This is a genomic window from Amycolatopsis sp. GM8 (assembly GCF_021653975.1).
Taxonomy (GTDB): Bacteria; Actinomycetota; Actinomycetes; order Mycobacteriales; family Pseudonocardiaceae; genus Amycolatopsis_E.
Genome location: NZ_JAJKFK010000001.1, coordinates 114,264 through 169,742 on the forward strand (window position 1 = coordinate 114,264; position 55,479 = coordinate 169,742).

Annotated in this window: 56 protein-coding genes and 4 pseudogenes (2 of these 60 running past the window's edge); 27 read left to right on the top strand and 33 right to left on the bottom strand. The window is 69.0% G+C overall.

Annotated features, from left to right (window positions below):
• A protein-coding gene (locus LOZ83_RS00510) for a thiolase family protein (protein WP_236787761.1) crosses the window boundary here: on the bottom strand, window positions 1-570 show its start. Its footprint begins 582 nt before the window's first position; the window shows 570 of its 1,152 coding nt (coding positions 1-570); its start codon is at window positions 568-570; its stop codon lies beyond the left edge, outside the window.
• Window positions 571-588: 18 nt separating this feature from the next.
• A complete protein-coding gene (locus LOZ83_RS00515; protein WP_236787762.1) occupies window positions 589-1,824 on the bottom strand; it encodes an acetyl-CoA hydrolase/transferase family protein in 1,236 nt (411 codons plus the stop codon).
• Between the two features lie 38 nt (window positions 1,825-1,862).
• Here LOZ83_RS00515 and LOZ83_RS00520 point away from each other — a divergent pair, with 38 nt between their 5' ends.
• A complete protein-coding gene (locus tag LOZ83_RS00520; RefSeq protein ID WP_236787763.1) occupies window positions 1,863-3,314 on the top strand; it encodes a class I adenylate-forming enzyme family protein in 1,452 nt (483 codons plus the stop codon).
• An 11-nt stretch (window positions 3,315-3,325) separates the two neighbouring features.
• Here the strand turns inward: LOZ83_RS00520 and LOZ83_RS00525 are convergent, their stop codons facing one another.
• Both LOZ83_RS00525 and LOZ83_RS00530 read right to left on the bottom strand, forming a co-directional pair.
• Window positions 3,326-3,745, bottom strand: coding sequence for a hypothetical protein (locus LOZ83_RS00525; RefSeq protein ID WP_236787764.1), 420 nt, complete (start codon window positions 3,743-3,745; stop codon window positions 3,326-3,328).
• 25 nt (window positions 3,746-3,770) lie between these two features.
• A complete protein-coding gene (locus LOZ83_RS00530; protein ID WP_236787765.1) occupies window positions 3,771-5,066 on the bottom strand; it encodes a cytochrome P450 in 1,296 nt (431 codons plus the stop codon).
• A gap of 80 nt (window positions 5,067-5,146) precedes the next feature.
• On the opposite strand from LOZ83_RS00530, the gene LOZ83_RS00535 reads away from it, so the two are divergent.
• Window positions 5,147-6,274 (top strand): FAD-dependent oxidoreductase, encoded by a 1,128-nt coding sequence (locus tag LOZ83_RS00535; RefSeq protein WP_236787766.1) that lies wholly within the window; start codon window positions 5,147-5,149, stop codon window positions 6,272-6,274.
• A 239-nt stretch (window positions 6,275-6,513) separates the two neighbouring features.
• Here LOZ83_RS00535 and LOZ83_RS00540 read toward each other — a convergent pair whose 3' ends face one another.
• From LOZ83_RS00540 to LOZ83_RS00560, 5 genes are read right to left on the bottom strand one after another with little or no spacing between them, the layout of a single operon-like run.
• Window positions 6,514-6,840 (bottom strand): non-heme iron oxygenase ferredoxin subunit, encoded by a 327-nt coding sequence (locus LOZ83_RS00540; RefSeq protein ID WP_236787767.1) that lies wholly within the window; start codon window positions 6,838-6,840, stop codon window positions 6,514-6,516.
• Window positions 6,841-6,885: 45 nt separating this feature from the next.
• Entirely contained in the window at window positions 6,886-8,343 is a 1,458-nt protein-coding gene (locus LOZ83_RS00545; protein WP_236787768.1) for an aldehyde dehydrogenase family protein, read from the bottom strand.
• Window positions 8,344-8,367: 24 nt separating this feature from the next.
• Window positions 8,368-9,288 (bottom strand): TIGR03619 family F420-dependent LLM class oxidoreductase, encoded by a 921-nt coding sequence (locus LOZ83_RS00550; RefSeq protein ID WP_236787770.1) that lies wholly within the window; start codon window positions 9,286-9,288, stop codon window positions 8,368-8,370.
• 3 nt (window positions 9,289-9,291) lie between these two features.
• Complete coding sequence (locus tag LOZ83_RS00555) at window positions 9,292-10,131, bottom strand: mycofactocin-coupled SDR family oxidoreductase (protein WP_236787772.1); 840 nt, start codon at window positions 10,129-10,131, stop codon at window positions 9,292-9,294.
• A 28-nt stretch (window positions 10,132-10,159) separates the two neighbouring features.
• Window positions 10,160-11,380, bottom strand: coding sequence for an amidohydrolase family protein (locus LOZ83_RS00560; RefSeq protein ID WP_236787773.1), 1,221 nt, complete (start codon window positions 11,378-11,380; stop codon window positions 10,160-10,162).
• A 138-nt stretch (window positions 11,381-11,518) separates the two neighbouring features.
• Between LOZ83_RS00560 and LOZ83_RS00565 the strand changes: the two genes are divergently transcribed.
• The gene (locus tag LOZ83_RS00565) at window positions 11,519-13,174 is read left to right on the top strand and encodes an MmgE/PrpD family protein (protein ID WP_236787775.1); all 1,656 of its coding nucleotides are present in this window, start codon (window positions 11,519-11,521) and stop codon (window positions 13,172-13,174) included.
• A 46-nt stretch (window positions 13,175-13,220) separates the two neighbouring features.
• Here the strand turns inward: LOZ83_RS00565 and LOZ83_RS00570 are convergent, their stop codons facing one another.
• Window positions 13,221-13,907: an enoyl-CoA hydratase/isomerase family protein gene (locus tag LOZ83_RS00570; protein ID WP_236787777.1), complete on the bottom strand. Its 687-nt coding sequence runs from the start codon at window positions 13,905-13,907 to the stop codon at window positions 13,221-13,223.
• The gene (locus LOZ83_RS00575; protein ID WP_236787779.1) at window positions 13,898-15,052 is read right to left on the bottom strand and encodes an LLM class flavin-dependent oxidoreductase; all 1,155 of its coding nucleotides are present in this window, start codon (window positions 15,050-15,052) and stop codon (window positions 13,898-13,900) included. Before LOZ83_RS00575 ends, LOZ83_RS00570 begins: the two co-directional genes overlap by 10 nt.
• Window positions 15,053-15,206: 154 nt before the next feature.
• On the opposite strand from LOZ83_RS00575, the gene LOZ83_RS00580 reads away from it, so the two are divergent.
• The 3 genes from LOZ83_RS00580 to LOZ83_RS00590 all read left to right on the top strand — a co-directional run bounded on the left by LOZ83_RS00580 (window position 15,207) and on the right by LOZ83_RS00590 (window position 17,593).
• Window positions 15,207-16,022, top strand: a complete 816-nt coding sequence (locus tag LOZ83_RS00580; RefSeq protein WP_236787781.1) for an amidohydrolase family protein — start codon at window positions 15,207-15,209, stop codon at window positions 16,020-16,022.
• 136 nt (window positions 16,023-16,158) lie between these two features.
• Window positions 16,159-16,800 carry a TetR/AcrR family transcriptional regulator gene (locus LOZ83_RS00585; protein WP_236787783.1) on the top strand — a complete coding sequence of 214 codons (642 nt, stop codon included), beginning with the start codon at window positions 16,159-16,161 and terminating at the stop codon, window positions 16,798-16,800.
• A gap of 31 nt (window positions 16,801-16,831) precedes the next feature.
• A complete protein-coding gene (locus LOZ83_RS00590) occupies window positions 16,832-17,593 on the top strand; it encodes an SDR family NAD(P)-dependent oxidoreductase (protein ID WP_236787785.1) in 762 nt (253 codons plus the stop codon).
• 21 nt (window positions 17,594-17,614) lie between these two features.
• Here the strand turns inward: LOZ83_RS00590 and LOZ83_RS00595 are convergent, their stop codons facing one another.
• The 4 genes from LOZ83_RS00595 to LOZ83_RS00610 are packed head-to-tail and all read right to left on the bottom strand — an operon-like array spanning window position 17,615 to window position 21,932.
• The gene (locus LOZ83_RS00595) at window positions 17,615-18,418 is read right to left on the bottom strand and encodes an enoyl-CoA hydratase/isomerase family protein (protein WP_236787787.1); all 804 of its coding nucleotides are present in this window, start codon (window positions 18,416-18,418) and stop codon (window positions 17,615-17,617) included.
• 35 nt (window positions 18,419-18,453) lie between these two features.
• Window positions 18,454-19,308, bottom strand: a complete 855-nt coding sequence (locus tag LOZ83_RS00600; RefSeq protein ID WP_236787789.1) for an SMP-30/gluconolactonase/LRE family protein — start codon at window positions 19,306-19,308, stop codon at window positions 18,454-18,456.
• Window positions 19,305-20,846: a class I adenylate-forming enzyme family protein gene (locus tag LOZ83_RS00605; protein WP_236787791.1), complete on the bottom strand. Its 1,542-nt coding sequence runs from the start codon at window positions 20,844-20,846 to the stop codon at window positions 19,305-19,307. Before LOZ83_RS00605 ends, LOZ83_RS00600 begins: the two co-directional genes overlap by 4 nt.
• Before the next feature lie 39 nt (window positions 20,847-20,885).
• A complete protein-coding gene (locus LOZ83_RS00610) occupies window positions 20,886-21,932 on the bottom strand; it encodes an LLM class flavin-dependent oxidoreductase (protein ID WP_236787793.1) in 1,047 nt (348 codons plus the stop codon).
• A 335-nt stretch (window positions 21,933-22,267) separates the two neighbouring features.
• Here LOZ83_RS00610 and LOZ83_RS00615 point away from each other — a divergent pair, with 335 nt between their 5' ends.
• Complete coding sequence (locus LOZ83_RS00615; protein WP_236787795.1) at window positions 22,268-22,537, top strand: hypothetical protein; 270 nt, start codon at window positions 22,268-22,270, stop codon at window positions 22,535-22,537.
• A 47-nt stretch (window positions 22,538-22,584) separates the two neighbouring features.
• Here the strand turns inward: LOZ83_RS00615 and LOZ83_RS00620 are convergent, their stop codons facing one another.
• The 4 genes from LOZ83_RS00620 to LOZ83_RS00635 are packed head-to-tail and all read right to left on the bottom strand — an operon-like array spanning window position 22,585 to window position 25,347.
• Window positions 22,585-23,145, bottom strand: a complete 561-nt coding sequence (locus LOZ83_RS00620; protein ID WP_236787797.1) for a hypothetical protein — start codon at window positions 23,143-23,145, stop codon at window positions 22,585-22,587.
• On the bottom strand, window positions 23,142-23,807 hold the full coding sequence (locus LOZ83_RS00625) for a hypothetical protein (protein WP_236787799.1): 666 nt from the start codon (window positions 23,805-23,807) through the stop codon (window positions 23,142-23,144). Before LOZ83_RS00625 ends, LOZ83_RS00620 begins: the two co-directional genes overlap by 4 nt.
• Window positions 23,804-25,144, bottom strand: a complete 1,341-nt coding sequence (locus tag LOZ83_RS00630) for an MCE family protein (RefSeq protein ID WP_236787801.1) — start codon at window positions 25,142-25,144, stop codon at window positions 23,804-23,806. Before LOZ83_RS00630 ends, LOZ83_RS00625 begins: the two co-directional genes overlap by 4 nt.
• Window positions 25,141-25,347 (bottom strand): hypothetical protein, encoded by a 207-nt coding sequence (locus LOZ83_RS00635; RefSeq protein WP_236787803.1) that lies wholly within the window; start codon window positions 25,345-25,347, stop codon window positions 25,141-25,143. The genes LOZ83_RS00630 and LOZ83_RS00635 overlap by 4 nt, the downstream gene beginning before the upstream one ends.
• Window positions 25,348-25,367: 20 nt before the next feature.
• Here LOZ83_RS00635 and LOZ83_RS00640 point away from each other — a divergent pair.
• Window positions 25,368-25,532: pseudogene (locus LOZ83_RS00640) on the top strand (steroid 3-ketoacyl-CoA thiolase); the annotation flags it as partial.
• An 11-nt stretch (window positions 25,533-25,543) separates the two neighbouring features.
• Window positions 25,544-26,710 carry an acyl-CoA dehydrogenase family protein gene (locus tag LOZ83_RS00645; protein ID WP_236787805.1) on the top strand — a complete coding sequence of 389 codons (1,167 nt, stop codon included), beginning with the start codon at window positions 25,544-25,546 and terminating at the stop codon, window positions 26,708-26,710.
• Here LOZ83_RS00645 and LOZ83_RS00650 read toward each other — a convergent pair.
• The 4 genes from LOZ83_RS00650 to LOZ83_RS00665 all read right to left on the bottom strand — a co-directional run bounded on the left by LOZ83_RS00650 (window position 26,707) and on the right by LOZ83_RS00665 (window position 31,447).
• On the bottom strand, window positions 26,707-27,378 hold the full coding sequence (locus LOZ83_RS00650) for a TetR/AcrR family transcriptional regulator (protein ID WP_236787806.1): 672 nt from the start codon (window positions 27,376-27,378) through the stop codon (window positions 26,707-26,709). The genes LOZ83_RS00645 and LOZ83_RS00650 overlap by 4 nt on opposite strands.
• A 131-nt stretch (window positions 27,379-27,509) precedes the next feature.
• On the bottom strand, window positions 27,510-29,075 hold the full coding sequence (locus tag LOZ83_RS00655; protein WP_236787807.1) for an NAD(P)/FAD-dependent oxidoreductase: 1,566 nt from the start codon (window positions 29,073-29,075) through the stop codon (window positions 27,510-27,512).
• Window positions 29,076-29,106: 31 nt separating this feature from the next.
• A complete protein-coding gene (locus LOZ83_RS00660) occupies window positions 29,107-29,895 on the bottom strand; it encodes a hypothetical protein (RefSeq protein ID WP_236787808.1) in 789 nt (262 codons plus the stop codon).
• A gap of 169 nt (window positions 29,896-30,064) precedes the next feature.
• The gene (locus LOZ83_RS00665; RefSeq protein ID WP_236787809.1) at window positions 30,065-31,447 is read right to left on the bottom strand and encodes an MFS transporter; all 1,383 of its coding nucleotides are present in this window, start codon (window positions 31,445-31,447) and stop codon (window positions 30,065-30,067) included.
• A 152-nt stretch (window positions 31,448-31,599) separates the two neighbouring features.
• Here LOZ83_RS00665 and LOZ83_RS00670 point away from each other — a divergent pair, with 152 nt between their 5' ends.
• Complete coding sequence (locus tag LOZ83_RS00670) at window positions 31,600-32,517, top strand: LysR family transcriptional regulator (RefSeq protein ID WP_236787810.1); 918 nt, start codon at window positions 31,600-31,602, stop codon at window positions 32,515-32,517.
• Here LOZ83_RS00670 and LOZ83_RS00675 read toward each other — a convergent pair.
• The gene (locus LOZ83_RS00675; RefSeq protein ID WP_236787811.1) at window positions 32,511-33,260 is read right to left on the bottom strand and encodes an SDR family NAD(P)-dependent oxidoreductase; all 750 of its coding nucleotides are present in this window, start codon (window positions 33,258-33,260) and stop codon (window positions 32,511-32,513) included. The genes LOZ83_RS00670 and LOZ83_RS00675 overlap by 7 nt on opposite strands.
• A 317-nt stretch (window positions 33,261-33,577) precedes the next feature.
• Here LOZ83_RS00675 and menD point away from each other — a divergent pair, with 317 nt between their 5' ends.
• From menD to LOZ83_RS00705, 6 genes and pseudogenes are all read left to right on the top strand, one after another.
• On the top strand, window positions 33,578-35,326 hold the full coding sequence (menD, locus tag LOZ83_RS00680) for a 2-succinyl-5-enolpyruvyl-6-hydroxy-3-cyclohexene-1-carboxylic-acid synthase (RefSeq protein ID WP_236787813.1): 1,749 nt from the start codon (window positions 33,578-33,580) through the stop codon (window positions 35,324-35,326).
• Between the two features lie 112 nt (window positions 35,327-35,438).
• On the top strand, window positions 35,439-36,167 hold the full coding sequence (locus LOZ83_RS00685; protein ID WP_236787816.1) for an SDR family NAD(P)-dependent oxidoreductase: 729 nt from the start codon (window positions 35,439-35,441) through the stop codon (window positions 36,165-36,167).
• A 139-nt stretch (window positions 36,168-36,306) separates the two neighbouring features.
• A pseudogene (locus tag LOZ83_RS00690) lies at window positions 36,307-37,632 on the top strand (MFS transporter); the annotation flags it as partial.
• Between the two features lie 30 nt (window positions 37,633-37,662).
• Complete coding sequence (gene thpD, locus LOZ83_RS00695) at window positions 37,663-38,559, top strand: ectoine hydroxylase (RefSeq protein WP_236789391.1); 897 nt, start codon at window positions 37,663-37,665, stop codon at window positions 38,557-38,559.
• A gap of 34 nt (window positions 38,560-38,593) precedes the next feature.
• Entirely contained in the window at window positions 38,594-39,850 is a 1,257-nt protein-coding gene (ectB, locus tag LOZ83_RS00700) for a diaminobutyrate--2-oxoglutarate transaminase (protein WP_236787818.1), read from the top strand.
• A gap of 155 nt (window positions 39,851-40,005) precedes the next feature.
• Window positions 40,006-41,244 (top strand): hypothetical protein, encoded by a 1,239-nt coding sequence (locus LOZ83_RS00705; RefSeq protein WP_236787820.1) that lies wholly within the window; start codon window positions 40,006-40,008, stop codon window positions 41,242-41,244.
• Between the two features lie 116 nt (window positions 41,245-41,360).
• On the opposite strand, the gene LOZ83_RS00710 is transcribed toward LOZ83_RS00705, so the two are convergent.
• Complete coding sequence (locus LOZ83_RS00710; protein WP_236787822.1) at window positions 41,361-42,335, bottom strand: alpha/beta hydrolase; 975 nt, start codon at window positions 42,333-42,335, stop codon at window positions 41,361-41,363.
• Between the two features lie 26 nt (window positions 42,336-42,361).
• Entirely contained in the window at window positions 42,362-43,093 is a 732-nt protein-coding gene (locus LOZ83_RS00715; RefSeq protein WP_255822258.1) for an SDR family NAD(P)-dependent oxidoreductase, read from the bottom strand.
• 115 nt (window positions 43,094-43,208) lie between these two features.
• Between LOZ83_RS00715 and LOZ83_RS00720 the strand changes: the two genes are divergently transcribed.
• The 6 genes and pseudogenes from LOZ83_RS00720 to LOZ83_RS40335 form a co-directional block, all read left to right on the top strand.
• On the top strand, window positions 43,209-43,784 hold the full coding sequence (locus LOZ83_RS00720) for a TetR/AcrR family transcriptional regulator (protein ID WP_236787827.1): 576 nt from the start codon (window positions 43,209-43,211) through the stop codon (window positions 43,782-43,784).
• A 343-nt stretch (window positions 43,785-44,127) separates the two neighbouring features.
• Window positions 44,128-44,394: a hypothetical protein gene (locus tag LOZ83_RS00725; protein ID WP_236787829.1), complete on the top strand. Its 267-nt coding sequence runs from the start codon at window positions 44,128-44,130 to the stop codon at window positions 44,392-44,394.
• 14 nt (window positions 44,395-44,408) lie between these two features.
• The gene (locus tag LOZ83_RS40680; protein WP_236787830.1) at window positions 44,409-44,519 is read left to right on the top strand and encodes a DUF2934 domain-containing protein; all 111 of its coding nucleotides are present in this window, start codon (window positions 44,409-44,411) and stop codon (window positions 44,517-44,519) included.
• Window positions 44,520-44,549: 30 nt separating this feature from the next.
• Window positions 44,550-44,885: an FAD-dependent monooxygenase gene (locus tag LOZ83_RS00735; protein ID WP_308190176.1), complete on the top strand. Its 336-nt coding sequence runs from the start codon at window positions 44,550-44,552 to the stop codon at window positions 44,883-44,885.
• Window positions 44,882-45,289, top strand: coding sequence for an FAD-dependent monooxygenase (locus LOZ83_RS00740; protein ID WP_236787832.1), 408 nt, complete (start codon window positions 44,882-44,884; stop codon window positions 45,287-45,289). The genes LOZ83_RS00735 and LOZ83_RS00740 overlap by 4 nt, the downstream gene beginning before the upstream one ends.
• Window positions 45,258-45,398, top strand: a pseudogene (locus LOZ83_RS40335) (FAD-dependent monooxygenase); the annotation flags it as partial. The gene LOZ83_RS00740 and the pseudogene LOZ83_RS40335, both read left to right, overlap by 32 nt.
• Before the next feature lie 17 nt (window positions 45,399-45,415).
• Here the strand turns inward: LOZ83_RS40335 and LOZ83_RS40340 are convergent.
• Together LOZ83_RS40340 and LOZ83_RS00755 are read right to left on the bottom strand one after the other, a co-directional pair.
• A complete protein-coding gene (locus LOZ83_RS40340; protein ID WP_236787834.1) occupies window positions 45,416-46,069 on the bottom strand; it encodes a LysR substrate-binding domain-containing protein in 654 nt (217 codons plus the stop codon).
• A gap of 34 nt (window positions 46,070-46,103) precedes the next feature.
• Window positions 46,104-46,765 (bottom strand): annotated as a pseudogene (locus tag LOZ83_RS00755) (DNA-binding response regulator).
• 91 nt (window positions 46,766-46,856) lie between these two features.
• On the opposite strand from LOZ83_RS00755, the gene LOZ83_RS00760 reads away from it, so the two are divergent.
• The 3 genes from LOZ83_RS00760 to LOZ83_RS00770 are packed head-to-tail and all read left to right on the top strand — an operon-like array spanning window position 46,857 to window position 49,080.
• Complete coding sequence (locus LOZ83_RS00760) at window positions 46,857-47,798, top strand: oxidoreductase (RefSeq protein ID WP_236787836.1); 942 nt, start codon at window positions 46,857-46,859, stop codon at window positions 47,796-47,798.
• Window positions 47,799-47,818: 20 nt separating this feature from the next.
• Window positions 47,819-48,592 carry a hypothetical protein gene (locus LOZ83_RS00765; RefSeq protein ID WP_236787838.1) on the top strand — a complete coding sequence of 258 codons (774 nt, stop codon included), beginning with the start codon at window positions 47,819-47,821 and terminating at the stop codon, window positions 48,590-48,592.
• Window positions 48,589-49,080 (top strand): M24 family metallopeptidase, encoded by a 492-nt coding sequence (locus tag LOZ83_RS00770; RefSeq protein ID WP_236787839.1) that lies wholly within the window; start codon window positions 48,589-48,591, stop codon window positions 49,078-49,080. Before LOZ83_RS00765 ends, LOZ83_RS00770 begins: the two co-directional genes overlap by 4 nt.
• A gap of 167 nt (window positions 49,081-49,247) precedes the next feature.
• On the opposite strand, the gene LOZ83_RS00775 is transcribed toward LOZ83_RS00770, so the two are convergent.
• The 3 genes from LOZ83_RS00775 to LOZ83_RS00785 all read right to left on the bottom strand — a co-directional run bounded on the left by LOZ83_RS00775 (window position 49,248) and on the right by LOZ83_RS00785 (window position 51,441).
• The gene (locus tag LOZ83_RS00775) at window positions 49,248-50,021 is read right to left on the bottom strand and encodes an SDR family NAD(P)-dependent oxidoreductase (protein WP_236787840.1); all 774 of its coding nucleotides are present in this window, start codon (window positions 50,019-50,021) and stop codon (window positions 49,248-49,250) included.
• Between the two features lie 33 nt (window positions 50,022-50,054).
• Window positions 50,055-50,636: a TetR/AcrR family transcriptional regulator gene (locus LOZ83_RS00780; protein WP_236787841.1), complete on the bottom strand. Its 582-nt coding sequence runs from the start codon at window positions 50,634-50,636 to the stop codon at window positions 50,055-50,057.
• Between the two features lie 244 nt (window positions 50,637-50,880).
• A complete protein-coding gene (locus LOZ83_RS00785) occupies window positions 50,881-51,441 on the bottom strand; it encodes a TetR/AcrR family transcriptional regulator (protein WP_236787842.1) in 561 nt (186 codons plus the stop codon).
• Between the two features lie 121 nt (window positions 51,442-51,562).
• Between LOZ83_RS00785 and LOZ83_RS00790 the strand changes: the two genes are divergently transcribed.
• A complete protein-coding gene (locus tag LOZ83_RS00790; RefSeq protein ID WP_236787843.1) occupies window positions 51,563-52,588 on the top strand; it encodes an aldo/keto reductase in 1,026 nt (341 codons plus the stop codon).
• A gap of 40 nt (window positions 52,589-52,628) precedes the next feature.
• Window positions 52,629-53,843, top strand: coding sequence for an MFS transporter (locus LOZ83_RS00795; RefSeq protein ID WP_236787844.1), 1,215 nt, complete (start codon window positions 52,629-52,631; stop codon window positions 53,841-53,843).
• On the opposite strand, the gene LOZ83_RS00800 is transcribed toward LOZ83_RS00795, so the two are convergent.
• Window positions 53,826-55,058 (bottom strand): MmgE/PrpD family protein, encoded by a 1,233-nt coding sequence (locus tag LOZ83_RS00800; RefSeq protein ID WP_236787846.1) that lies wholly within the window; start codon window positions 55,056-55,058, stop codon window positions 53,826-53,828. The genes LOZ83_RS00795 and LOZ83_RS00800 overlap by 18 nt on opposite strands.
• A 2-nt stretch (window positions 55,059-55,060) precedes the next feature.
• Window positions 55,061-55,479: the end of an LLM class flavin-dependent oxidoreductase gene (locus LOZ83_RS00805; protein ID WP_236787848.1), read on the bottom strand. Its footprint extends 604 nt past the window's final position; 419 of the gene's 1,023 nt are visible here — the last part of the coding sequence; its start codon lies beyond the right edge, outside the window; its stop codon occupies window positions 55,061-55,063.

A 55,479-nucleotide genomic window follows, 5' to 3' on the forward strand; every position in this document is an offset into this window, starting at 1 on the left:
GTAGTCCTCCATTGTCATGGGTTTGCGGAAGATCGCCAGCGGATTCTTCCGCGCCCACTGCCGCTGCCCGACCGCGAGCATGCCGAACTGCTCGTCCGTGGTGCCGTACAACGCCTTGTGCCGCCGCAGCGCGAGCCCCGCGCGGCCGGCGATGTGCACGAGACCCGCGGCTTCGGCCATGTCGGTGCCGTACATGGGCTGCCCGAAGTCGAACTTGCCGCTGCGCGCGTTCGCGCCGTACGTCAGCAGCACGGTGCTCGCCATCCCGGACAGGATCGCCATCGCCGCGAGGTGCAGCGAGAAGTTGCACGTGCCGTAGTTGAGGGTCTGCACGTACGGCAGGTTCAGCCCGAGGACCGGCCCCAGCGTCGTGTCCGCCCCCGACCCCTGCACGGACTTGCACGCGACGAGGCCGTCCAGGTCGTCGAAGCCGAGCCCGGCGTCAGCGACGGCGTTGACCGCCGCCTCGACCGCGATCTCCTCCACGGTCCGCCCGGGCAGCTCGCCCTGCGCGGTGTGCCCGAGGCCGACGATCGCGACCTTTCCCGCCACCGGATTGCGGTCAGCCATTGCACCAGCCCCGTTCCATCACAGCCCCATTTCCGCCGCGGCCTTGCGGAGTTTCTCCCGCTGTTCCGGCGCCGCGATCTCGATGACGCGCCGCGCGCGTTCCGCCGCCGACTGCCCGCGAACCTCCGCGACGCCGTGTTCGGTGGTGATCACGTCGACGTCGCTGCCCAGCGCGGTCACCGTCTCGACGCGCGGCACGATCCGCGAACGCCCCTTGGACGTCGCCGCGGGCAGCGCCACCACCGACCGGCCGCCGGGCGCGGCGACCGAGGCGCGCAGGAAGTCCACGCTGCCCCCGATCGCGCCGACGTAGCGGCCCCCGGCGGTCTCGCTGTTGACCTGGCCGAGCAGGTCCACTTCGAGGGCCGAGTTGACGCATACGAAGTCCGGCAGCGCGGCGATCCGCGCCGGGTCGTGGGTCTGCTCGATCGAGAGGATGCGCAGGTTCTGCTCTCGCGCGGCGAGTGCGAGCCCCCGCGACGAGCCGAGAACGGACCCGGCCACCGCGAGCCCGCGGTCGGCGTCCTTGGCGGCATTGGTGATCACACCGTCGCGCATCATCTCGAGCATCGTGTCGCCGATCATGCCCGAGTGCACGCCGAGATCGCGGCGGTCGGCGACGGCGGTCAGCACGGCCTCGCCGAGCTTGCCGATGCCGACCTGGACGCAGCTGCCGTCGTGGATGTAGCGCGCCACGTTCGCGGCGATCCGCAGTTCGAGCCCGGTCGGCGTCGCGCGCTGGTATCCGGGCAGCGGGCGGCTGGTGCGGACCGTGCAGGCGAACCGGTCGACGTGCACCCGAGTGTCCCCGGCGATCACCGGCACGTTCTCGTTGACCTCGGCCAGCACCACGCGCGCCGACGAGAGGATGGTCCACGCGTAGTCGGCGGTGACGCCGAGGCTGCACCAGCCGTCGGCGTCGGGCGGGCTCACCATGACCAGCGCGACGTCGGGCCGCAGCGGGCCGGTCTCGCCGAGCGCCCACGGCAGCTGCGACATGTGCAGCGGCACCAGGTCCATCCGCCCGCTCGCGATGAGCCCCGAGTTCGGGGCCATCCCCACGGTCGAGACGAGACCGACGTTCGCGGGCACCCGGGTGAGCACGTCGCTGACGCTCATCCCGGTGAACAGGCGGACGCCTTCGAGCGAGGGCGCCGCCGCCAGCAGCTCGTCGACGAGTGCGGTGGGCTCGCCGAGAACCTGGGCTACGGCAACGAGATCGTGCGGGCGCACGTGGTCGGGAATCCGGCTCACTCCTTGACTCTCGCAATCAACAGTGGTGTTGTCAACGTATGTGTTGGAAGAATCGACACACCACGCCCGCTGTGCTGGCCGCGGTCGCGCGAGAGCATCCGGACCGGACGTTCGTCATCGCCGAGGACGGCGAGCTGACCTACGGTATGACGGCGCGGCGGGTGCACGAACTCGCCCGGCACTTCGCCGCACTCGGTCTGCGGCCGGGCGAACGCGTCGGCCTGCTGCTGCCGAACGGGGCGCGCTGGATCATCAGCTATCTCGCCGCGCACGCCGCCGGACTCGTCGTGGTCCCGCTCAACACCTGGTACCGCGAGGCCGAACTCGCCAAGGTGACCGAACGCGCGGAACTGCGCCTGATCGTCACCGAGGACTACCTCGCAACGCTGGACCCTGAAGCACCGGACGGCGACCCCCTGGAGGCGCTGGAAAACGCGCCGGTCACCGGGGACGACGACGCGCTGGTGCTGTTCACCAGCGGCAGCTCCGCCGAACCCAAGGCCGTGCGGCTCACCCAGCGCGGGATCGTCACCAACGCGTACGCCGTCGGGGAACGGCAGGGCGTGCGCGAGGGCGACCGGATCTGGTTCGGCTCGCCGCTGTTCTTCGTCTACGGCTGCGCCAACGCCATCGTCAACACGCTGACCCACGCGATCACCTTGTGCGTGCAGGAACGCTTCGAGGCCGCCGCCGCGCTCGCGTTCATCGAACGGCACCGGTGCACGGTGTACTACGGCGTCGCGCCGATCACCCGCGCGCTCGCCGCGTGCGAGGACCTGGCGCGCCGGGACATCTCGTCGCTGCGCACCGGAACCGGGAACGCGACGCCGGAAGACCTGCGCCTGACCATCGAGGTGCTGGGCGTGCGCGAGGTCTGCAACGCCTACGGCCTCACCGAGGGCTACGGGCATTCCACGATCACCGCCCACACCGACCCGCCCGAAGTGCGGATGACGTCGCAGGGCACGGCCCTGCCCACGCAGGAAATCCGGATCGTCGCCGACGGCGGCCCGGCCGGCGCGGACGTGCCGGGCGAGATCCAGATCCGCGGCACCGTCACCCCCGGCTACCTCGACTCCCCGGGCGCCTTCACCGGGGACGGCTGGTTCCGCACCGGCGACGTCGGGAGTCTCGGCGCCGCCGGGCGGTTGACTTATGCCGGCCGGGCCAACGAGATGATGAAGGTCAAGGGCATCAACATCTCCCCGGTCGAAGTGGAGCTGGTGCTGGCCGGGCACCCCGGCGTCGACGACGCGTACGTGTTCGGCGTCCCGACGCCCGAGGGCGACGAGGAGGTCGGCTGCGTGCTCGTCTCGACGGTGCCGCGGACCGAGCACGGCGTGCTGGTGGCCGAGGTCCAGGAGTTCGTGCGTGCCCACGCGGCGTCCTACAAGGTGCCGACGAACGTCCGGGTACTCACGGCCGACCAGCTGCCGCTCACCGCGACCGGCAAGGTCTCCCGGCGCGCGCTGAAGGAGGGCGCGCGCTGAACGCGCGCCGGTCAGGAATCCTCGAAGATCGCGGCCACCGGATGCTCCAGCCACGCCACGCCCACCCGGGGGCGGCGTGCACGGCGGGCCTCGTCCGGCAGCGCCTCGTGCAGGCCGTTGTGCTCCGCGAGCCAGCCCGACAGGTCGCGCGGGCCGAGGCGCTGCGACTTCAGGAGAGCGCCGGCCATGGCCAGCGCCTCCGCCTGCGTGACATCGCCGTCCAGCGGGTCGACGTCCTTGCGCACGACCGAGCTCACGCCGCCGTAGAGGCGGATGGCCGTGCTCACGAGCAGCCGCAGATCGCCGACCTCGACGACCGCCGGCTGCTCGCTGGCCAGTACCTCGTCGACGAGGTGCGAAAGGGCGCGCGTGAGATGGCCGAGCGCGGCGGCGGCGTGCCCGGTGTTCGGCGGCTCGTCGAACGACTCCACAGACTTTTCCTCTCTCCGATGAGAGTTACCGGTCCACGATCACCGGGTACTTGATGTAACGCGGGATGTCCTCGACCTCGAACTTGCTCATGTCCTTCTCGAGGCCAACGGGCGGGTTGCCGGGGTCGGGGCGGACGCCGGCGGCCATCAGCTTGCGCAGCAGCTCGACGTGCGCGCCGCCCTTGCCGTCGTTGCCGACGACCACGCGCAGCCCGTAGCACTGGTGCGTGCCGAGGCCGAAACCCGCGCCGTAGCGGGGTGTGCCGTCCGCCGGGGTCGCGCGGTTCGGGTTGAACCCGTCCGCGTCCTCGCCGAAGATCTCCTTGTCCCGGTTGGCCTTGACCCACTCCATGTGCAGTTCCTGGCCCGGGAGGATGGTGGTGCCGTCCGACAGGGTGTTCTCCCGCAGCGACAGCCGGGTCGTGTACGGCGAGAAGGGGGCCCGCATCCGGATGATCTCCTGCAGGCAGTTCAGCAGGAACGCGGGATCGGTGCGGCGCTCGCGGTCCTCGGGGTGCTCCACGAACCAGCTCTGCAGCAGGTCGATGGTGTGCACGATGGACTGCGTGCTGGTGCCGACCGAAGCCGCGAACAGCAGCGTCGACTCGACGACGGCCTTCTCGTCGTCCTGCCACTCCGGCGTGGCACCCGCGGCGACGAGCTTGAGCAGGCTGCCCGGCACGTCGGAGTCTGCGATCTCGCCCGCCTCGACGCGAGCTCGCTGCTCGCGGTGCCACGCCAGCGAGGGCTTGAAGAACTCCTCGACGTAGCGCGCCTTCACCGCGAGCGCGCGCCGGTTCACCTCGGTGCGGTTCTGCAGGTAGGCGGAGCTGGTGCCCGCGGCCAGCGGCCCGGCGAACGACGCCATCAGCGCGAGGCGCTCGTCGTCGTCCATCCCGATGAGGCCGATCAGCTTGGCCGTGAAGTGGATGAAGACGCGTTCGAGGAACTCGACGAGATCCAGCCGGTACTTGCCGTCCGCGTCCGGCTCGGCGAGCCACAGCGACAGAAGCCGGTCGGCCTCCGGAAGCACGATGTCCTCGCGGATCCCTTGCAGCGCCTCGGCCCGCACCAGGGGGTTGAGCAGCTTGCGGCGCTTTCGGTGCGACTCGCCCTCGGTGTACATCATGGACGCGCCGAGGAACTCGCGGACGTTGATCTCTCCGTTGACCTCGTCCGACTTGCGCCCGGCGAACAGGTCGGCGCTGTGGGTGACCGCTTCGCGGGACCGCAGCAGCTTGCCCATGTCCTCCAACCGGTTCACGCGCGCGAAGGGGCACTCGGACCCGTCGACGTTGGTTCGCTCAGGGGTCTCAGTCATGTCGAGAACTCAACTCCTCTCTCACCTGCCATCAAGGTTCCACTCGCGACGGCCTACTGTCAACTGCTATGTTGACTGGCGTGAATCAGCGCGAGACCGACCCTGTCGTCGTGGTCGGCGCCGGCCTCGCCGGCAGCCGGACCTGCACCGAACTGCGCAAGCGGGGCTACGGCGGGCCCATCGTCCTGATCGGCGACGAGGCCACGAAGCCGTACGACCGTCCTCCACTGTCCAAAGGCGTCATCCGTGGCAAGCGGGAACCCAAGCCGCTCAAGGCGGACTACGAGGGCCTGGACATCGACCTGCGCCTGGAAACGAAGGCCGAGTCGGTCGACCTCGCGGGACGCCGCGTGCTCACCAGCGGCGGGCCGATCGCGTTCGGCAGCCTGGTGATCGCGACCGGCGCGACACCGGTGCGGCTGCCCGGCACCGGCGAACAACTGTTGCTGCGCACCGGAAACGACGCGCTGGCGCTGCGCGACCGGCTTGGGTCGGGCGCCCGGGTGGTCGTCATCGGCGCCGGGTGGATCGGCGCGGAGGTGGCGCACGCGGCGCTCGAACGCGGCTGCGCGGTCGTGGGGCTGGAGTACCAGAGCGCGCCGCTCGCGCAGGCGCTCGGCGCCGAGATCGGCGCTCGTTTCGCGGATTGGTGGGGCGGGACACTGCGCACGGGTGTGCGCGTCGCGGCCGTCGAACCGGACGGGGTGCACCTGGAAGGCGGCGAGGTGATCCCCGCGGACACCGTCGTCACCGGTGTCGGGGTGCGGCCCGCGACGGCGTGGCTGGCCGGGTCGGGACTGGAGCTGCTGCCCGCGGTCGCGGTCGACGAACGGCTCCGCGCGGGCGTTCCGGATGTGTACGCGCTCGGCGACGCCGCGGCGTGGTGGTCGCCGCGCTTCGGCCGCCGGATGGACGTGCAACACTGGGACGACGCGTACAGCGCGCCTTCGGTGGTGGCGCAGGGCATCATCGGCGGCGAGGGCCCGGAGTCCGTGCACGATCCGGTGCCGTACTTCTGGAGCGACCAGTTCGGCCACCGTATCGAGTACGTCGGCCACCACAGCGCGGACGACGCGCTCGCCGTGGACACCGTCGAGGGAGCCTGGTCGGCCCGCTGGACGGACGCGGAAGGGCGGCTCACCGCGGCACTGGCCGTCGACGCGCCGAAGCTCATTCCCGTGCTGCGCAAGGAGATCGCGGCCGTCTGAGGGTGGACACGAAGAAACGGGGCAGGCGCCGCCGGCCCCGTTTTCCGTTGTCTTGCCGGGCTTGTGTTTCCTCAGCGGCGGAGCCGCTTGCCGTGGGGCAAGCAACTCGCACCGCCGCGGGTTCTGAGGTGGTTCCTGGCGAGGACAGCGCCGCCGTGGTGTACCGGCGTACATGAGAAGGCGATCCCGGAGCCAGGGGCCGCCACCCGCACCGCCACGCAAGCCTTGTCAAACAGTCTCTATTCCTGCGGTACCTCGACGAAGATCTCGCCGTCGGTGACCGACACCGGGTACGTGGCCACCGGCTCCTCGGCGGGCAGGCCGCTGACCTCACCGGTACGCACGTTGAAGCGCGACCCGTGCTCCGGGCACTCGACGTCCTCGCCGTCCAGGTCGCCCTCGCTCAGCTCGATCTCTTCGTGGCTGCACACGTCGCTGATCGCGAACACGTCGCCGCCGGCGAGGCGCGCCAGGCAGATCGGCAGGCCGCCCACCTCGACGCGCTTCAGCCCGGCCGGCTCGAGATCGGCCAGCTTGGCGACCGCGCACCGTGCTTTCGTGGCCATCGGTTGCTCGTCCCTTCTCATTTTTCTCCGGTTCGCGGCCGGGCCTCAGCCCGCCGCCTGGCGGTACCCCGCGGGCAACGCCATCGACTTCGGCCGCAGGAAGCTCTCCAGCCCCTCCACCGCGCGCTCGGCCCCGAGGCCGGACTGCTTGCGGCCCGCGAAGGGACCGCCGCCGCCCGCGGCCGGGCCGCCGTTCACCTGCACCGTGCCGGTGACGATCCGCTCCGCGACGGCCAGCGCCTCCTCGGTGTCGTTGCCGAACACCGCGCCGCCGAGGCCGTACTTGCTGTCGTTCGCGATCGCCACGGCTTCGTCAACGTCAGCGTAGGTGATGACGGACAGCACCGGGCCGAAGATCTCCTCCTGCGCGATCTCCATCTTGTTGTCCACGTCCACGAACACGGTCGGCTCGACGTACCAGCCCTTGTCGTGCCCGGCGGGCCGTCCTCCGCCTGCCACGACCTTCGCGCCGCCGGCGAGTCCCGAGGCGATGAAGCGCTCGACGATGTCGCGCTGGCGCTCCGCCGCGACCGGCCCGAAGTCGGTGTCCGGCTCGTGCGGGTCGCCCACCTTCATCGCCGAGAGCCGCTCGACGAGCTGGCCGACGACCCGGTCGCGGTCGTCCTCGTGCACCACGACCCGGTTCGTGGACACGCAGATCTGCCCGCTGTTGCGCAGCGAGCCGCCGATCAGCGCGGGCACGTACGGCGTCATGTCGGTCCCGGGCAGCACGACCGCCGCCGACTTCCCGCCCAGTTCCAGCGTCACCCCGCGCAGCCGCGCGGCGCACGCGGCGGCGATCGCCCGCCCGCCGCCCGGGCTCCCGGTGAACGTCACGAAGTCGACGCCCTCGTGCTCGACGAGGTGGGCGCCGACTTCGACACCGCCGTTGACGATACTGATCAGGCCTTCGGGCAACCCGGCGTCGAGGGCGGCTTCGCCGATCAGATACGCGCTCAGCGGGCACTCCGGCGCCGGTTTCACCACGATCGGGCAGCCCATCAGCAGCGACGGGAAGATCTTCGACAGCTCGACCGCGATCGGCGAGTTCCACGGCGTCACGCCGGCGACCACGCCGACCGGTTCGAGGACGACGACCACGTCGCCGACCACACCGTCGCGGACCTCGCGGAACTTGATCGTGCCCGCGTCGGAGATCAACCGCTCCAGCGACGGCCGGATCCCGTCGAAGTTCTCGACGGCGAACTTGCGGGTGGCGCCCATTTCGTCGGTCTGGAGCGTGATGGCCTGCTCGCGCCGGGTCTCGAGCGCGTCCACGAACCGGCGCAGGTACGCGGCGCGCTCGTCGAGGCTCAGCCGCGGCCAGTCGCCCTCGTCGAACGCACGCCGGGCGGCCGCGACCGCGGCATCGACCTCGCCGGTGGTGGCGACCGGAACGCGGCCCACGATGTCCTCTGTGGACGGTGACACGACTTCGAGCACCTCGCTGCCCGCCGCCGGCAGCCAGGCGCCGCCGATGAAGTGGTCCTCGCGTTCGAACATCCTCGCAGCCTTTCTCGGTGGGGACTACGCCGCGCGCAGCGCTTCGAGCAGCCGGGCGAGGTCGGTCAGGTCGATCCCGTAGTAGCTCAGCGGGACGGTGAAATGGGTGACGCCGACGCCCGTCAGGCGGCGCGCGCGCTCGATCGCCCGCTCGATGAGGTCGTCGGCCGACGTGGCCGAGTCCCAGTCGGCGGTGGCGGTGAGCGACACGCGGATCCCGACGCTCGCCGGGTCCCGCCCGTACTTCTCACACGCCGCGCGGATGGCCTCGGCCGATTCGGCCACCTCGTCGTAGTCCGCGGCCTCCCGGGCGAGCCAGCCCTCGCCGAGCGTCGCGACGCGACGCGCGGTCGGTTTGCTCCGCGCGTTGCCGCCCCACCACACCGGCACCCCGCCCGGCGTCGTCGGCGCGGGCTCGCAGATCACGTCCTTGAACTCGGTCCAGCGTCCCTGAAACGACGACAGGCCGGGCGACCACAGCTCCTGGCAGGCGCGGATGGTCTCCTCGGTGCGGGCGGCCCGTTCCCGCGGCGGGATGCCCATCTGCTCGAACTCGGCCGCGTTCCAGCCGCCGCCGACCCCGAGCACGAACCGGCCGCCGGAGATCACGTCGAGCGTCGCCGCCTGGCGGGCGAGCACCGCGAACGAATGCGCGGCCGCCAGGAGAATCCCGGAGAACATCTTGATCCTCGTCGTCCGCGCCGCGATGGCCGCGAACATCACGAGCGTGTCCGAGCGGTCCGATTGCTGCTCCACCCGGCCGTGGTGGAAGTTGCCCGAACCGCCCGGATGGTCCATCTCCGCCGCGTACAGGATGTGCTCGCCGTCCATCACGTCGTCGAACCCGATGCGCTCGAGTTCGGCGACGAAGGCCGGGATCTGCCGCAACGACGGGACGTAGGACGGGACCAGCCCGGGGAGTTTCACCCCGAAGGAGGCGTCCATGTCTCAGTAGATCCCGCGGGCCGGCCCGAGCAGGCCGATCTCGGCGACCTGCCCGCTGATCAGCCCGCGGTCGGTCACCAGGTACAGGATCGTGCGGGACACGTCCTCCGGTTCCAGGTACCGCACCCCGTTGAGGCCGTAGTCGAGGTCGTCCAGCCGCTGCTGGAACTGCTCGCGGGTGGGGTTCTCCAGGTCCGGGCAGAAGATGTCGTACGTCGGCTGGTTGAAGAACAGGTCGGTGCCCACCGCACCGGGGCAGATGGCGTTGACGGTGATGCCGTCGCCCGCCACCTCGAGCGCGGTGGTCTTGACCAGTCCGATGACGCCCCACTTGGCGGCGATGTAGTGCCCCAGGTTGGGCGCCGTCTGCCGCGCGCCCATCGAGGACGTCGCCACGATGCGGCCGTAGCGCTGCTCGCGCATGCGCGGGAGGACAGCCCGGATCGTCTTGAAGATCCCGGTCAGGTTGGTGTCGATGATCGTCGACCACGACTCGTCCGACGTCTTCTCCACCGTCGAGAAGTCGACGATCCCGTGGTTGGCCAGCAGGATGTCCAGCCGGCCGAACTCCGCGATCGTCCCTGCCACGGCGTCGTCGACCTGCGCGGTGTCCCGCGCGTCCATGACCACGCCCCGCGCCCGCACGCCCAGCTCTTCGACGAGCTTGACGGTCTCCGCCAGCTGTTCTTCGGTCGCCATCGGGTAGCCGAGCACCGGCACGTCCGCGCAGCTGTCGGCGACCACGATGTCCGCGCCCTCGGCGGCCAGCGCGAGCGCGTGCGCCCGCCCCTGGCCGCGCGCGCCGCCCGTGATGAACGCGACCCGCCCGTCGAGCTGTCCCATTCCGGTCCTTCCCTCCGTGCCGCGCCGCTCAGACGTCGATCTTGTACAGCTTGGCCGCGTTGTCCTGCACGATCTTGCGGATGATGTGCGGCGGCAGGCCGTAGAGCTTCTCCTCCGACCGCTCGACCGGCGACGGGTAGAGGCTCGTCGGGTGCGGGAAGTCGGTCTCCCACAGGACGTTGTCCGCGCCGATGCGGTCCAGCAGCGCGAGCGGGCCCGCGTCCTCGAACCAGAAGGTGCCGAAGACGCCCTTGCCGAACATCTCCTTCGCCGGCGGCAGCTCCGGGTCCGAACCGCCGGGGAACTCCTCGCGGTACTCGTAGTCGATGCGCTCGAGGATGTAGGGGATCCAGCCGATGCCGGACTCCACGCTGACCCAGTTCAGCTTCGGGTACCGGATGAGCACGTCGGAGGCGCACAGGTTCGACACGAAGCGCGAGTTCGACAGCTCGGTCTGGATCGAGCGGACCGGCTTGGCCGCACGCTCGGGCAGCGACGGCCACGCGGCGCCGCCCTGCTCGCCCTTCCAGTTCCGCGCGCCGATGTGGATGTTGATCGGCAGTTCGAGGTCGGAGAGCACCTCGTAGAGCGGGTACCAGTGCTCGGTGCCGAGGTCGGGCAGGCCGCCCTGGTGCGGCTCGCCGGCCATCAGCACGCCGGTGAGGCCGATGTCCTTGGCGCGCTTGGCCTCCGCGACCGACTGCTCGATGTCCCAGAACGGCAGCATGGCCTGTGGCAGCAGCCGCTCATCGCCTTCGGCCTGCCATTCGCGCATGGCGTCGTTGTAGATCTGGCAGATCACGTAGGACAGGTCCCGGTCCAGGTTCTGCACCATGGCCGGGGCGGCGAAGCCCATGATGTTGGGGTAGACGATCTGGGCGTAGACACCCATCTCGTCCATCAGCTCGACCCGCGGTTTGGCCTCGACGGCGGCGGCGTGGATCTCGTCCTTGCTGCCGCCGATCTGGCTCTTGTCGCGGTCGTACTCCTGCATGTCGGCGCCGTAGTACGGGATCTTCTCGCCGGCCTTGTTCACGAAGGCGATGCTGTTGTTCCTCGACAGCTTCTTGTCGCCGTCGACGAACCAGTAGCTCTGCCCATCGGTGTCAGTCCGCGTCTGGGGGACCCGGTCCGCGTACTTCGCCGGCGCCCGCGAGGTCCAGAGGTCCTCCGCCTCGGTGACGTGCGTGTCCGCGTCGATCAACTTGAGGCCTGCGAAGGGGCCACTCTGCCGCGGCTTGTAGGTCATCTGCCCGCCTTTCGACTACGGCGTCGGGGGTACCCGGATGACCGTGCCACCTGCGGCCCGACTTGTCAACATCAGTGTTTATCGCAGACTCAACGGCTCCGTTGACACCCGGGTCGCACGCGCCGTACGTTGACCTTCATGAAGGTCGTGATCGACGGGTCCGCGGCGAGCGTCGCGGTGGCCGATGCGGAAAATCTCCAGGGTCTGAGCGTCGAACTGCGGGACGTGACCCCCGAGCGGGCGGGCGAGCTGCTCGGCGACTGGGGGCGCGTCGACGGCGACCACGTCTGGCTCGACATCGCCACCCTGAAGGCGAAATGCCCCTTCCCCCGCAGCGCCGAATGGGACGAGCAGTTCGCCGGCGCGATGGCGTACGCCGGAAAGAAGGGCTGGACCGACGTGACCGGCACCCGGGTGCGCGCCCACATCGAAAAACGGCGCGGGCTGATGGTCACCCGCGAGCTGGCCGCGTTCGTCCACGACGCCCCGGAAGCCACGTCCCCCCGTGCTGTCGAAGTCGCGAAACAGGCCGTACTCGACCTGTTCGGCGTGACCGTCGCCGGCGCCTCCGAAGAGGCCGGGAAGCTCGCGCTGGCCTACGCCCGCTCGCAGGGCGGTGCCGGCACGGCAGCCGTCCTGGGCGGCGGCGTCCGGCTCACCCCGGCGCTGGCGGCGCTCGCGAACGGGACCGCGGGGCACGCGCTCGACTACGACGACATCGGGCTCGGCGCTGGGCACATCAGCGTAGCGATCCTGCCGGCGGTGTGGGCACTGGCCGAGGACACCGGGGCGGACGGAGCCGCGTTCATCGACGCGCTGGTCGTCGCCTACGAGGTGGCGCACCGGCTGACCACGATGTACCCCGACACGCGGCTCGGGCCGTACGCGGCGGGGTATCACAAGCCGTCGGTGTATTCGAGTCTCGGCGCTGCAGCGGGTTGCGCGCGGCTGCTCGGGCTGCCGGCCGAGGAGACCGCGCACGCGCTCGGGATCGCCGCGTCGCAGGCGGGCGGGCTGCGCGCGAACTTCGGCACCATGACCAAACCGCTGCACGCCGGGATCGCGAACCGCACCGGGATCGAGGCGGCACTGCTGGCGCGGTCCGGGTTCACCGCGAGCCAGGAGATCCTGGAGCAGCGGTTCGGCTGGCACGACGTGATTTGCCGCGGCGAGGGCGATCTCGACGTGGTCCTCGACGGGCTCGCCGAGACGGGCAGCACGCGGCCGTACGCGATCGAGGAAGGGCTCATCTTCAAGGGATATCCCTGTTGCGGGGCCAACCACTGCGCGATCGGCGGCATGGTCGGGCTGCTGCGCGAAACCGGGCTGACGGAGCCGGACATCGCGGAGGTCGACGTGTGGATCGAGCGGCGGAACCTCGAAGACGTGCTGGTGTACCCGTGGGCGCGCACGCCGCTGGAGGGGAAGTTCTCGCTGGCGTACAACGTGGCGGCCGCGATGGTCGACGGCGCGGTCACGGTGGACACCTTCACCGAGCCCGCCCGCGAGCGGCTCACGGCGTACCGGGACAAGGTGCGCGTGCACGCGACCCCGGACCTACCGGCGGACGGCGCGCGCATCCGCGTGGTGACCCACGACGGCCGGACGGTCGAGAAGGAGCAACTGGTGGTGCGCGGCAGCCTCCGCGACCCGATGACGTGGGCAGACCTGACGGAGAAGTTCCACGGCAACCTGCGCGGCCGGGTGGCCGGGGACGAAGACGTCGCGGCGGCGATCGCGGATCTGGAGCACTGCGCGAAGCTGACGGCGGTGACGGAGCCCCTGGTGGGGTGAGTGGGTGGTGGAAGAGGGGCCCGCGCCGTGCTGACGCGGGCCCCTTTTACCGTCCTGCGGCCACTTCCGCGGCCAGCTTCAACCGCTCGGCCAGATCCGGCCGCGCCATCCGCCGCACCAAACGCCGCGTCGCCGCCAGTGCCCGGTAATCCCCATCCACCAGGTCCGCGACCCGCCGCTCGACGACGGCATCCAGCTGGGCGCGCGGAACCACCGCCGTGAACAGGCCCACGGCTTCGTCGGCGTCGAAACGCCTTCCTGTCAACAGGAAGTCCAGCGCCGCCGTCGGGCCCAGGCGGCCCACGCACGCCGCGGCGGCCGGGCCGGCCACCAGGCCGAAGCGCACCTCCGGCAGGCCGAAGAAACCGTCCGCGGTCGCGACGGAGATGTCCGCCGCGGCCGCGATCGCCAGGCCTGCCCCGTAAGCCGCGCCGTTGACGCGGGCGACCACCGGTACCGGCGAGGCCTCGATCCGCTCCAGGATCGAGGCCAGCAGCGAGGTCGCCGCGGCGACCGCCGCCGGATCGTCCAGTTCGGACCGGTCCGCGCCCGACGAGAACGTCGTGCCCGCGCCGGTGAACACGACCACGCGCACGCCGGCATCCTCCGCGACCCCGGCCAGCGCACGGTCGAGGTCGGCCAGCACGGTCGAGCCGAGCGCGTTGCGGGTCGGGGCGTCGTCGAACGTGAACGTGACGACACCCCGCGCGTCCCGGGTGCGACTCAGACCCACGTGCCTTCCGCATCCTTCTCCGCGAACCGCGGGATGACCTTCTCGGCGAACGCGTGCAGCGTCTCCTCGTTCTCCTCCGGGTCGAGGTGCCCCTGGCCGAACTGCAGCCACATCTCGTTGAAGCCCAGCTTCTCGTGCGCGTGCTCGATCTGGCGCGAAACCTCGTCGACGTCGCCGATCAGGCAGTTCGCGTAACCCTGGCCGAAGGGCAGGAAGAAGGTGTTCCAGTACCAGTCGTGCTCTTCCTTGATGCGCTCACGCTGCTTCGGGTTGGCGCTCAGCATCAGCACGCCGCCCCAGGCCGCCGCGTCCTCGCGCTTGACGTCGCGCCCCGCCTCGCCGGCGGTCTTGAGGTAACGGCTCCACAGCGCCTCGCAGAAGTCCATCTGGTTGGCCATCACGATCGGCTTGCCGCCCTCGCGGGCCCACATGTCGATCGTGCGCATGCTGTGCGCGAACGCGCCGTAGAGCGGCGGGTGCGGGTCCTGATAGCAGCGCGGCGCGATGCCGATCTCGTGCACCATGCCGTCCTCGCCCATGCCGGCACCGAACTTCTCGTACGCCGGGTGCCCGGTCAGGCCGCCCGCGGGCGGGAACTGCCAGTACTTGCCCTTGTGGCTGAAGGTCGAGTTCAGCCACGCCTTCTTGACGATCTGCACCGACTCTTCGAAGATCTCGCGGTTCATGTTGTCGATGTCGTCGCGGCTCTTCGCCAGCTCCGGCGTCGTCGCGTTGACGCCCGGCACGGCGCCGTACGAACCGACCCACCGGCTCTGGTAGCCGCGGGTGAAGCCGACGTTGAGGCGGCCCTTCAGCATGTGGTCCAGCGTCGCGATCTCCTCGGCGGCGCGGACCGGGTTGTGCGTCGTGAGGACGTAACCCAGGGTCGAGACGCGCATGCGCTTCGAGTGCAGCCCCACGAACAGGCTGAACATGCCCGGGTGGTTGGTGATCTCGAAACCCTCGATCTGCAGGTGGTGCTCATTGTGCCCGTAGCTCGCGTAGCCGAGCTCGTCGGCCAGCCTGATGTAGCCCCGGATCTCTTCGAGATAGCGCTGGTACAGCTCCTTGTTCTGACCGGCCATCCCCTGCTCGATCTCGGTCTTGCGCCCGATCATGCCCGGCTGGATCAAATGGAACTTCATGGACAACCTCCATCGAGGGAAAAGCCTTCACAAACCCGTTCGCGTTCGCAGCATCCCGCAGCGGCCGCAAGCTGTCAACTCGTGTGTTGACAACTTCTGTCGCCACTACACACGAGCGTTGACCCGCTCGTCAACTCGGACGTAGACTCCACTGGTGTTCGACCTTCCCGAAGGCGTCGTCGACGCCTGGATCAACCCGAACATCTTTCCACCACAGGACGAGACCGACGTCTCGTATCTGTTCCCCGGATTGCGGGAACGGCTCGAGCAGGGCACCTCGCTCGCACAGCTGGTGGACGAGATGGACGAGGCCGGCGTCAGCAAGGGCATCCTCTGTTCCGGCTATGCCGGCGAGGGCGACCGCGAATGGTGCACCGCCGCGCGCGACAAGTTCCCCGAGCGGTTCGGCCTTTCCCACGTGGTCGACCCGCGCGAGGGCATGTGCGCGGTCCGCCTCGTCGACAGCCTGGTGCGCGACGGGCACGTGCTGATCCGCATGCTGGGCCTGCAGACGCGGCTCTACTACAACGACCCGGCGCTGTACCCGGTGTACGCCAAATGCGCCGAACTCGCCGTGCCGGTCGGGCTCAACGTGGGCTTCCCCGGACCGCGCGTGCCGAGCAAGTACCAGGACCCGATGGCGGTCGACGACGTCGCCGAGTTCTTCCCCGAGCTGCAGATCGTGCTGCAGCACGGCGGCGAACCGTGGGTCGACGTGTGCGTGAAGCTGATGGTCAAATGGCCTGCGATCAGCTGGATGAGCTCCGCGATCGCGCCGAAGCACATCCCCGAGGCGATCATCCGCTACGCCAACACGCGTGGCGCCGACCGGGTGATGTTCGCGAGCGACTACCCGCTGCTGACCCACGAGCGGTGCCTGCGGGAAGCGCGCGCGCTGCCGTGGCGCGATCAGGAGAAGTTCACGAAGTTCGTGTCCGGCAACGCCCAGCGGCTGTTCTTCGGCGCATGAGCGCCATCTCACAGCGGCGTTGACCGGGCGCCCCATGGCGGGTGGTGATACTTTTGCGATTGGTCAACGCTGGCGTTGCCGAAGCCCGCCGGCCACTCCGCGCGGGCCGCGAAGTTCATCACGGAGGCATGGGCACATGACCGTAAGCGGGATCGAGGCGCGCCGCAAGGCGGCGCTCGAGGACGGCAACGAAAGCTACCTGGCGCGCCGGGACGAGATCATCCGCGCCGCCGCGCACGTCTTCCGCGAGCGCGGGGTCGAGGCCACTACGCTCCGGGACATCGCCGAGGCGACGAACACCGACCGCGCGTCGCTGTACTACTACGTCAGCAGCAAGGAGGAGGTGCTCCGCGAGATCGTCCGGCAGGCGCTCGGGCGGGACATCGCCGCCGCCGAGAAGGTCCGCCGCAGGCGCGCCGCGACCCCGGACAAGGTCCGCGCGCTCATCGAGGCGATGGTCACATCCTATGCGGACAACTACCCGCACATGAACGTCTACATCGAGGACCTGCGCCGGATCTCGCGCCAGGGCGGCGAATGGGCGGAGGACATCATGACCCGCACCCGCCGCTACGAGTCGGTGGTCCACTCGATCCTCGAGCAGGGCCGCGCCGACGGCTCGCTGCGCACGGACGTCCGCGTGGAGATCGCCGCCCTCGCCCTGTTCGGCATGGTCAACTGGATGCACCGCTGGTACCACCCCGGCGCCACCTGGGCGCCCCGCGAGATCGCGGACACCTACGCCAAGATCTTCCTGCAGGGCTACGGCACCGGGTGATTCCGCCCGGAAGTCAAGGAGAAAGCACGTCATGGATCCCCTGCGAGCGTTCCGCCTCGACGGCCGCGTCGTGATCGTCACCGGCGCGACCTCCGGGCTGGGGCTCGGGTTCGCCCGCGCCGTCACCGCGGTCGGCGGTTCGGTCGTGCTGGCCGGGCGCCGTAAGGACCGGCTCACCGACATCGAGGGCAAGCTGGCCGCCGGCGGGGCGCGGGTCGCCTCGCAGCAGACCGACGTGGCCGATCCGGACGAATGCCGGCGCCTGGTCGACTTCGCGATGGCCGAGTTCGGCCGGGTCGACGGGCTGGTGAACAACGCGGGCGTCGGCGAGTCCATGCCCGCTTCCCGTGCCACGCCGGAACATTTCCGCGGCGTGATCGACATCAATCTGGGCGGCGTGTTCTGGATGGCGCAGGCCTGCGCGAAGGTGATGCGGCCCGGTTCGTCGATCGTGAACGTGTCCAGCGTGCTGGGCCTGATCGCGCCGCGTTTCCCGCAGGCGGCGTATGCGGCGAGCAAGGCCGGGGTGATCGGCCTGACCCGCGACCTCGCGCAGCAGTGGTCCGGCCGCAAGGGCATCCGCGTCAACGCGCTCTGCCCCGGCTACTTCCGCACCGAGATGACCGAGGACGGCGTGCGAGAACTCGCGCAGAACGTCCAGGCGAACAGCATGATGGGCCGGTTCGGCACCCAGGAAGAGCTCGACCCGGCCCTGATCTACCTGCTCGGCAGCGGTTCGTCGTACACGACCGGCACGACGCTCGTCGTCGACGGGGGCATGGTCGCGCTCTGAAACACGAAACCGGCCGGTGCGTCAGCGGTTGGCGTACTTGGGGGCGCGCTTTTCCAGGAACGAAAGCGCGGCTTCTTCGCGGTCCTCGGTCATCGCGGCGAGCACCTGCTGACGGTTCTCCAGCTCGATGGCCGACGCCAGCGACGGCGCTTCCACCGCGGCCCACATGCCTTCCTTGGTGAGCAAAGTGGACAGTGGCGGGTTCTCGCTGATCTGCCCCGCGATTTCGAGCGCCTTGCCGAGAAGCTCCGCGACCGGAACGACGTCGGTGACCAGCCCGATGCGCAAGGCTTCGGCGGCGTCGAAACGCCGTGCCGTCAACAGCAGTTCGTGCGCCCGGCCGGCGCCGACGATGCGCGGCAGCAACCACGACGAGCCGAGGTCGCAGCCGGTGAAGCCGGCCCGCAGGTAGGCCGCGCAGAACACGGCCCCGTCCGCGGCGATCCGGATGTCGGTGGCGGCGGCATAGGAAAGTCCCGCACCCGCGCACGCCCCGTTGATCGCCGCGATCACCGGCTGTTTCAACGCGCGCAGCCGGGTGATCGTCGCGGCGATCTCCGACTGGCGGGTGAGCAGCCCGCGCGTGGTGCCCTGCGCGGCGATCCGGTCGTCGTCGCCGTACCCGTTCAGGTCGAACCCGGCGCAGAACGCGCGGCCCTCACCGGTGAGCACGATCGCGCGCGCGGCGGTCTCGCGCTCGGCCTCCGCCAGCACGGAATGCAGGTCGAGCACCATCGGGAAATTGAGGGCGTTGAGGGAACCCGGCCGCCGGAACGTGATGCACAGGACCCCGTCGCCGATCGAACTCAGCTCAACCGTGCTCATCCGCTCTCCTCTTCAACGTTGATGGTGACCGGCCGTCAGGGACGCACCCGCGCCCGCGGCGCCGCCAGTCCCGGACACGGCGCCGCCGTGCGGAAAACCGTGCCGCCGTCGGGATTCGGGTACTCGTCGCTCTCGCCGGTGAGGATGTACAGCACGTCCAGGTCCGGCCCGCCGAAGGCGACCGACGTCGCGAGCGCGTGCGGGACCGCGATCTCCCCGACCCGAGCGCCGCGGTCGTCCCAGCCGACGACGACGCCCGCCCCGGCCATGGCCACCCACACCGAACCGTCGGCGGCCATCGCCATCCCATCGGGCAGGGCGTCGTACTCGCCGGTGTCCACGAACAACTCCCGCGACGCCGCGATGTCCCGCGGCGTCCCGTCGAGCGCGAACCGCCAGACGCACCGTTTCCCGGAGTCGACCGAGTACAGCACCTCGTCCGCGGGGTCGGCCGCGATGCCGTTGGCGATCTCCAGATCCTCGGTCAGCACGTGCGTGCCGCCGTCGGTGTCGATCAGGTAGAACCGCCCGGCCGCGTGCCCCGGCTTCGGCATCGACCCGGTGAACACCCGGCCGCGCCCGTCCGCGCTGAGGTCGTTGAAGAAGTACTCGTCCTCGCGCGGCTCCAGCAGGGTGACCGTGCGGTCGCCGTCCTTCACCGCGACGTTGCGCCCGCTCACCACGAACCCGCCGTCGGCGTGCGCGACCAGGCCGCCGATCGCCTTGCGGTGCGGAATCACGATCGAGGGCTCGTCCGACCCGGGCGCGAACCGGAACACGCCGCCCTTGATCATGTCGGAGAACACCAGACCGTGCTCCGGGTACCACCGCGCCGCCTCGGTCAGCCCGTACCCGCCGTGCAGCGCCACCAGCTCACGCAACGCCGTCATTTCAGTAGTTTCCGGTTGACCTTGCCGGTCGGCGTCATCGGCAGCTCGTCCACGAACTTCACGATCCGGGGCTTCTTGTACGACGCGAGCCGTTCCCCGACGTACGACGACACCTCCGCCTCGGTCAGCGACGACCCCGGCACGCGCACGACGACGGCCTTCACGACCTCGCCCCACGCCTCGTCCGGCGTGCCGACCACGACCACCTCGTCGATGCTCGGATGGTCGGACAGGCAGCGCTCGACCTCGCTCGGGAAGACGTTCTCGCCGCCGGAGATGATCATGCTCTTGAGCCGGTCGACGATGTAGAAGAACCCTTCCTCGTCCCAGGTCGCGCCGTCACCGGTGTGGATCCAGCCGTCCCGCATGACCTCGGCCGTCTCCTCCGGCTTGTTCCAGTAGTGCAGCATGTTGTTCGGGCCGCGGTGGCACAGCTCGCCCATCGTGCGGCCGTCACGCGGCACCGGCTTGCCGGTCTCGGGGTCGAGCACGGCCAGCGTGGAGAGGATCGTGGAGTTGCCGCACGAGCGCAGCAGTTCCGGCTTCTCCCCGGACAGCGCCCGCCGGTGCGCCTCGGGGCCGAGGTAGGTGCCGGGGCCGAACTCGGTCATCCCCCACGCCTGCATCAGCCCGGCGCCGAAGAGCTCGCCCGCCCGGCGGATGGTGTCCGCGCCCATCGGCGCCCCGCCGTACTCCAGCAGCCGGACCGAGGGGGTCGGCTTGCCGTCACGTTCCAGTTCGGACACCAGCCGCGGCAGCATCGCGCCGATCGCCATGAACGCCGAGACGTTCTCCTGCCGGATCAGCTCCAGCATGTTGTCGGTCTCGAAGTTCGCCACCACGACCGGCCGCCCGCGCAGCAGGTACGCGAACGCCATGTACCCGACGACGTGGAACAGCTGGCCCAGCATCAGGTACACGTCGTTCTCCGCGACCCGGGTGCCCGCCAGGTAGTCGATCGTGCAGGCACCGTAGCTGTACTGCGAGTGCACGGCGCTCTTCGGGACACCCGTCGTGCCGCCGGTCGAGATGGCGACGAACGGCTGGAACAGCAGCGAGCCCGGGTCCGGCAGTAGCGGGCGCACGTCGCCGGCCCGCGTCCGGACCCTGGCCAGCAGGTCCTCGTACTCGGTGTCCTTGCCGCTGGCCCATTCGACCCACGTGGTGTCCACCTGGGTCCGGATCTGGTCCACGACGTCGGCGAACTCGGCTTCGTAGAACACGACCGACGGCGTCGCGTCCCGCAGCGCCGTCACGACCTGCTCCGGGGAGAAGCGCCAGTTCAGCGGGAACAGCAGCGATCCGGTGCGGGCACAGGCCAGGTACAGCTCCATGAGCTCCATCGAGTTGCGCGACAGCGCGGCGACCCGGCTGCCCGGCCGGATGCCGTGCACGTCGAACAGGGCCGTGGCCAGCAGGCCCGTCCGGTCGGCCAGCTGGCCGTACGTCCGGTTGATGCCGCTGACAGGATCGATCAATGCGGGTTGCGCCGCGTTGCGCGCCGCGAACATGTCGGCGAGGCCGGCAATGTTGATCATCGAGGTTCTCCCTGACCGGGGAATGGGGAACGAGGCGTGCTAGCCGAACGCCGGAAGAACCTCCTTGCCGAACAACCGGATCGCGTCCATCGTGTGCTCGTGGGGCATGTCCTTGTACTGAACGAACAAGAGTAGCCGGTCCACGCCGATCTCCTCGTACTTCTTGGCCAGCTTGACGCACCGTTCCGGGTCGCCGACCAGAACCATTTCCTTGTTCTCGAGGTAGTCGTAAGTGAACTTGTCGTAGTCGACGCCGACGAAACGCTGGTAATAGTCGTAGGAACTGTTGTCCTTGAGCTCCGGAATGAGCGACACCAGCAGTTCGATCTGGTCGTGCTGGTACTGCATGACCCCGGCCCGCGCGCGCTCGCGCGCCAGCTCGTTCGTCTCCGCGCAGTGCGCCATCACGAACACGGCGGTCTGGTCGTTGGCCACGGCGCCGATCGGGTCGGCCGTCTTGATCCGCTCGCGGTACTTCGCGATGCGGCTGGCGACCTCCTGCACGTCCAGCGCGAGCGTGAACGACAGCAGGCCGAGCCCCAGCGCGCCGGCGATCTCGTGCGACTCGGGGCTGGTGCACGACATCCACAGCGGTGGGTGCGGCTGCTGCAGCGGCTTCGGCACCAGCGTGCGCGGGGCCTGCTTGAAGTACTTGCCCTCGTGCTCGACGACGGGGTTCTGCCACGCCTTGAGGATCAGCTCCAGGGACTCACGCCACATCTCACGCGTCTCGGCCGGGTTGATGCCGAAACCGCCGAGTTCGGGCAGCGTCGCGGAGCGGCCGGTGCCGAACTCGAGCCGGCCCTGCGAAAGCAGGTCCAGCGTCGCGGCCTGCTCGGCCGCGCGGATCGGGTGGTTGTACGGGTACGGCAGGAGCCGCACGCCGTGCCCGATGCGCATCCGCGTGGTGTTCGCCGCCGCCCAGGTCAGCAGGACTTCGGGGGCGGAGGCGTGGGAAAAGGATTCGAGGAAGTGGTGCTCGACCGAGAAGAGGGTCTTGAAGCCGACCTCTTCGGCGAGCTTGATCTGCTCGAACATTTCGTGGAAGTGGCGCGACTCGTCCTCACGCGAGACCCCGGAAGGCATCTGCCACTCGTAAAGAAGCCCGAATTCCAACTCAATCTCCCGTGATCGCAGTCTTCGCAAGTCGTACCGAACTCAAATCGTGCCTGCCGTCCCCTCGATCTGTCAACCCTGGCGTTGACTGAGCGGGGATTCCGTTTAACCACAGGGAGATCGCCGTGCGTGGACGTGCTCGGTCAGTCCGTCCAGGCGCGGCAACACGTCCGTTGACGGACGCGACGGAACCTCGAAGGCGATCTCCAGGTCTTCCGGCGCGTTCGAGGGCGCCGAGCTTCGGGCGATCCGCGGCGGCGAGCCACGCGGCGGCCTCGTGCTTCTAGAGCGCGCATCGCGAGCACGTGCTCACGGGCGCGTGCGCGGATCGACACCGTGACCGGCGGCGCATCCACTCAACGCCGAGGGGAGGCCCGTGGACATCTCGCCCGCGCGCACAAGGAAACGATCCGGACGCCGCGCCGCACTGGCCGCAGCCGTCCTCACCCTGTTCGGCGCTGCACCAGATCGACGGGGACAACGACCAGCTCGTGTGTGGCACCCTGCCGTGCCGCTCGCCGCTCAGCGCGGTCAATGCCGAGCCGCTGCCGTACCCGCGGGCCGCGCTGCGCTGACCCGGGTGTCGGCGATCGCCCCCCGGCGGCGATCGCCGGACACCTCGTTACAGCGGCGTCATCTGCGAGACGCGCCAGCCGCCGTCGACGTTCTTGACGACGACCCGCACCCGGCTCCCGGTGTAGATGGGCTGGTCGGTGCCGTCCGCCTGGGACTGCTGGTTGAGGAACAGCAGCAGCGCCACCTGGTCGCGCGACGCGTCCACCACCGACTCGGCCGCGACCGTCGTCGTCGTGACGAGCTTGCGGCTCTTCGCCGCCGGCGCGACGGTGTTGGTGACCAGCTGCGCGTAGTCGTTCTTGAACGCGTCCGTGAGCAGATCGGCCCGCTGGTTCGCCGCGCCGTCGATGGACCGGTAGTCGTACGACAGCAGGGTCGCGACGTTCTTCTTCGCCGCGTCGGACGCCTCCGTGCGCGCCGCCTCCGTGTCACCGACCCGCTGGTGCACGACGAACGCCGTACCCGCCGCGCCGGCCAGGATCACCGTGACCGCGCCGAGGATGCCGAGTGTCCACTTCGGACTATTCCGCACGAACAGCACCAGGCGGAAGACCACGAGCAGGATCCGCTGCGGCAGCCACAGCAGGATCGCCTTCACCTTGCTCATTGGACGAACTCCACTCGTGAGGCGAGCCAGCGGCCGTCACCCTGGCGCTGCAGCTCGATGGACATCCGGTACCAGCGGTCCTCGCCGGCCTTGTCGTCCTTGTTCTTCACGCTGCTGGTGATCGCCACGAGCACCTTCGCGTCGTTGCCGTCGAGGCTGGTGATACCGGACTCCGCGACCTTGCCGGTGCTGACCACCTGCGCCTGGTTCACCAGGTCGAGGTAGGAGTCGACGTTGGCCTGGAACTGGTTGGCGAAGTCGCCCGTCCCGGTGGACAGGATCCGCTGGATGTCCTGCTTTCCGGTGGCGTAGTTGATGGTGGCCAGGTTGATCGCCACCTGCCGCCCGGCGTCCAGCGCGGCCGCGCGGTCGTCGTTGCGCTGCTTGTCCGAGAGCAGTTTGCTGCCGAAGATCCCGCCGAACACGAGCGCGGCGACGCAGAGCGCACACAGCAGCGCCCCGATCGCGATGGTCACCTTCGACCAGGGCCGCCGCTGCTCCGGTTCGGGCTCGGGCTCCGGTTCGGCCTCGTCAACGTCAACGTCCACGGCGTCTTCGTCGACCTCCGGGACCACCGCGTCGGCCTTGGCGCGCTTGAACGGCGTCGGCTTGCGCTTCTCTTCGGGCGCGGCAGCGGCGTCCGGCGGTGCTTCGACGGTCACGGTGTGAGACCGCCCAGGACCAGGTTCTGCCATGTCAGCTCCTTTGGTGATGGTGGCTGAGTTCCCGGGCCACCGAGTAGTCCGAGCACGTTGTTGCCCAGTTGCGCGGCCGGGTTGTCGACCGGGATCAGGTCCTTGCCCGGGCTGGTCGCCGAGTACCCGTCGCCGCGGCACTGGTAGATGGTCGCCGCCCTCCTTCCCGGCGGGGAGCCAGGCTCGAAACACTGCAGGTTGCGGGCACCGCGCGTGACACGCGGGTCGTTCTGGGGGATCTGGCAGTAGGCGGTCTTGGGGAACGCCTCGTCCGTCAGGTCCTCCGGGCCGCGGGGCCCGAGCGGCTGGTTCTCCGTGGGCCAGCCCTCCGAACAGCCACCCGGGTAGTTCGCGATCGTCTTGAACGCGAGCCGGAACTGCCCGCCGCGGTCCGGGGCCGCGCCCAGGATCTCGGCGGCGGCGACCATCGGGTAGACGACCAGGACCTCTTCGATCGGCTTGTGATACGCGGCCGCGAGGTCCGTCAACACGCCCGATGACGACAGCAGTGTCGGCGCGCTCGAGGACAGATCCTGGAAGAAGCCCTGCACCTGGCTCGCCGCACCCGGCACCGACCGCAGCAGCTGACGGAAGTCCCCGTCGCTTTGCTCGAGCCGGCCGGTGAAGGCCGCGAGGTCCTTGGTCCACTGCCGGATGGCCGGCGTGGTGGACAGCTGACTGTCCAGCACCGGTTCGGCGTCGGTGAGCAGTTTGCTCGTGGGGCCGTAGTTGGCGTCCGCCTGCCGCACGAGGTTGTCCGTATTGGACAGCAGGCTCCGCAGATCCGGCTCCAGGCCTTGGAAAGCCTGCTGGGCCTCGTTGAGGACCACGCCAAGGCTGTCCGTCGGCACCGAGGTCAACAGGCCGTTGACATCGTCGAGCACCTGCGCGATCTGCCGCGGGATGTGTGTGTGGTCGAGCGGGATCCGCGTCCCGTCCTTCATCGCGGCCGTCGCGCCGGGCCGGGGCACGAAGTCGACGTACTGCTCACCGATCGCCGACACGCTCAGGATGTTCGCGTCGACGTCCTCCGGCACGGCGGCCGAGTTGTCGATGCTCATGTCGACGTCCACCCCGTCGGGGGCGAGCCGCACGTCCTTCACCTTGCCGACCTGGACGCCGCGGTAGGTGACGTTGGCGTACGGGTAGATCCCGGCGCCCTCGCTGAACCGCGCGGTCACGTCGATCTTCCCGACGCCCATCAGATCGGGCACGCGGGCGTACTGGAAGAAGATGATCGCGCCCGCCGTCAGCGACAGGATCGTGAAGACGATGAGCTGGATCCGGACGAACCGGGTGATCACGGGTTACCGCCTTTCGCGCCGAGTAGCCCGTCCAGCAGGCCTTCGACCGAGTTCGGGTCGACCGGCGGCTGTGCCGGCGGGGTCGCGCTGGGAGAGGCCGCCGGCGCTCCCGGCAGGAGCCCGGACTGCGGTGCCTGCGGTGCCCCCGGCTGCGGACCGGGCATCGGCGGCGCGGCGACGGCCGGCGCGGGCGGCGGGTTCACCGGTGCGGTCAGCGGGTTGTCCGCGCGGCGGCGCGATCGCGCTGGGCCACCCGCTCGGCGCGTCGGGCACCCGCCTGCTGACCACGCTGGTCAACCACCTGCACGCGACCGGCGGCCGCTACGGGCTGCAGACCATGTGCGAGGGCGGCGGCATGGCCAACGCCACCCTGATCGAGCGCCTGTAGGAGCATTTTCGATGGAACGACGCCTGTTCACCGAGGATCACGACGCGTACCGGGAGATCGTGCGCGAATTCGTGGTCCGCGAGGTGGCACCGAAACTCGAGCGCTGGGACCGCGAGCGCCTGATCGACCGCGCGACGTGGGAGTCTGCCGGCAAGCAGGGCCTCATCGGGCTCGGCGTTCCCGAGGAGTACGGCGGGGGCGGCCAGCCGGACTACCGGTACCAGGTCGTGGTCATGGAGGAGTTCGCGCGGGTCGGCGCGGCGTCGCTGATCTCGAGCTTCTCCCTGCAGGACGACATCGTGGTGCCCTACGTCAAGGACCTCGGCACCGAAGAGCAGAAACGCCGCTGGCTGCCCGGCATGGCGTCCGGGCAGCTGATCGGCGCGATCGCGATGACCGAACCGGGCGCGGGCAGCGACCTGCAGGGCGTGCGCACCACCGCCCGGCGCGACGGCGGCGACTGGGTGATCGACGGGCAGAAGACGTTCATCACCAGCGGGGTCAACGCGGATCTCGTCATCGTGGTCGCACGCACCGACCCGGCGGCGGGCTCGCGCGGGTTCAGCCTCATCGTCGTCGAAACCGGGACCCCCGGGTTCACCCGCGGCCGCAAACTCGACAAGGTCGGCCTGCACGCTCAGGACACCGCCGAACTGTTCTTCGACAACGTCCGCGTGCCCGTTTCGAACCTGCTCGGTACCGAGGGGCGCGGGTTCACGCACCTGATGGAACGGCTGCCGCTCGAACGCTTGTCGATCGCCACCAGCGCGCTCGCGGGCGCCGAGGCCGTGTTCGCCGGGACGCGGCGGTACTGCTTCGAGCGCAAGGCGTTCGGCCGCTCGATCGGGGATTTCCAGCACACCCGATTCCAGCTGGCGGAAATGGCGACGGAACTGGATGTGACCCGGGCCTATCACGACGCGGCCGTGTTCGCGCTGAACGAGGGCACGCTGAGCGCAGTCGACGCCGCGAAGGCGAAGTGGTGGGCGACGGAAACGCAGAAGCGCGTCGTCGACCGGTGCGTGCAACTGCACGGCGGTTACGGCTACATGATCGAGTATCCGGTGGCCCGGGCGTTCGTCGATTCGCGCATCCAGACGATCTACGGCGGCACGACCGAGATCATGAAGGAGATCATCGGCCGCGACCTCGCCCGCGCGGAAGCCGGCCGTCCTTAGTGTGGTTTGCGGCGGGGCGCGCGTTTCCCGGGACGGCGGGCGAGGCCGACGGTCATCAGCGCGATGTCGACGTAGCGCCGCGCCAGCCGGTCCGGGTCGAGCGCCCCGTCCGGCTGGTACCACCGGCTGATGCTCTGGCACATGCCGAGCAACGCGCGCGCGGTCTCGACGGGGTCCTTCGGCGTGAAGATCCCTTGGCGCGTACCGGTTTCCACGATATCGCGGAGCACGTTCTCGACCTCCTTGCGGCGCGCGGCGTAGCGGCGGCGGTTGACCGGCGAGAGGTGGCGGAGTTCGCCGTCGAGCGCGGCGAGCGTCGGGCGGTGCGCCATGTGCAGCACGATGGCCTCGACGACGTTGACGAACTGCAGGTCGGGCCGCTCAGGCGCCGCCCCGGCCGCCGCGCGGACCCGCCACGCGACCTCGCCCGTGCCGAGTTCGAGGAGCGCGGTGAACACGCCTTCCTTGTTTTCGTGGTGGTAGTACAGCGACGGCACCGTCTGCCCGACGCGGCGCGCGATGTCACGGACTGTCGCACCGTGGAAGCCGTTCTGGTGGAACACTTCGAGCGCGGCCTCGAGAATCGGGGTCAGCTCGAGCGGCCCGAACTCGCGCCAGTCCCTCGTGGTCGCCGGGTCCGGGCGCACCGCCACGCTTCGCCGAGCCATCACACCCCTTTCGCCGTGCCTGCGGGGGAAAGCATAGCGGTCTAGCTAACGATCGCTAAGCAGTCCCACGCGGTCCGGCACGCCGTGGTAACGGGGAAGGCCGTCGAACGCCGGGAATTCCGCGGATGCGGTCATTGCCGGGCCTCGATGTCGATCGGTGCCGGACGGTGGTGCGTCTGGACGCGTGTTCGGGCGATAGCGGCCAATGGGGTGATCTCGAAGTCGGAGTAGCGGGGGGCGGCGAGTTCGTCGGCGAATTCGGCCCGCGTGGCGGGGTTGTTGACGGGTACACCGTCTTTGTCGAGGTACCAGCTGTGGCAGCCGCCGGTGACCCAGATGGTGCGGCTGGCCCGGTCCCGGACCTGGCTGACCCAGTGGGCACTGGCGTCGTAGCGGGGGGCGAGGGCGACCCGGTCGGCGCGGATTCTGTCCAGGCACTGCATGACGTAGTCGACGTCGATTTCGAGGATGGGCACCACTGATCCGCTGGAGGCCGGTGTGTACGGGCCGTTGATCATGAAGAAGTTCGGCATGGCGGGCAGGGCGACGGTGCGGTAGGTCAGGTAGCCGTGTCGCCAGAGATCGTCGAGTGCGATGCCGCGTTGCCCGGTCACGGTCATGGGTCGCAGGAAGGCATGCGCCTGGAATCCGGTGGCGAGTACGAGCACGTCGAGGGAGTGGTGCCGTCCGTCGCCGGTGACGACGCCGCTGGTGTCGACGTGATCGATCGGGCTGGTGACCACGTTGACGGCCGGGCGCTGCACGGCTTGGTAGAAGTTGGGCGAGTTGACCATGCGTTTGCAGCCGGGTCCGTAGTCCGGGGTGAGTTTCGCTTTCAGTGCGGGATCGCTGATCGTGTCGAGGCCGGCCTGGGCGCGCTGGTTGTAGCCCGTACGGTCGCCGCGGGTGAGGATCCGGGTGGCTTTGGCAGTGGCGCGGGACAGGTGCCGGTAGTAGGCGCCGCTGGCCCAGGGCACGTGCCGCAGCGCCCAGCGCAGCCAGCCGGGAACAGGGTTGTTGGGCACGGTCATGACCCATTGCGGGGTGCGCTGGAACAGGGCGAGATGCCCGACCGTTGGCGCGAGGGCCGCGGTGATCTGGGTGGCGCTGGAGCCGGTGCCGACCACGCCGACCCGTTTGCCATCGGTGTCCAATGTGGAGGGCCAGGCGGTGCTGTGGAACGCCGGGCCGGCGAAGGTGCTCAGGCCGGGGATGGCGGGGATGCTGGGGTGGTGCAGGCGTCCGACGGCGGAGATGACGACATCGGCGTCCATGCTCGTGCCGTCGTGAAGCCGCAGCTGCCAGTGGTCGCCGTGCCAACACAGGTCGGTGACGCGGGTGCCGTACCGGATGTGGGGTGTGATGCGGTATTTCTCGGCGGTACGGCGGTAGTAGGCGAGGATGTCGGGCCCGCCGGCGAAGCGGTGGGTCCAGCCGGGGTTGGGTTCGAACGAGTAGGAGTACAGGTGGGCAGGGTCGTCGCAGGCCACGCCGGGGTAGGTGTTCTCGCGCCAGGTCCCGCCCAGGGAGTCGGCTTTTTCCAGGATGGTGAAAGCGGTGATGCCGCGGTCGCGGAGTCTGATCCCGGCCAGGATGCCACCGATGCCGGCTCCGATCACCACGACCCGGGGGAACGGCCGGTCCGCGGCGGCCGGTGCGAGCTGGGGCGGACGGCGCGAGGTGTCGTGGCGAGTCACGGGTGATCGGGAACCTTTCGTGAGGGAACGGCTAGGACGCCAGCGGTGCGGGGTCGCACCGCCCGAGGTGGCCGATTCCGGTGGGCCTGCGCGAGCCGGCGAGGCGGGCGGCGTGCCAGACGGTGGCGTGGATCGCGGTGATCACCGGTTTGTTCAGTTCGGCCTCGAGGACGGGGATGGCGTCGCTGGTGTGAATGTTGGTTTCGGGGATCAGCACAGCCTGCGCGTCGGTGTGGTCGCAGCCGGCGGCCATCCGTCGAAGGTCGGTGAGCCGCAGGCGGTGGTCGTCGTCGGGCTGCTGGTGCCACCCTTCGCTGGCGTGCGAAACGGTGGTGATGCCGGCAGCGGCGAGGAACGCGATGAAACGTTCGGTGAGTTCGGGCCGGTAGACCGAGGCGATCGCGACCCGCGTGCGGCCGAGCGCGCGGCAGGCCGCTACGAAGGCGGTCGCGGTGGTGGACGCGGGCGCGGAGGTGCCGCGGCGCAATGCCTGAAGCACGAGGTGATCGCCGCCGGCGCCGGCGGCGAAGCTGGCGGCGGTGCAGGCGAAGGTCACGGCGGCCGGGTCGATGGGAGTGAACAGCCGCGCCGCGTCCGTGATCGCGGGATCGCCGGCGAGTTGGGTCATGCGCTGGACCCAGTGGTGGCGGAACCATTCGGGTTCGGGCCATGGGAAGCGGGTGACATGCAGCGTCACGTCGGGCGGCGCGAACCGGAGGAATTCGGTGTCGCAGACGCCGTTGCTGGGGTAGATGACCCCGACCCGGCGGGGTGACGGGGGCGGGTCGGGAGGGCTGAGTCTTCGGGGGTCGGGGCTCACGAATCCAGCACAGCGCTGTGCGGCGTCGGTGTCCAAGACGGATGCTCCATGATGTGATGAGTCGGGCTTATGGTCGCCGGTTGCCGCACGGTGGAAGGACGCGTGCGACAAGGACGCCATGGGGTCCCGGACAGCACCCGTCTGGGAACCCATGGCGCGATGATCGGTATCAGGCCAGACCGTGTTCGGGTTCGCGCCGTGTCTGTCCACCGTGGACTGTGGTGTCCTGTCCGGCGACACCGGGCACGGTGCGACCGCGCAGGGAGCTGCCGACGGTTTCGGGGACCTTGATCAGGGCGATCATGGCGATGAGGCAGGCCGCCATCAGATAGAAGGCGGGCATGAGCTTGTTTCCGGTGCTGTCCACGAGCGCGGCGGCCACGAACGGGGCGGTGCCGCCGAACGCGGCGGTGGCCACGTTGTAGGAGGTGGCCATCCCGCTGTAGCGGACGTGGGCGGGGAACATCGCCGGGAATGTCGCCGAGATGGTGCCCAGCTGCAGCACGTACACCAGGCCCAGCACCGTGAACCCGACCAATGCCAAGGCGAATCCGCGGCCCATGAGCCAGAACATCGGCGCGGCGAGGACGAAGGTTCCGGTCAACGAGATCCACCAGATGGGTTTGCGGCCGATGCGGTCGGACAAGGCGCCCGCGAGCGGGATGACGGCCAGCATCGCCACCTGGGCGATGGTCAACAGGGTACTGGTGCTCGTCTTGGACAGCCCGATCGTCTTCTGCAGGTAGGTGGGCATGTAGGAGATGTAGATGTAGGCGGTGATGTTGAGCGCGATCACGATGCCGCCCAGCCGCAGCATCGCGGGCCAGTGGTGACGCAGGAGCCCGGGCAGAACCCGGCGGGCGGTCTGTTCACGTTCACCGGTCTCGACCAATTCATGGAACACCGGTGTGTCCTGCACGCGCCGCCGCAGGTACAGCCCGACCAGGCCCAGCGGCAGCGCGACGAAGAACGGGATTCGCCAGCCCCAGGACGACATCGCGGCCGAGTCCAGGGTCTTGTTCAGGATCAGCACCAGCAGCACCCCGAAGGTCACGCCGGTCAGGGTGCCGAACTCCAGGAAGCTGCCCCAGAAACCGCGTTTCTTGTCGGGGGCGTATTCGGCCATGAAGGTCGCCGCGCCGCCGTACTCGCCGCCGGTGGAAAAGCCCTGCACTATGCGGAGCAGGACCAGCAGGATCGGCGCCCACACCCCGATGCTGGCGTAGGTCGGCAACACCCCGATCAGGAATGTCGCCAGGCTCATCAGGACGATCGTGGTCGCCAGCACGCGATTGCGGCCGATCCGGTCGCCGAGCGGGCCCCAGACCAGGCCCCCCAGGGGGCGCAGCACGAACGACACCGCGAACACCAGCAGAGTCGCGAGTGTCGAATAGGGACCGGGGAAGAAGTTCTTGCCGATTTCCACAGCGACATAACCGTAGACGCCGTAGTCGTACCATTCTGTGGCGTTGCCGATCGCCGCGGCCGCGACCGCGCGCCGCAACACAGGCGGTGCAACCTCGTCGGGCCGATGTTCTGTAGCCTTGTCCATAGGATCCTCCTGCAGAGGCGGTGTCACGCTCGTGAGCGACGACCCCGACGGGCGGCTGTGACCAACCGTGATGACTAAGGACAACAGCCGGGGATGGGGCGGGTCCAAGATAAGGGCTGAATCGAAGTATTGGTTTGGCTTATAATCCCTGAATGTCGCAGGTTCCGGACCTCAGGAAGTGGTATTTCTTCGCGGTTCTGGTCGAGGAAATGAGCTTCACCCGGGCCGCCCGGCGGCTCTACATCTCGCAGCCGGCGCTGAGCCAGCACATCCGGGTGCTGGAGCGCGAGTTCGGGGTGGGGCTGCTCGACCGGGACGGTCCCCGCTTCCGGCTCACTGACGCCGGCCGTGTCGCCGCCGAGGAGGCCAGGCAGGTGCTGGAACTGGCCAGCCGTGCGCGGCTTCGGGTGCAGGCGGCCGGACGCGGCGAGACCGGCCTGCTGCGGCTGGCCTACACCCGCTCGGCGCCCGGTCCGCGCGCCAGCGGGCTGGTGTCGGCGTTCCGGCGCCGCTATCCCGAGGTCGCCATCGAGTCGGAGACCGGGTTCACCAGCCGCAACATCGAACAGCTGGAGGCCGGCGAGATCGATGTCGCGTTCGTGCGTCCACCGATCGAGGGCAGCGGTCTGCTCGAGGTGGAGATCATCGACGAGGAGGAGGTGCTGATCGCGCTGCCCAGCAATCATCCGCTCGCGGCGTGCGAACAGCTCGACCGGCGTCAGATCGCGGGGGAAGCCGTGGTGTTCTGGTCACGCGAACACGGATCCGGCTGGTATGACCACATCCAGCAGCAGGTGTGGCCCCGGCATCCACCCAAGGTCGTGTGGGAGGAACCCGACGACGAGCAGTTGATGCACGCCGTCGCCGCCGGGTCCGGGATCGCCGCGGTGCCCGAACACCGGGCCCGGGTACTGCATGTGGAGGGCGTGACGCTGCGCCACCTCACCGATCCGGTACCCCGCACCGGTCTGGCACTGGCCTACCGGCGCGGGGAACGCAACCCGCTGGTCGAGAATTTCCTGGTGCTGGCACGGATCGAGGCGCCCGGTGGTGCTCCCGCCGGTCAGTAGGTGGCGCGCCCGCCGGAGAAGTCGTAGGTGAACCCGGCGGTGTAGGAGCTCGCGCTGGACGCGATCCACGCCACCAGTTCCGCCAGTTCCGCCAACTGGCCGGGCCGCCCGATCGGTGTGCGGGCCATCAGGTGTTTCACCAGGTCCGGATCCGCGGTGCTGGTGCGCATGGGGGTTTCCAGGATTCCCGGTGCGATCGCGTTGACCAGTACCCCGCTGGAGGCGACCTCCTTGCCCAGGGCCTTCGTCAAGCCGATCACCCCGGCCTTGGCGGCAGAGTATGCCGTCTCGCCGGGGTTGCCCTCTTTGCCCGCCATCGACGCGATGTTGATCACGCGTCCCCAGCCGCGGGTGATCATTCCGGGCACGAGCACCCGGCAGCAGTAGAACACCCCGGACAGATCGACGTTCAGAACTTTGTGCCACGTCTCGACGTCATAGTCGGCGATCGACATCGGCGGGCAGGTCACGCCCGCGCTGTTGACCAGCACGTCGACGGTTCCCAGTCGTGTTTCGATGTCCGCCGCCGCGTCCCGGACGGCCCCGTAGTCGGCGACGTCGACCGCCGCGGTCGATACCGCGCCGTGCGGACCAAGCCGCGACCATGCCTCTTTCACCAGTTCCTCGGACCGGTCCCAGATCTCCACCTGAGCACCGGCGCCCAGCATGCGCATTGCGACCGCCAGGCCGACGCCGCTCCCACCGCCGGTCACCACCGCGGTCTTTCCTTGTAGCTGCGTCATATTCATATCCCATCGTGAACACCACCCGAGCACGGTAGCGGTGGCTCTTTCCCGAATGATCAGTGATGAGCGGGCCGCGGCGCCACAACCGGGCGCGGGCGCGGCCCAGACGGAAACGTGCTGGCGCCAGAGGCACCGGTTATCACGCCTGATCGAAAACGCGTCCCCGGACATTTCCGTGCACGCAATATTGCAAATTGCGATGTGCAAACTTCACCCGAATGGTGGTGGGTCGGAAGCGTCGTCCGCGAGCAGACTCGGCACCGCCGACGTTACGTATTCGACATAACTCTGGGTTTCTACTAGGGGGAATTCCGGTGAACCCTGCAACTGCGCAGGCCGAAGTAATTGTCGATGAACTCGCCAGAAGCGGCGTCCGGCAGGTCGTGCTGTGCCCCGGAGGGCGCAGCGCACCGCTGGCCCGGGCACTCCATCGCGCGGCCGACTCCGGCCGGCTCGAATTGCATGTCCGGGTCGACGAGCGATCGGCCGCGTTTCTGGCTCTGGGGCTGGCTCAGGGGTCCGGTCGTCCGGTCCCGGTGGTCTGTACCTCGGGGACCGCGGTGGCGAATCTGCATCCCGCGGTGCTGGAGGCACATTACGCACGGATCGGTCTGCTGCTGCTGACCGCGGACCGGCCGCCCGAATTGCACCATACCGGCGCCAGCCAAACGATCGCCCAGTTCGGGCTGTTCGGTATGGCGGCGCGCGCGATCGAGTTCCCGATCGCGGAGCGCCGCTCGGGACAAAACCCGGTGTGGCGGGACCTGATCTGCCGGGCGATCGCCTGGGCCGGCGCGGGACAGCCCGTCCAGCTCAACATCCCGTTCCGCGAGCCGCTGACGCCGGTGCTGGATCGGACGTGGTCCGACGATCTGATGGGCCGCCCGGACGGCAAGCCCTGGACCACACTGCCCGAACGGGACGTCGTGTTCCGTAACCACACCGGGATCGAGCTGCCGGCCAACACCCTGGTGGTGATGGGCAGCAGCGACCCTCAACGAGTCCGCGCGGTCGCGGAGGTGGCCGCCGAAGCGGGCTGGCCGGTGATCGCCGAGCCGACCGCCGTCGCCCCGGCGCGGCAAAGCGGGGCCAGCGTGCTGCGCTGCGGCGTCCTGCTGCTCGCCGGCGGTGAGTTGCCGACCGGGATCCGCCATCTCCCGTCGCCCTTGCGACCCGAGGCGGTCCTGCTGGTCGGTCGCCCGACCCTCTCGCCCGACGTCGGCCCGGTGGTGGGCGACGTTCCCGTGTTGAGCGTGGACGCCTACCCCGAATGGTCCGATCCCGCCCACACGGTGCGGCACGTCGAGGAATGGCTCGACGTGGACGACGTCCCCCACGCCAAGGACCCGAACTCGAAGTGGCTCGACCTCTGGGCACACGCGGATCGCACGGTCGCGGCCGTGGTCGATGAGGCGCTGGACGCGGAACCCTCCCTCACCGGGCTGCGGGTGGCCCGCGATCTGATGGCCGCACTGCCTCCTCAGGCGATGCTGTTCTTGGGCGCCTCCAACACCATTCGCGACATCTACATGGCAGCCGAAGCCCGCGCCGACGTGACCGTGCACGCCAACCGCGGCGTCGCCGGTATCGACGGCAACATCTCCACGGCCGTGGGGCTCGCACTGGGCCTGAACAGCCCTGAGGGCCCCAAATTCCCCTGTTATGCCCTCATGGGCGATCTGACGTTCCTGCACGACACCAACGGCCTGCTGGTCGGCCCCGAAGAACGGCGCCCCAACCTCACTCTCGTCGTGCTCAATGACCACGGTGGCGGGAACTTCTCCCTGCTGCCCGACGGGGCACCCGAACACCGCCGCGGTTTCGAACGGGTGTTCGCCACACCTCACGACACCGACCTCGCCGAACTCTGCGCCGCCCATCATGTCGCGCATACCGTCATCGACGACCCCGGCCAATTGGCCGCTGTGCTCCACCAGCCCCCGGTCGGGTTACGTGTCGCCGAGATCCGCGCCGACCGCGACATCCTGCGCATCCAGCACATTCGGCTGCACAAGGCACTGACCGCCGTCGCAGCCAGCATGCTCAACGCCGCGCCGGCCTGATACACGCCATCGGTTCCGCGGCGCCGCGGCGCGTCCCCTGGGGCGGTCATGCCCTGCACCCGCATGCCCGGCGCGTCTCACTCGTCACGCACAGGAAAGAAGGTGAACTGGGTTGACCGACTCGATGCGGGTTCTGGTGACCGGAGCCAGCAAAGGAATCGGCCGGGAAATTCTCCGTCAACTCCACAGCGAGCGCTATCGCGTCGTCGGAATCGCCCGCAGCGCACCGCTCGACCTCGCCGACGGCGAGGAATTCCACACCTGCGACCTGACCGACCACGACGCCACCCGGGCCCTGCTGAAGGAACTGCTCGCCGAGGGCGACTTCTACGGCCTCGTCAACAATGCGGCCATCTACCCGGCCGCCGCTCTGGAAAACACCAGGTTCGACGACGTCCGCGACGCCGTCGAACTCCACCTGATCACCCCGCTGCTCTGCGCCCAGGAATTGATCCCCGGCATGCGGGCGCACGGCGCCGGCCGCATCGTCAACCTCTCCTCCCGCGCCGCGCTCGGCAAAACACACCGCAGCGCCTACAGCGCGTCCAAAGCCGGCGTGATCGGACTGAGCCGCACCTGGGCGCTGGAACTGGCACCCGCCAACATCACCGTCAACGCGATCGCCCCTGGCCCGATCGACACCGCGTCGTTCCTGGCGGCCAGCCCACCCGAACACCCCGACACCCGCGCCCTCGTGGCCACCATCCCTGTGCAGCGCATGGGTCACCCCGAGGAGATCGCCCACGCCGTCAGCTTCCTGCTCCATCCCCGCGCGGGCTTCATCACCGGGCAGACCCTGCACATCGACGGCGGCTTGACCGCCACGACGGCGGGCCGATGACATCAGCCATCCCGCACCACGGAATACAGATAGCAGTCCGATGTGGACGAACAAGTTTCAGAGAAACGACGCTGAGCTAACGATATCCACCGAGAACAGTCCCGCGTACTCGCACCGCCCGGCACACCTCGCCCCCGGCATGGCGGCGGTCCTGATCGCCGGGTTCATGATCACGCTGGACACGACCATCGTGAACCTGGCGGTCCCCGCCATCCGGGCGAACCTGCACGCGGGCGCCGTCGGCGGCCAGTGGGTGGTCAACGGCTACAACCTCGCGATCGCGACCACCCTGATCACCACCGGCGCGATCTGCGACCGGATCGGTGCGCGCCGCGCCTTCGGTGCGGGTCTGGTGCTGTTCGCGGTGGCCTCCGCGGTCTGCGCACTGGCTCCTGCCCTGGGGCTGCTCGTGGCGGCGCGGCTCGTCCAGGGTGCGGGTGCGGCGTTGCTCATGACCGCGGCCTTCGCGCTCGTCGCGGCGCTGCACACCGCGGATCACGCGCGAGCGCGCGCTTTCGCGCTCTGGGCAGCGGTGGTCGGCATCGGCACCGTTCTCGGCCCCTCAGCGGGCGGCGTCTTGGTGGACGCGCTCGGCTGGCGGGCCGTGTTCTGGCTCAACGTGCCGCTCGCCGCGCTCGCCGGCACGGTGCTGCTGTCCTGGGTCCGCCGCACCGGCGGCCAACCGCGGTCGCTGGATCCCGGTGGACAGCTGACCGTGATCATGGCGCTCGCCGGCGCCGCGGTCGCACTGACGATCGCCGGGCAAGGATCGTGGGGCACCGAATTCCTCCTCGCGGCCGCCGTCGCCGGCGCCGGCATCATCGCGCTGATCGTCACCGAGCGACACGTGCGCAACCCCATGCTTCCACCGGGGCTCATGACCTACCGGCCGTTCCTGCTGCCGGTCCTGCTCGGCGGTGTCCTCAGCTTCGGCGTCTACGGGTCGCTGTTCGTGCTGTCGCTGCATTTCCAGCTGGGCCGCGCCTTCACCGCCACCGAAGCCGGATTCGCCCTGCTGCCCTTCGCCGCCACCACCGCCCTGGCGGCCCCGCTCGCCGGGCGGGCCATCGGCCGGCACGGCACCGGCCCGGTGCTGCTGACCGGGCTGATCGTGTGCGCGACGGGGGCCGGTATCGCCGCGGTGACCGCGCCCCTGGCCCCGTACTGGCCCCTCGCCCTCGGCGAAGCCCTGCTCGGGGTGGGGCACGCCCTGGTACAGCCCGCCGTCAACACCGCCACGATGCACGCCACCCCGCCCACCCACATCGGAACCGGCAGCGGCGTGCTGGCCACCGCCCGCCAAACCGGGTCCGTCCTGGGCATCGCGCTCCTCGGCGGCCTCATCACCGACCCCCGCACCATCCCTGCCGGCACCGCAACGGGAATGGCGATCATCGCCGCCCTGTTCACCGCCGGCGCCGTTGGGCACTGGGCGTCCACGCACACCACCGCGACCCAGTCGCCGCCCCCGACACCGACCACAGAGGACAGCGCCATGGCCCGGACCCCCACCTTCGCCGACCCCTACGCAACCCGCGTCACCGCAGCGCGCTACCCCATCCACCGGCCCGACCCGATCGTGTGGGGGTCCGCCGGCGACGGCCCGATCAACGCGGCCACCCTCGCCTCCCACAGCATCAAGGGCTATCACCTCGTCGAGGGACTGCTGTCTCCCGCTGAGGTGCGGGCCTACTGGCGGGAGCTGGTCCGGCTCTCCGGCGACGGCACACTCACGGCCGATGAGCGCGTGGTCATCGAGAAGAGCTCCGGCCAGGTACGGTCGATCTTCGAAGTGCACAAGATCAGCGAGCTGATCGCGGAACTCGTGTGTGACCCCCGGATCCTCGACCGCGCGCGCCAGATCCTCGGTTCGGAGGTCTACCTCCACCAGAGCCGCATCGACTACGTGCCAGGGTTCACCGGCACTGGGTACTACTGGCACTCCGACTTCGAAACCTGGCACGCCGAAGACGGCATGCCCCGGCCCCGCGCCGTCGGCTGCTCTCTCGCCCTGACCGACAACCACCCCTTCAACGGCAGTCTCATGATCATCCCCAGCTCGCAACGCGTCTTCGTGCCCTGCGTCGCCCACGCCACTGCCGACGACCAGGACTCGCCGCAGCACCAGAAGACCGGGGTCCCCAGCCGGCGCGACCTCACCGCACTCGCCGCCGGGTCCGGCATCGACCAGTTCACCGGGCCCCCCGGCTCGGCCCTGTGGTTCGACTCCAATGTCATGCACGGCTCCGGCAACAACATCACCCCCTACCCGCGCTCGAACATCTTCCTCGTGTTCAACAGCGTCGAGAACACGCTGGTCGAGCCCTACGCGGCGAGCGCACCACGACCGAGCTTCATCAGTTCCCGCGACTTCACCCCCCTCGTCCGGTGACCCGCGACCGCACGCACATCATCAGGAGCACCTCATGACAAGCATCTTCGAAAAACTCGAGTCCGAAGTGCGTAGCTACAGCCGCGGCTGGCCGGTCGTGTTCGACCGCGCCGTCGGCAGTCACCTCTACGCCGAGGACGGCACGCCGTACCTGGACTTCTTCGCCGGCGCGGGCGCGCTCAACTACGGGCACAACAACCCCGTGCTGAAGAAAGCCCTGCTGGACTACATCGCCCGCGACGGCGTGACACACGCGCTGGACATGTTCACCGTCGCCAAGCGTGACCTGCTGGAAACGCTCGAGGAGAACATCCTGCGGCCGCGGGAGCTGGACTACAAGGTCATTTTCCCTGGTCCTGGTGGGGCGAACGCGGTGGAAGCGGCGCTGAAGCTGGCGCGGAAGGTGACCGGCAAGGAGTCGGTCATCAACTTCACCAACGCCTTCCACGGCATGACGCTCGGCGCGCTGTCGGTGACCGGTAACTCGATGAAGCGCAGCGGCGCCGGGATCCCGCTGGTGCACGCCACCCCGATGCCCTATGACCAGTACTTCGACGGCGTGTACCCGGACTTCCTGTACTTCGAACGCCTCTTGGACGACTCGGGTAGCGGTCTCAACGAGCCGGCCGCGGTGATCGTGGAGACCGTGCAGGGCGAGGGGGGTATCAACGCGGCGGGGTTCGAGTGGCTGCGCGGCCTGTCGGATCTGTGTCAGCGGCACAACATCCTGCTCATCGTCGACGACGTGCAGATGGGCTGCGGGCGCACCGGCCCGTTCTTCAGCTTCGAGGACGCGGGCATCACACCGGACATGGTGTGTCTGTCCAAGTCGATCGGCGGCTACGGGCTGCCGCTCGCGCTGACGCTGATCAAGCCCGAGTTGGATGTGTGGGAGCCGGGTGAGCACAACGGCACCTTCCGCGGGATCAACCCGGCGTTCGTCACCGCCGCCGAGGCGCTGCGCACCTACTGGAGCGACGACGAACTGGAGAAATCCACCCGCGCCAAGGGCGAACGGGTCGGCGCCGCGCTGCAGAGCATCGCCGAGGCCTACCCCGAGCACGGGCTCACCGCCAAGGGCCGCGGCCTCGCCCGCGGCATCGAATTCCCCAACGGCGAAATCGCCGGAAAGGTGTGCGGGGCCGCGTTCGATCGCGGGCTGCTGATGGAAACCTCCGGCCCGGACAGCGAAGTCGCCAAACTACTACCGCCGCTGACCCTGTCCGAGTCCGAAGTGGACGAAGGCCTCGAAATCATCGACGCCGCAGTGCACTCCACTCTGCCTAAGTGACCCCGCGCGAGCTTGGCCGCCCGAAAGGGAGCCAGGCATTATAGGTAATCCTGATGACACGATCCTGTCGTCGTATTGGACCCCGGCCGGCCCAGCTGTTCTGGTGTCCACATGCCGAGCCGACGAGATCACTGCCACTCACCTGGGAGTGCGACATGCTGACAGTGCGCAGCCTTGACCCACGCGAAGTCAACCTGAGACACCTCGAACCCGCGCTGGCTGTCGCCTACGAAGGACACTTGGACACAGTCATCCTGGAAAAGGCATTCCGAATACTCGGCGAACGCTACCTCTTCCTGCGCAGCTGTATTCGCGACGACGGCGAGTCCCCCACCCTGCACATCCCCACGGATCACTATCCCGAATTCGTCGCACTCGCCGGGTCCTGGGACGATCTGCGCAGCACACTGCGCTACCCCGCACGCATCGAACACGGCGTGTGCCGGCTGATCGTGACCACCGCCGGCCGCTCCGGCCATGTCGCTCTGCAAGTCAACCACTCCATCATGGACGGACGTACCGTCCAGACACTGTTCGCCGAACTCTGGGACCACTACACCGAACTGGCCGAAGGGCACGCGATCGACCCCACGCCGTCCGTCGGCCTGACCCAGCCGCCCACAGCGTTCGTCGACGAGAATTGGCCCACCATCCAAAAACTGCTCGGCACCTCACCGAACCCGTTCGCCGAAAAACGAAACACTCCCGTTATCGGAGAATTCCCCGACGAACGGTGGCTGGTTCTCTCCCCCGAGGACACCGACTCCTTCGTGGCCGCGTCCCGTGGCCTCAAAACCTCGGTGCATGCCCTGGTGTGCGGGTCGATGCTGAATGCCGCACGCCGCCACATTCCCTTGGCGACCCCGGTCCGGATGACGTGCGGATCGATCGTCGACCTCCGTAGCCGCGCAACCCCACCCCTGAGTCCGACCGACACGGCGAACTTCTCCGTGTGGTCCGGGGTCGATGTCGCCGTGGCCCTCGACGAAGACCCGATCTCGATCGGCCGCAACGTCAAACAGGCCCTGGACGCGGCGCTCGGGCCCGGCGGAGGCGAACCGGTTGCGCCCCCCGATGTGCGGGCGGAACGCGACACGGATCAGTTCACGCACCTGCGCACCATCGCCGTCACCAACCCGGGCATCGTGGCCACCTTCGCATCCCCACGGGATCTGTCGTTCACCGCGTTGCACTGGCTCCATTCCGTCGCCAGCCAGTTCCCCGTCAAGTCCGCCCACGCGGTGTACGCCGCCTACACCTTCAACCGGCAGATGACCATCACCGGCATATACCCGCGAGAACACTTCTCCACCGGGGATGTCGACACGATATTCGGCACGCTGCGCGACAACCTTCGTGCGATTTGCACCGCAACGGCGACATATAACCCATAGGTAGTCAGGTCGGGACGGCCCGACTGATCGCCGAGGCCGGGGAACTGGCGGACAACGAAACTCACCACGTCGCGAACTCCGCCGGTAGCACGGCTGCCTGCTTCGCCGTGTCCCTGTCAGGACCGGAGTCGGTCTTGTGCGCTGAATTGGCGGGACAGGTAGCCGAGCCAGTTCTGCCGCAAAGACATTCCCAGCCGCGACTGTGGCGCGAACAGGTCGAAGGCGTGATAGGCGCCGGGGTAGAGGTGCAGTTCCACCGGTACTCCGTGTTGCTGGAGGCGCACCGCGAAGTCGAGGTCCTCGTCGCGGAAGCAGTCGAGTTCGCCGACCGCGATGAACGTCGGCGGAAGGCCGCCGAGGTCCACCGCACGAGCGGGAGCGGAATACGGCGACACATCGTCAGTGCCGTAGCGCTCACCCAGGATCGCCTGCCACGCAAGGATGTTCGTGGCTCGATCCCAGATGCCGACATCGGTGATCTCGTGGGTCGACGCGGTCACGTTGCGATCGTCGATCATCGGGTACAGCAGCGACTGGAACAACGGAGCCCCGGCGGCGCGATCGCGGATCAGCAGGGCCGCGGCCGCTGCGACTCCCCCACCTCCGCTCTGGCCCGCGATGCCGATCCGGGTGTCGTCGAGCCCCAGCCGGCCGGCTTCCCGCCCGACCCATTGGTAGGCCGCGAATCCGTCCTCAGCGGCGCCAGGCGCCGGAGTCTCCGGAGCCAGCCGGTATTCGACCGAGGCGATCGCGCAGCCGATGGCCGCACACAAAGGCTTGAGCCAGGAATCGTCCTGGGCGGCGAAGCCGAGAACCTGCCCACCGCCGTGGAACCACAACAGCACAGGCAGCGGTCCGGTGGCCGCTTGTGGACGGAGCAGGTGGATGAGCACATCGGGCCCATCGGACCGGCCCACCCGGTGTTCCGCCACGTCGACCGCTGCCGACTCGTCTTGGCCTGCCGGCCAGGACTTGAGCGCCTCGCGAGTCGCCGGGATATCGGTCAGGTCGAACAGACCGGCAGGCCCGATGGGCAACGCGTGCAGCACATCGGCCAGCTCGGGATCGAGGGAACGACGGTGATCATTCATCGGTTGTCTCCTGGAGTTGGGTGCGATCAGATCGCGGTCCGGCCGCCGTCGGCGGCAACGATCGCTCCGGTCATGAAGCTCGCGAGGTCGCTCGCCACGAAAGCGACCACGTCGGCGACCTCGGCCGGGTCGGCCGTGCGAGCCATCGGCACGGTTTCCGCAAAGGCGTCCATGCCGTCGTCGCCAATCCCCGCGACCGCCTTCGTCGTGAGCATCGGCCCCGGCGAAACCGCGTTGATCCGTACTTTCCCCGGAGCGAATTCCGCCGCCCAGGCCCTGGTCAGGGATTCCAGCGCGGCTTTCGTCGCGCCATACAGGGCAAGACCGGGCATGCCGATCCCCGCGGCGGTCGACGAGATGTTGACGATGCTGCCACCGCCGTTAGCGGCCATTTTCGGCGCCAGTGCTTGAGTGAGCAGGAAGGGCGCGTGCACATTGACGGCGAACGCTTCCTGATACTCCCGCAAGGACTGGTCGGTGGTGGCGCCGAGGGGCATGCTCGCCGCGTTGTTGACCAGGATGTCGACGAGTCCGACCTCGTCAGCGAGGCGCTGCGCTTCCTTGCCGTTGCTGAGGTCGACCGGCACGAAACGAGCGTCGCCACCGATATCGTCGACGACCTGACCACCGCGCCGCGGATCGCGCCCGGTGACTATCACCTTTGCGCCGCCGGTAGCGAGGGTCTTCGCCACCGCGTGGCCGAGGCCACCGACGGCGCCGGAGCCGGTGACCAGGGCTGTCTTTCCTGTGAAGTCCATTCCTATGTCCTTCGTCGTTCGGCCGGCCTGCGCCGGGCTTGGTGATGGGACCAGGGTCCCATCACCAAGCTAGCACAGTTGATGGGACCCGGGTCCCATCACTACTGTTGTTCTCATGAGCCGATGGCCAGCAGACACCGCAGAGCGCCTGCATGACGCCGCACTGGAGCTCTTCCTCGAACGCGGGTACGAGAACACGTCGGCGGCGGAGATCGCCGAACGAGCGGGCGTGGCGAAGAGCACGTTCTTCCGTCACTTCACCGACAAGCGCGAGGTGTTGTTCGCCGCCGGCCAGGACCTACTCGCCGATCGCAGCGCGAAAGTGATCGCCGGCGCACCGGCCGAGGCGACGACCTTCGACCTGCTCGATGCCGCGCTGCGTGCGATGACGACGGCGTTTGATCAGGAGCGGCGCGCTTGGTACGGACGCCGCCAATTGGTCATCACCCAAAACCACGAGCTGCGCGAACGTGACCTCCTCAAGCGCGAGGCCCTCACCGCGGCCCTCGTCACCGCGCTGCACCAACGTGGACTGGCTTCGCCCGCGGCAGACCTTGCCGCCGAGATCGCCCACCTCGCCTTGCGGACTGCCTACGCGCGCTGGATCGATGGCTCCGTCGACAAACGACTCGACGAGCTGATCAGTGAGACTCTCGCCGACCTCCGGGCGGCCACGGCCGAGTTCGGATGATCGAGCCCGATCCTGCGCCAGCGCCGGATCGCTGAGCGGTCGGAAACAGCTGGCGGAAACGCGACTGATGACTGGGACGGTCATACGTGACGACTCGGCCAAGCTGAGCCAGGTGATCCGGTCCGCAAACAGGGGGCCGGATCAGACCGCATTGGCGCTCGTCGCGTCGCGCTGTAGTGGCCCGCAAACGAATACGACGGAGTCGGCCGCCCACCGACAATGGCTCCGACCGCAACCGTTCCCACCGACATGACCATGATCCCACAGGCGATCACAGTAGACACCCGAGCCCATTTTCGGGCGTGGTTCACCATAACCTCCAACGAAATAACGGTGAATAAGGATGCACACAAACACGGAACCTGGCCGCCGTCCAAGAGCATTTCCACAACGAAAACCCGACGACATCGTGTGGGAGGCACCCGCACGGGGGCACGTCTACCGTACGGCGGCCGACGTCAAGGCCGCGTATCTGGACATCTTCGACACCGTGCACATCACCAAGCTCAAGCTGCTGCGGCAGGTCGCCACCGAGACCACCGTGGTCGCCGGCAAGATGCCCAACCTGCCGTTCCCGGTGGGCACCAAGCTCAACGCAACGCCCGGCTGACCCACCTCTTCGAAATGCGGGGCGGGAAGATCTCCCGCGAGATCGCCTACGAGATCTGGCGGGAAGCCGGCAGCCCCGAGGACCTCGACGACATCCCGGACGCCGTCGAGGTCCTGACGTTCTGAAGGTCGCCGGCTCGGCGTGGAGGTGCGATCGTGAATCACTTTGACGTGGCTGTCGTGGGCTATGGCCCGATCGGTCAGATGCTGGCTCTCCTCCTCGGGGCCCGGGGACACCGCGTCGTTGTGGCGGAGAAGTTCCCCGAGCCCTATGCCATGCCACGGGCAGTCCACGCCGACCACGAGGTGGCCCGCATCCTCCAGCAGGCCGGCGTCCGCCCGGACACGAGTCCGATCATCGGACCGTTCGACAGTATGGTCGAGTTCCGCAACGCGGCTCGCGAAACTCTGCTCGAACTCGACTGGCGCGGCCTGGGCCCGTCCGGGTGGCCGGTGGGCAACTTCTTCTCCCAACCCGAAGGCACGAGGTGACCGGCTACGAAGAGAGGCCGGACGGCGTCGCGCTCACGCTCCGGCCGCACCCGGACGGCTCGGGCAAGGAGCCGCAGACGATCACCGCCGCCTATCTGGTCGGCTGCGATGGCGCGAACAGCACGATCGCCCGGCTCGCGGGACTGACCTCGAACGATCTCGGGTTCTTCTTCGACTGGCTCATTGTGGACGTCGTACCACCGGCCGGCATGACCTTCGATCCGCTGGGTTGGCAACTCTGCGATCGGGCGCGCCCCACGACGTTGACGCCGGCCGGGCCTGGGAAGTGCTGGCCCCTGGGGTTGGACCGAACGGACCTCCACATTGGAGAGACACACTGTTTACCGCTTCCAGGCGCGGTGGGCACAAGAGTGGCGCGCGGGCCGCGCACTCATCGCGGGTGACGCCGCGCACCTGATGCCGCCCTTCGCCGGGCAGGGACTCTGCGCCGGCCTGCGCGACGTGCACAACCTCGCCTGGCGGCTGGACCTGGTCCTGGCCGGGAAAGCCGGTGACACGCTGCTCGACACCTACGGCACTGAACGTGCCGAGCACGTCCGGCACTTCATCGAGCTCTCCATGCGCTTCGGCGAGATCATTTGCCTCACTGATCCCGCGCCACAGTTCCGAGCATCGGCGACCTGGACCGGACGGTCGATGGCGTGCCGCCGGACGTACGACTCCTCCATCGTCGGGATACGTCCGTCGTCATAACGAACGGCCACGTGCCGCAGGGATCTGTACTGCTCCAGCGACAAGGTGTCGCCGACTAGCCGGTTGTCCACCGGCGTGATCACAACCCAATCCGCGGTGAAGAGAGGCGTCACCGGGTGCCGAGTGATCATGTGCTCCTCGATGGTCAGGAGCAGATCGATAGTGCCTTCGTCGAGTTCGGTCGCGTACTCGGCCTGGTAGGGGCGGACGCGCACGCTGATGCCCGGATGGCCGGCCACGCTGCCGAGCACGGACGGCATCAGGACCCGCGCGGCGAAGTCGCTCATCATCACCGAGAAGCAGCGCTCGGCCGTTGCCGGATCGAAGGCTTCCGGCGCCAATTGGTCGACCTGCGCGAGCAACTGGCGAACCTGGTGGAGCAGGTCCTCGCCGCGAGCCGTGCGACGCATGCTTCGGCCGTCGTCCAGCGGGATCAGCAGGTTCAGGTCCCAGTTCCGGGCTTTCGTCACCGAGCCACCTCCACAGTGGACGCGTGGGCCACTGCTAGACCAAGCCGAGCTCGCGCGCCCGCACTCCGGCTTGAAACCGTGACTCGGCACCCAATGCGGTCATCAGCTCGGCGACCCGGCGGCGGTAGGTCCGCACGCTCAGACCGAGCGTCCGGGCGGCGGCCTCGTCTTTGACCCCCTGGCTCAGCAGATCCAGTCAGCGGGCGCGAGGTGACGGATTTCGGAGACTTGTGCGTCGTAGACGGTGAGGTCGGTCGCCGACCGCCAGGCGGTTTCGAACAGCGACATCACTCCCTGGATGGTTTCGGGCTGGGTGATGACGCTGTAGCTGCGCTGGCTGGCATTGAGACTGCCGGCCAAGATCGCGATCCGATTGTCGATCACGATCGTCTCGTTGATTTCCTTGGCGGAGACACGAATCTGCGCCCCGAGACGGTCACGGAGGCTCACCAGTTCCCGCGCCGACACCGAATCGAGCAACAAGCCGGATCGGTAGATCTTGCGGATGCGCACGTCGCCCGCCCTTCGCGCCACCGCTGCCACGAGTTCGTCCTGCCTGGAGCCGGTCACCCAGGTCGCGAAGTCGTTGGCAGCGCACGCGAGGTCGGTCATGGTCGCGAACAGGTGTCCCACGCGGTGGAACAGTTCCTCCTCACTCCGCACGACCGTGACTCTGTCGATCTCACCCACCCGCATTGCATCGATGCTATCCGCGGCGGCACGACCGTTGACGGCGTGGCAGGTTGTTGCCAATCCCGGCCGGCCAGCACGACGCCACGCTGGTGGCATGACGAGTAACCAAAGCAGCGCACCAAACGCCGCCGCCGCGGGCACCTGGCAACTCGGTGACCGCACTGTCAACCGCATCGGCTTCGGCTCAATGCGGTTGACCGGCATGCCTTCGGACGAGAAGCCCAAGGACCGCGACGAGGCGATCACCGTCCTGCGCCGCGCCGTCGAACTCGGCGTCAACCACATCGACACCGCGGCCTTCTACTTCACGCCCACTCGCTCGGCGAACGAGTTGATCAGCACGGCGCTTCAGCCCTACGCCGACAACCTGGTCATCACCACGAAGGTCGGACCAGGCCGTACCCGCGACGGTGAGTTCGAGTACGCGCGCCCCGATCAGCTGCGGGGCCAGGTCGAGGAGAACATCCGGCAGCTCGGCCTCGACCACCTCGACGTCGCCAACCTGCGCTGGGGCGCTTGGATGGACAAGGACACCAGCTCGATCGCCGAGCACTTCGGCGCGCTCGCGGACCTGCGCGAGGCAGGACTGATCCGCCACCTCGGCATCTCCAACATCGTGGCGGAACAGCTGACCGAGGCGACGGCGATCGCACCCGTGGTCTGCGTGCAGAACCGATACGCCCTGACCGATCGCGCGGACGATGCCCTGGTCGACCGGTGCGCCGAACACGGCATCGCGTTCGTCCCCTTCTTTGCCGTCGCAACCTCGATTCCCGGCGCCACCCCGCTCGGTGGGCGCGACGTGACGGGCCAGGCCGAGGTCGCCAAGGTCGCCGAGGCACACGGCGCGACCCCGGCACAGGTCCGCCTCGCCTGGACCCTGCACCGCGGCAACCACGTTCTCGCCATCCCCGGAACCGGCAACTCCGGACACCTGGAGGAGAACATCGCGGCAGGCCGCCTCCGGCTCAGCAGCGACGAGCTGGACCTGCTCGATGGCATCGCCCCCGCCTCGACGCCGCAGAGCCGGCCGTGAGCACACGAAGGGACAACACCATGACCGACACAGTCCTGCCGACCTATTCACTGACCGAGCGCGACCGTCGCTGGACCCTGGCGCGGACATTCATGGAGCAGGAAGGGCTCGACGCACTGCTCGTCGTGGGAGAGCACGAAGATTCAGGCGCGGGATCACTGTATGTCGACACCTGGTTCACGAACGACCGGGCGGGGTGCACCGTCGTTTTCCCGCGTGAGGGCGAACCGGTGATGCTGGTCCCGATCGGGACCTACCTCACCTGCCACATGGACGCCGCCAACAAAGGCGAGCAGCAGTGGCTTCCACCGGAGAACCTCCGCATCGGTCACGACTCGGGCGCGATCACGGCCACGCTCAACGAGTTCGGGCTCGCGGGCGGAACCATCGGCGTTGTCGGGCTCGAGCCGTTCGGCCCGTTCCACCCCGAAGGTCTCGTGAACTACCCACTCTGGAACACCATTCTGCAGCGGTTCCCGGACGCCACGTTCGAACCGGTCACGCCGGGTATCTCGCGGCTGCTGGCCCTGCTGAGCGAGGAAGAGATCACGGTCGTGCGCCATTCGGCGCGCATCGGCGACGCCATGGCACAGGCCATGGTCGAAACAGCCCGTCCCGGCGTCCCGTCCTCGAGAGCGAGGTTTACGCGGCCGGTATGGGCGTGGCACACCGACGCGGCACGGTCGTCCCAGGAATGCATTTCTGCACCGGGCCACATCCGCTGGGCTGGGGACCACCGGTCTGGGCTTCTCGCACGCAGGCCCCGCGAGTCATTCAGGACGGCGACATCGTGATCGCGGAGGTGTTCTGCCTGTTCGGCATGCACCAAACACAGCACCAAGTCACCATCGCCGTCGGTGACGTGCACGAGGACGTCGAACGCGCCGCCGGCGTCGCGCGCGCGTCCTACGACGCGGGGCTGAAAGGATTGCGTGCGAACCGGAAATTCGACGAAGTCGGCGAAGAGATGCTCGAACCGGTGCTCGCCGCCGGCGGCTGGATGCGTGGCCCGCAGATCCATGGACTGAACCCGCTCGTCCCGATTGCCCGCATCCCGATGAACTTCGGCCAGCTCGACCACATCGAACGCTACCCGGACCTGCCGGGCAGCGTGCCGGCGGTCGACAGTGACATGATCCCCGAGCCAGGCATGACCTTCGCGTTCGAGCCCAGCTGTGGATTCGGGAACCGCGCGGTCACCATCGGCGGTACGGTCATCGTCGGCGACGACGGCCCAGCCGAACTCAACCCCTACACCGCCCAACTCCTCCGGGCGGGTTGACGGTCGTGGCACACCGCGCCGACAAGTCTGAATGGAAAATCATGCGACGGCGCGGTGCGAGCTGCGCTCGACCCTTGCGGCGGTATCGAGGGTCTGCGGCGCGCCGCCGGTTGGACCAGTACTTGGTCTAGACCAATGCGGCGGCGCATGCCAGAGCACGGAATGGCTCAATGTGGCCAGGGGGCGGTGCCACCGTCGACGCCGAGGGTCATGCCGGTCACATAACTCGCCCGGTCGCTGAGGAGCCAGGCGGCGGCTTCGGCGATCTCCTCCGGCTGCCCAGGGCGGCCCAGGGCGGCCAGCGAGCTCAGACGCTCGACGATGCCCGGGTCGCGTTGCTGCCAGGCGACCATCATCTCGGTCATCGTGGCGCCGGGCGCGATGGCGTTGACACGGACACCGTCGCGGCCGTATTCGGCCGCGGCGGCGCGGCTCAGGGCAATGACGGCGGCCTTCGTCGCCCCGTACACGCTCTGCCCGGCAGCGCCGAAGGTACCGCCGATGCTGCTGATGTTGACGATCGAGCCACCGGTGGCGCCGTCCGCGGTCATCGCCCGCAGCTCGGCGCGCATCGCCAGCCACACGCCCTTGAAGTTGGTCCCGAGGACGGCGTCGAAGGTCTCGTCGCTGACCTCGGCGAGGCGGCCGCCGCCCTGGGTGCGGCCGGCGTTGTTCAGTGCGCCGTCGAGGTGTCCCCACCTCTCGACCGCGGCCGCGATGGCTCGCTCCAGTTCGTCGGCATCAGTGGTGTCGGCCTGGACGGCGAGGACGTTGCCTCCGTTCGCGGTCACGCTCTCGGCGACGCGGTCGAGTTCGGTCTTGCGGCGGGCGGTGATGACGACGTTCGCGCCTTCGCGGGCGAACAGGTACGCGGCGGACTCGCCGATGCCGGTTGAGGCGCCGGTGATGAGGATGGTCTTACCGGTCAGCAGGTCGTTCATGGATGTTGCTCCTAAGAGAGGAATCGAAAAGGGTCAGTCAGGTGCTCCGCCCGCGACGAGCGCTTGGATGAGCGCGTCGCGGACGACGGCGGATGTCGCGTCGTTGTCACTGCTGTCGGGGTTCGCGGCGACGGCATGGGCGACACCGCGGAGGGCGGCGCGCAGCGCGTCCGTCGCCAGCGCGGCGGTGATCCCAGGCCGGAGGGCGCCTGCTCGCTCGATTTCGTCGAAACCGGCACGCAGCAGCGCGCCGCTTTGTTCGACTTGGCTCGGCAGCGGGCCCGACGTCGGGTACATCGCCGGGTAGAGAAGCGGGTAGGCGAGCGCGAACGCGATGTGCGCGTCCCATCCCGCGGCGACGCGGGCGCGTGGGTCCGCGCTGTCCGTCGAGGTACTGGTGTCCTTGCGGTGGAAGTACTCCTCGAACGCGGCATCGACGACCGCGCGGACCAGTCCCGACCGGTCACCGAAGTGGTAATACAGCGACGGAGCCTGCACACCCGCGGCGGCGCAGACCGCACGCGTGGACACCGCGTCGACACCGTCGCGGGTGGCGATCTCGAAGGCAGCGGCGAGCAGTCGCCCGCGGGCGTCACTGGCTGTGTTCTGTAGCATCGCTACAAATATAGCACCGCTATAGGCGCTCCGGGCAAATCGAGCATCCGTGATTCACCGCCGAGGGGATGTCGTCCGGCGGCACCCTTCGAGCGTTCGTACCGGTCCCACGGCGACCGCGACGCCTTCGCCCCGTTCGCTGGAGAACAACGTCACGAACCGCGGCATGGTGGGCCGCGCCATCTCCTGGAAGAACCCGGTGTCCGGATGCGCCGGCGCCGCCGAGCTCCAGGGTGATCTTCCGTTAGTGAGCGGGAACCGCACCGTAGCGGAGGCCGTCGAGGAGCAGGCCGACCATGCGGGAGGCGGTGTCCGCGTCACTCCCGGGGAAGGGAACACAGAGGTTGGCGATCGCGCCGAGGATGTCGAGCGGCTCGACGCCGGAGCGGATCGCGCCGGCTCGGGCCGCGTTGTCCAGGAGTGCGCCGAGGACCGGACCAGCGTGCGAGTGGAAGTACTCCGGGAGCGCGGCGTAGGCAGGGTCCCCGGAGTGCAGTGCGGCGGCGAGGCCGCGCTTGGTCTGCAGGAACTCCCGGTACCGCTGCACCCATAGCTCCAGCGCCTCGCCGGGCTCGTGCTGTTCGGCGATGGGCGCGGCGGCGGCCACGCATTCGTCGATCTCGTGCCGGAACACGGCGGAAATCAGGTCGGAGCGCAGCGGGAAGTGCCGATAGAGGGTCGCCGTCCCCACGCCGGCACGCGCGGCGATCGCGCGCACGTTCACATCGACGCCCTCGGCCGCGAACTCCTCTCGCGCGGCACTCAGCAGCGCGTCGATGTTGCGCTGGGCGTCCACTCGGGGCATCGGATGCCTCCTCGTCGATGGCGGTTTACTAAGTGGGACACTGTCCCATATAGTTAATCGGGACGTTGTCCCGATTAGTCATCGTACGGCACCCGATCGGCTGCCGGCAAAGGAGACCACCATGCAGTACCGCACCCTCGGAGACACCGGCATCCAGGTCAGCCCCTACGCGCTGGGCGCCATGATGTTCGGCGCGATCGGCAACCCCGACCACGAGGAGTCGATCCGCATCATGCACACGGCGTTCGACGCCGGGATCAATTTCATCGACACCGCCGACGTCTACTCCCACGGCGAGTCCGAGGAGATCGTCGGGAAGGCGATCAAGGGACGCCGCGATCAGCTCGTGATCGCCACGAAATTCGGGATGCCGATGGGTGAGGACCCGAACCGGCGCGGCGGGTCCCGCCGCTGGATCACGACCGCCGTCGAAGACTCGTTGCGGCGGCTCGGCACCGACTACATCGATCTCTACCAGATGCACCGGCCGGACCCGACGACCGACCCGGGCGAGACGCTCTCGGCGCTGACCGATCTGGTCCGGGCCGGCAAGATCCGCGCCTTCGGCACCTCGACGCTTCCCGCGTCCGAAATCGTTGAGGCGCAATGGATCGCCGAGCGCCGCGGCCTGGAGCCGCTGCGCACCGAGCAGCCCACCTACTCGATCCTGAACCGCGGCATCGAGCGCGAGGTGCTCCCCGTCGCGCAGCGGCACGGCATGGGCGTGCTCGTCTGGAGCCCGCTGGCCCAGGGCATGCTCACCGGGCGGGTGCGCAAGGGACAGACCACCGACCTGCGCCGTGCACAGCTCTTCACGCACATCAGCGACGAGCGCCGCATCGACGTCGTCGAGCAGCTCATCCCGCTCGCGGAACAGGCCGGCATCAAGCTCACGCACCTGGCCATCGCCTTCGCGATCGCCCACCCGGGCGTCACTTCGGCCATCCTCGGCCCCCGCACGATGGAGCACCTGGCGGACTACCTCGCCGGAGCCGATCTCGTGCTCAGCGACGAACTGCTCGATCAGATCGACGCGATCGTCCCGCCCGGAACCGACATCGGCCAGCTCGACATGTCCTACAACCCCCCGGCGATCACCGACTCCCGGCTCCGCCGCCGCGAACTGGCAAGCCGGCCCGCCGCCTGACGACCACGAATGAGAGAAAGGCCGAACCACTATGGCTTCCATGGTTCCCAGTGCGCCGGAGGCCGAGCTATCCGCTGATCGCCCCGGCCGCACAAGGCTTCCCGGCGTCGTGTACCTGCTCGGTGCCGTCGCGTTCCTGATGGGGACGTCGGAGATGATCATCTCCGGTCTGCTCCCGGAGGTCGCCGACGGCCTGCGCGTCACGGACGGCAACGCCGGACTGCTGATCACCGCCTTCGCGGCCGGCATGATCATCGGCGCTCCGGTCATGTCGATGGCCACCTTGCGACTGGCCCCTGGCGCCACCCTGGTGATCGCCCTCCTCGTGTTCGCGGCAGGGCACGCCGTCGCCGCGTTCAACGACAACTACGCCGTGTGGCTGATCGCGCGATTCTTCTCCGGAGCGGTCACGGGCACCTTCTGGGCAGTCGGTGCGGTACTCGCGGCCGCCGCCGCGGGCCGGGCCGCGAGCGTGCGGGCGACCGCGATCATCGCCGGCGGGCTGACCCTCGCGAACGTGCTCGGGGTTCCGATCGGCACCGCACTCGGCCAGTGGCTCGGCTGGCGCGCCCCATTCTGGGGCCTCGCGGCACTGGCGGTCGCGGCTGCCGCCGTCCTCGCCGTGACCCTGCCGGCGGCCGCGCGCGGCACCGCGAGCACGCTGGCGGCCGAGATTTCCTCGCTGCGCAAGGCCCGCCTTTGGCTGATCTACCTCGGGGCGGTGCTACTTCCCGCGTCCTTCGTCTGCGTGTACGGCTACATCGCGCCGCTGCTCACCGACCGGGCCGGCCTCGCCGCCCCAGCGGTGCCGCTCGTGATGTTCGGCTACGGCCTGGCCGGCGTCCTCGGCGCCGTCTTCGGCGGCAGGTTCGGCGACCGCGGGCCATTCCGGGTGGCGATCCCCTCCGTCATCCTGATCGCCGTCATCCTCGCCGCGCTCACCCTCTGGGGCGCCAGCACGATCGCCGCGATCGTGCTGTTCGTCCTGCTCGGCGGCGTCGCCATGGTCGCGCAGCCGATCCTTATCGCAACGGCCGGTCAGGTCACCGCGCCGACGAACACCCTCGCCATCGCGCTGACCGTCTCCAGCCTCAACGTCGGCATCGCCCTCGGCTCCTGGTCAGGCGGATTGATGCTCAGCTCGCCCCTGGGCTTCCGCGGGCCCTCTCTGCTCGGCACCGGAGTCGCGGTGCTCGCCGCCGTCGCACTCGCCGCCGCGGCTGCGAGTGCGAAGCGTTCAGCACCATCGGGCTGATCCCGATCGTGCTGCCCCGATGCCCAGCCACGTCCGCGCCTCAGGGCCCAGCAGACGGTGCGCCTTGCGGAGCACTCGTGCTTCGTCCTGTTCGGACAGTGGTGCGGCGCCCGGTGCATCGTCCACAGTGGACCATTCGTCGATACCCGTTCCCTTGACGCGGACGGTCGCGCCCCACTGTGCGGGACAGCGGGCATCCAGCCGCGGGTCCTGACACAGGCGGACACGCGGACCGGTCACGGGTTTCCCACCGCCCGCGTCCCGGTACCACGCCGGGTCGTGGTCGCGTCCCGCCGACGCTCCGGCGACCGCGACCACCGCGCTCGCCGCGGCGTCCGCCGGGCTCTCCGGTTCGCGCCGCAGGTTGACGATGCGGGCGGCAGCCGCCGGCAGGGACAACTCGACGTCGGTCGCCTCGGCCAGCGGGACCCCACGGTCCCGCAAGACGCCCAGCGCGGCGAGCGCGGCCTGCAGTGGCCGGGCGCACGGCCAGAACTTGAACGCCACCTCCGCCAAGTGGGACCCCGGCCGGCCGGTGGGCTGAGCGGCCCGGCCGAGCGCGGCCGCCGCTGGTTCGTCGAGCAGCCGGGTGCTGGTGGTCATCCCCGCCTGAGCTTCGAAGGCGGCCCGGACTCCGCGGGCGGCGGCACGGCCGAGCATCAGGTAGTGCGAGTCACCGAAGCGGTCGGCGGCCAGGAGCCCGCCGAGCGGCGCCGCGGCCAGTGCGACCGCAGCGGCGGTTTGGCCGGCGTCGAGGTCCAGCAGTGTGGCGGCCGCCATGGCCGAGCCCATCGCCCCGAAAACCGCGCTGGGCCACCATCCCCGCGCGTACAGCCCGGAACCACCGAAGCTCAGTGCGGCCTCGATGAGCACGTCGTATCCCCGCACCACGGCCTCGATCAGCCGCGCGCCGGGGACGTCGAGCTCGGCGCCCAATGCCAGCGCGGCAGGCACCACCAGTGCGCCGGGGCACACCCCGGCCGCGGGATGCAGCACGTCGAATTCGTCCGCGTGCGCCAGGGTCGCGTCCGCTTCGATCGTCTCCAGCAATGTGTGGCCTGGCAGGATCCGGGCGAGCTTGGCCGCGAGCGGATGTTCGCGCCCCGCCGCCAGCACCGCGACCGTGTCGAGCACCTGCAACTCCGCCAGCCGCCGGATCGCCTGGGTGAGCGGCACTTCTCGCGCTCTGGTGACCAGCGCGGCGACCACACTCATCGTCAACTCCCGTTGAGCAAAGGGAGAACCCGCCGGCCGAACGACGTCAGCAGCTCACCGGGCAGCGAATACGACCCCGGGTGCTGGAGGAACACCGCGTTCGCGCCCGCGTCCGCGAGTTCGGCGATCCGCTTCGCGATGTCACCCGGGGTGCCAACGAGACAGAAGTGCTGCGCGAAAGCAAGAGCGTCCGCGTCGCTGACATAGGGGTCGCAGACTTCGATGGCGCGTTCCCAGTCCTCGGCGTGCACGAGGTCCGGGTAGACACCCTCCAGCCGGTCGGGCAGGTCCACGTCGATACCTGCGGTGGCCAGTGCCGCCCGGCCGCCACCCTGCGCGATTCCGCCGCAGATCGGCTTGAGCGTTCGCGCCGCGGCTGCCACGTCGTCGGTGACCACGCAGAAGGTGGACACGGTCACCG

Coding starts and splice junctions, on each gene's coding strand:
- LOZ83_RS00520 (WP_236787763.1), top strand. CDS start 1,863: ATGTGTTGGAAGAATCGACACACCACGCCCGCTGTGCTGGCCGCGGTC.
- LOZ83_RS00530 (WP_236787765.1), bottom strand. CDS start 5,066: ATGACTGAGACCCCTGAGCGAACCAACGTCGACGGGTCCGAGTGCCCC.
- LOZ83_RS00540 (WP_236787767.1), bottom strand. CDS start 6,840: ATGGCCACGAAAGCACGGTGCGCGGTCGCCAAGCTGGCCGATCTCGAG.
- LOZ83_RS00545 (WP_236787768.1), bottom strand. CDS start 8,343: ATGTTCGAACGCGAGGACCACTTCATCGGCGGCGCCTGGCTGCCGGCG.
- LOZ83_RS00550 (WP_236787770.1), bottom strand. CDS start 9,288: ATGGACGCCTCCTTCGGGGTGAAACTCCCCGGGCTGGTCCCGTCCTAC.
- LOZ83_RS00555 (WP_236787772.1), bottom strand. CDS start 10,131: ATGGGACAGCTCGACGGGCGGGTCGCGTTCATCACGGGCGGCGCGCGC.
- LOZ83_RS00560 (WP_236787773.1), bottom strand. CDS start 11,380: ATGACCTACAAGCCGCGGCAGAGTGGCCCCTTCGCAGGCCTCAAGTTG.
- LOZ83_RS00565 (WP_236787775.1), top strand. CDS start 11,519: ATGAAGGTCGTGATCGACGGGTCCGCGGCGAGCGTCGCGGTGGCCGAT.
- LOZ83_RS00575 (WP_236787779.1), bottom strand. CDS start 15,052: ATGAAGTTCCATTTGATCCAGCCGGGCATGATCGGGCGCAAGACCGAG.
- LOZ83_RS00585 (WP_236787783.1), top strand. CDS start 16,159: ATGACCGTAAGCGGGATCGAGGCGCGCCGCAAGGCGGCGCTCGAGGAC.
- LOZ83_RS00590 (WP_236787785.1), top strand. CDS start 16,832: ATGGATCCCCTGCGAGCGTTCCGCCTCGACGGCCGCGTCGTGATCGTC.
- LOZ83_RS00595 (WP_236787787.1), bottom strand. CDS start 18,418: ATGAGCACGGTTGAGCTGAGTTCGATCGGCGACGGGGTCCTGTGCATC.
- LOZ83_RS00600 (WP_236787789.1), bottom strand. CDS start 19,308: ATGACGGCGTTGCGTGAGCTGGTGGCGCTGCACGGCGGGTACGGGCTG.
- LOZ83_RS00605 (WP_236787791.1), bottom strand. CDS start 20,846: ATGATCAACATTGCCGGCCTCGCCGACATGTTCGCGGCGCGCAACGCG.
- LOZ83_RS00610 (WP_236787793.1), bottom strand. CDS start 21,932: ATGCCTTCCGGGGTCTCGCGTGAGGACGAGTCGCGCCACTTCCACGAA.
- LOZ83_RS00620 (WP_236787797.1), bottom strand. CDS start 23,145: ATGAGCAAGGTGAAGGCGATCCTGCTGTGGCTGCCGCAGCGGATCCTG.
- LOZ83_RS00645 (WP_236787805.1), top strand. CDS start 25,544: ATGGAACGACGCCTGTTCACCGAGGATCACGACGCGTACCGGGAGATC.
- LOZ83_RS00650 (WP_236787806.1), bottom strand. CDS start 27,378: ATGGCTCGGCGAAGCGTGGCGGTGCGCCCGGACCCGGCGACCACGAGG.
- LOZ83_RS00665 (WP_236787809.1), bottom strand. CDS start 31,447: ATGGACAAGGCTACAGAACATCGGCCCGACGAGGTTGCACCGCCTGTG.
- LOZ83_RS00670 (WP_236787810.1), top strand. CDS start 31,600: ATGTCGCAGGTTCCGGACCTCAGGAAGTGGTATTTCTTCGCGGTTCTG.
- LOZ83_RS00675 (WP_236787811.1), bottom strand. CDS start 33,260: ATGACGCAGCTACAAGGAAAGACCGCGGTGGTGACCGGCGGTGGGAGC.
- thpD (WP_236789391.1), top strand. CDS start 37,663: ATGGCCCGGACCCCCACCTTCGCCGACCCCTACGCAACCCGCGTCACC.
- ectB (WP_236787818.1), top strand. CDS start 38,594: ATGACAAGCATCTTCGAAAAACTCGAGTCCGAAGTGCGTAGCTACAGC.
- LOZ83_RS00705 (WP_236787820.1), top strand. CDS start 40,006: ATGCTGACAGTGCGCAGCCTTGACCCACGCGAAGTCAACCTGAGACAC.
- LOZ83_RS00710 (WP_236787822.1), bottom strand. CDS start 42,335: ATGAATGATCACCGTCGTTCCCTCGATCCCGAGCTGGCCGATGTGCTG.
- LOZ83_RS00715 (WP_255822258.1), bottom strand. CDS start 43,093: ATGGACTTCACAGGAAAGACAGCCCTGGTCACCGGCTCCGGCGCCGTC.
- LOZ83_RS00720 (WP_236787827.1), top strand. CDS start 43,209: ATGAGCCGATGGCCAGCAGACACCGCAGAGCGCCTGCATGACGCCGCA.
- LOZ83_RS00725 (WP_236787829.1), top strand. CDS start 44,128: ATGCACACAAACACGGAACCTGGCCGCCGTCCAAGAGCATTTCCACAA.
- LOZ83_RS40680 (WP_236787830.1), top strand. CDS start 44,409: ATGCGGGGCGGGAAGATCTCCCGCGAGATCGCCTACGAGATCTGGCGG.
- LOZ83_RS00760 (WP_236787836.1), top strand. CDS start 46,857: ATGACGAGTAACCAAAGCAGCGCACCAAACGCCGCCGCCGCGGGCACC.
- LOZ83_RS00765 (WP_236787838.1), top strand. CDS start 47,819: ATGACCGACACAGTCCTGCCGACCTATTCACTGACCGAGCGCGACCGT.
- LOZ83_RS00775 (WP_236787840.1), bottom strand. CDS start 50,021: ATGAACGACCTGCTGACCGGTAAGACCATCCTCATCACCGGCGCCTCA.
- LOZ83_RS00780 (WP_236787841.1), bottom strand. CDS start 50,636: ATGCTACAGAACACAGCCAGTGACGCCCGCGGGCGACTGCTCGCCGCT.
- LOZ83_RS00785 (WP_236787842.1), bottom strand. CDS start 51,441: ATGCCCCGAGTGGACGCCCAGCGCAACATCGACGCGCTGCTGAGTGCC.
- LOZ83_RS00790 (WP_236787843.1), top strand. CDS start 51,563: ATGCAGTACCGCACCCTCGGAGACACCGGCATCCAGGTCAGCCCCTAC.
- LOZ83_RS00795 (WP_236787844.1), top strand. CDS start 52,629: ATGGTTCCCAGTGCGCCGGAGGCCGAGCTATCCGCTGATCGCCCCGGC.
- LOZ83_RS00800 (WP_236787846.1), bottom strand. CDS start 55,058: ATGAGTGTGGTCGCCGCGCTGGTCACCAGAGCGCGAGAAGTGCCGCTC.